44 protein-coding genes are annotated in these 44,680 nt (G+C 28.8%); 27 read left to right on the plus strand and 17 right to left on the minus strand.

Features of this window, described 5'->3' with window-relative positions; genetic code table 11:
• Window positions 1-192: 192 nt before the first annotated feature.
• The gene (locus L8X33_RS07090; RefSeq protein ID WP_220567152.1) at window positions 193-645 is read left to right on the plus strand and encodes a DUF411 domain-containing protein; all 453 of its coding nucleotides are present in this window, start codon (window positions 193-195) and stop codon (window positions 643-645) included.
• Window positions 646-655: 10 nt separating this feature from the next.
• Here the strand turns inward: L8X33_RS07090 and L8X33_RS07095 are convergent, their stop codons facing one another.
• From L8X33_RS07095 to exbB, 3 genes are read right to left on the minus strand one after another with little or no spacing between them, the layout of a single operon-like run.
• Window positions 656-1,309 (minus strand): energy transducer TonB, encoded by a 654-nt coding sequence (locus L8X33_RS07095; RefSeq protein ID WP_263661674.1) that lies wholly within the window; start codon window positions 1,307-1,309, stop codon window positions 656-658.
• A complete protein-coding gene (gene exbD, locus L8X33_RS07100; RefSeq protein ID WP_214114368.1) occupies window positions 1,306-1,695 on the minus strand; it encodes a TonB system transport protein ExbD in 390 nt (129 codons plus the stop codon). The genes L8X33_RS07095 and exbD overlap by 4 nt, the downstream gene beginning before the upstream one ends.
• Window positions 1,688-2,119: a TonB-system energizer ExbB gene (gene exbB, locus L8X33_RS07105; RefSeq protein ID WP_133319846.1), complete on the minus strand. Its 432-nt coding sequence runs from the start codon at window positions 2,117-2,119 to the stop codon at window positions 1,688-1,690. The genes exbD and exbB overlap by 8 nt, the downstream gene beginning before the upstream one ends.
• A gap of 158 nt (window positions 2,120-2,277) precedes the next feature.
• Here exbB and L8X33_RS07110 point away from each other — a divergent pair, with 158 nt between their 5' ends.
• Window positions 2,278-4,371: a TonB-dependent receptor domain-containing protein gene (locus L8X33_RS07110; protein WP_263670338.1), complete on the plus strand. Its 2,094-nt coding sequence runs from the start codon at window positions 2,278-2,280 to the stop codon at window positions 4,369-4,371.
• Here the strand turns inward: L8X33_RS07110 and L8X33_RS07115 are convergent.
• Window positions 4,368-5,903 (minus strand): DNA polymerase III subunit gamma/tau, encoded by a 1,536-nt coding sequence (locus L8X33_RS07115; protein ID WP_263670339.1) that lies wholly within the window; start codon window positions 5,901-5,903, stop codon window positions 4,368-4,370. The two genes, L8X33_RS07110 and L8X33_RS07115, sit on opposite strands and share 4 nt — an antisense overlap.
• Window positions 5,904-5,905: 2 nt before the next feature.
• Window positions 5,906-7,210: a transcription termination factor Rho gene (rho, locus tag L8X33_RS07120; protein ID WP_039617780.1), complete on the minus strand. Its 1,305-nt coding sequence runs from the start codon at window positions 7,208-7,210 to the stop codon at window positions 5,906-5,908.
• Between the two features lie 181 nt (window positions 7,211-7,391).
• On the opposite strand from rho, the gene L8X33_RS07125 reads away from it, so the two are divergent.
• Both L8X33_RS07125 and L8X33_RS07130 read left to right on the plus strand, forming a co-directional pair.
• Window positions 7,392-9,737: a heavy metal translocating P-type ATPase gene (locus L8X33_RS07125; protein WP_263670341.1), complete on the plus strand. Its 2,346-nt coding sequence runs from the start codon at window positions 7,392-7,394 to the stop codon at window positions 9,735-9,737.
• The gene (locus L8X33_RS07130) at window positions 9,734-9,949 is read left to right on the plus strand and encodes a cbb3-type cytochrome oxidase assembly protein (protein ID WP_263665894.1); all 216 of its coding nucleotides are present in this window, start codon (window positions 9,734-9,736) and stop codon (window positions 9,947-9,949) included. Before L8X33_RS07125 ends, L8X33_RS07130 begins: the two co-directional genes overlap by 4 nt.
• A gap of 11 nt (window positions 9,950-9,960) precedes the next feature.
• On the opposite strand, the gene L8X33_RS07135 is transcribed toward L8X33_RS07130, so the two are convergent.
• The gene (locus L8X33_RS07135; RefSeq protein ID WP_133319851.1) at window positions 9,961-10,266 is read right to left on the minus strand and encodes a c-type cytochrome; all 306 of its coding nucleotides are present in this window, start codon (window positions 10,264-10,266) and stop codon (window positions 9,961-9,963) included.
• Between the two features lie 129 nt (window positions 10,267-10,395).
• Between L8X33_RS07135 and L8X33_RS07140 the strand changes: the two genes are divergently transcribed.
• The 4 genes from L8X33_RS07140 to gmhA are packed head-to-tail and all read left to right on the plus strand — an operon-like array spanning window position 10,396 to window position 13,777.
• Window positions 10,396-10,911 (plus strand): D-glycero-alpha-D-manno-heptose-1,7-bisphosphate 7-phosphatase, encoded by a 516-nt coding sequence (locus L8X33_RS07140; RefSeq protein WP_263670342.1) that lies wholly within the window; start codon window positions 10,396-10,398, stop codon window positions 10,909-10,911.
• Complete coding sequence (gene rfaD / locus L8X33_RS07145; protein WP_263670343.1) at window positions 10,908-11,861, plus strand: ADP-glyceromanno-heptose 6-epimerase; 954 nt, start codon at window positions 10,908-10,910, stop codon at window positions 11,859-11,861. Before L8X33_RS07140 ends, rfaD begins: the two co-directional genes overlap by 4 nt.
• Window positions 11,854-13,227 (plus strand): D-glycero-beta-D-manno-heptose-7-phosphate kinase, encoded by a 1,374-nt coding sequence (gene rfaE1 / locus L8X33_RS07150; protein ID WP_263670344.1) that lies wholly within the window; start codon window positions 11,854-11,856, stop codon window positions 13,225-13,227. Before rfaD ends, rfaE1 begins: the two co-directional genes overlap by 8 nt.
• A complete protein-coding gene (gmhA, locus tag L8X33_RS07155) occupies window positions 13,217-13,777 on the plus strand; it encodes a D-sedoheptulose 7-phosphate isomerase (RefSeq protein ID WP_263665890.1) in 561 nt (186 codons plus the stop codon). Before rfaE1 ends, gmhA begins: the two co-directional genes overlap by 11 nt.
• 7 nt (window positions 13,778-13,784) lie before the next feature.
• Here the strand turns inward: gmhA and pyk are convergent, their stop codons facing one another.
• The 6 genes from pyk to L8X33_RS07185 all read right to left on the minus strand — a co-directional run bounded on the left by pyk (window position 13,785) and on the right by L8X33_RS07185 (window position 19,187).
• Window positions 13,785-15,236 carry a pyruvate kinase gene (gene pyk, locus L8X33_RS07160; protein ID WP_214114012.1) on the minus strand — a complete coding sequence of 484 codons (1,452 nt, stop codon included), beginning with the start codon at window positions 15,234-15,236 and terminating at the stop codon, window positions 13,785-13,787.
• Window positions 15,237-15,248: 12 nt separating this feature from the next.
• A complete protein-coding gene (locus tag L8X33_RS07165) occupies window positions 15,249-16,595 on the minus strand; it encodes an FAD-dependent oxidoreductase (protein ID WP_220567164.1) in 1,347 nt (448 codons plus the stop codon).
• A 110-nt stretch (window positions 16,596-16,705) separates the two neighbouring features.
• On the minus strand, window positions 16,706-17,329 hold the full coding sequence (locus L8X33_RS07170; RefSeq protein WP_263670346.1) for a type III pantothenate kinase: 624 nt from the start codon (window positions 17,327-17,329) through the stop codon (window positions 16,706-16,708).
• Entirely contained in the window at window positions 17,316-17,648 is a 333-nt protein-coding gene (locus L8X33_RS07175; RefSeq protein ID WP_263659799.1) for a hypothetical protein, read from the minus strand. Before L8X33_RS07175 ends, L8X33_RS07170 begins: the two co-directional genes overlap by 14 nt.
• A gap of 1 nt (window position 17,649) precedes the next feature.
• Window positions 17,650-18,645, minus strand: a complete 996-nt coding sequence (locus L8X33_RS07180) for a hypothetical protein (protein WP_133319860.1) — start codon at window positions 18,643-18,645, stop codon at window positions 17,650-17,652.
• On the minus strand, window positions 18,642-19,187 hold the full coding sequence (locus tag L8X33_RS07185) for a hypothetical protein (protein WP_133319861.1): 546 nt from the start codon (window positions 19,185-19,187) through the stop codon (window positions 18,642-18,644). Before L8X33_RS07185 ends, L8X33_RS07180 begins: the two co-directional genes overlap by 4 nt.
• A 146-nt stretch (window positions 19,188-19,333) precedes the next feature.
• On the opposite strand from L8X33_RS07185, the gene gatC reads away from it, so the two are divergent.
• Genes gatC through L8X33_RS07225 form a run of 8 tightly spaced genes read left to right on the plus strand, consistent with a single transcriptional unit; the run spans window position 19,334 to window position 25,559 of the window.
• Window positions 19,334-19,621: an Asp-tRNA(Asn)/Glu-tRNA(Gln) amidotransferase subunit GatC gene (gene gatC, locus L8X33_RS07190; RefSeq protein WP_263670348.1), complete on the plus strand. Its 288-nt coding sequence runs from the start codon at window positions 19,334-19,336 to the stop codon at window positions 19,619-19,621.
• Window positions 19,622-19,642: 21 nt separating this feature from the next.
• Window positions 19,643-20,212 carry a CvpA family protein gene (locus L8X33_RS07195; protein ID WP_263665888.1) on the plus strand — a complete coding sequence of 190 codons (570 nt, stop codon included), beginning with the start codon at window positions 19,643-19,645 and terminating at the stop codon, window positions 20,210-20,212.
• Window positions 20,202-20,657, plus strand: coding sequence for a Fur family transcriptional regulator (locus tag L8X33_RS07200; RefSeq protein ID WP_043019516.1), 456 nt, complete (start codon window positions 20,202-20,204; stop codon window positions 20,655-20,657). The genes L8X33_RS07195 and L8X33_RS07200 overlap by 11 nt, the downstream gene beginning before the upstream one ends.
• An 11-nt stretch (window positions 20,658-20,668) precedes the next feature.
• Complete coding sequence (gene lysS, locus L8X33_RS07205) at window positions 20,669-22,171, plus strand: lysine--tRNA ligase (protein WP_263670350.1); 1,503 nt, start codon at window positions 20,669-20,671, stop codon at window positions 22,169-22,171.
• Window positions 22,172-23,413, plus strand: coding sequence for a serine hydroxymethyltransferase (locus L8X33_RS07210; protein ID WP_133319865.1), 1,242 nt, complete (start codon window positions 22,172-22,174; stop codon window positions 23,411-23,413).
• Complete coding sequence (locus L8X33_RS07215; RefSeq protein WP_133319866.1) at window positions 23,410-23,955, plus strand: DUF1882 domain-containing protein; 546 nt, start codon at window positions 23,410-23,412, stop codon at window positions 23,953-23,955. The genes L8X33_RS07210 and L8X33_RS07215 overlap by 4 nt, the downstream gene beginning before the upstream one ends.
• An 18-nt stretch (window positions 23,956-23,973) precedes the next feature.
• Window positions 23,974-24,780, plus strand: a complete 807-nt coding sequence (locus L8X33_RS07220; RefSeq protein WP_263670352.1) for an SPOR domain-containing protein — start codon at window positions 23,974-23,976, stop codon at window positions 24,778-24,780.
• Window positions 24,777-25,559: a shikimate dehydrogenase gene (locus tag L8X33_RS07225; RefSeq protein WP_263670353.1), complete on the plus strand. Its 783-nt coding sequence runs from the start codon at window positions 24,777-24,779 to the stop codon at window positions 25,557-25,559. The genes L8X33_RS07220 and L8X33_RS07225 overlap by 4 nt, the downstream gene beginning before the upstream one ends.
• On the opposite strand, the gene dnaJ is transcribed toward L8X33_RS07225, so the two are convergent.
• A complete protein-coding gene (dnaJ, locus tag L8X33_RS07230; protein ID WP_263670354.1) occupies window positions 25,556-26,677 on the minus strand; it encodes a molecular chaperone DnaJ in 1,122 nt (373 codons plus the stop codon). The genes L8X33_RS07225 and dnaJ overlap by 4 nt on opposite strands.
• Window positions 26,678-26,792: 115 nt before the next feature.
• Between dnaJ and L8X33_RS07235 the strand changes: the two genes are divergently transcribed.
• From L8X33_RS07235 to recR, 3 genes are read left to right on the plus strand one after another with little or no spacing between them, the layout of a single operon-like run.
• Entirely contained in the window at window positions 26,793-27,464 is a 672-nt protein-coding gene (locus L8X33_RS07235) for a response regulator transcription factor (protein ID WP_066006696.1), read from the plus strand.
• Window positions 27,461-28,693, plus strand: coding sequence for an ArsS family sensor histidine kinase (locus L8X33_RS07240; protein ID WP_220567174.1), 1,233 nt, complete (start codon window positions 27,461-27,463; stop codon window positions 28,691-28,693). Before L8X33_RS07235 ends, L8X33_RS07240 begins: the two co-directional genes overlap by 4 nt.
• Window position 28,694: 1 nt before the next feature.
• Window positions 28,695-29,267: a recombination mediator RecR gene (recR, locus tag L8X33_RS07245; protein WP_263660753.1), complete on the plus strand. Its 573-nt coding sequence runs from the start codon at window positions 28,695-28,697 to the stop codon at window positions 29,265-29,267.
• On the opposite strand, the gene L8X33_RS07250 is transcribed toward recR, so the two are convergent.
• The 3 genes from L8X33_RS07250 to L8X33_RS07260 are packed head-to-tail and all read right to left on the minus strand — an operon-like array spanning window position 29,254 to window position 32,538.
• Window positions 29,254-30,282: a hypothetical protein gene (locus L8X33_RS07250; protein ID WP_263670355.1), complete on the minus strand. Its 1,029-nt coding sequence runs from the start codon at window positions 30,280-30,282 to the stop codon at window positions 29,254-29,256. The genes recR and L8X33_RS07250 overlap by 14 nt on opposite strands.
• Window positions 30,279-32,072, minus strand: coding sequence for an excinuclease ABC subunit UvrC (gene uvrC / locus L8X33_RS07255; protein WP_263670357.1), 1,794 nt, complete (start codon window positions 32,070-32,072; stop codon window positions 30,279-30,281). The genes L8X33_RS07250 and uvrC overlap by 4 nt, the downstream gene beginning before the upstream one ends.
• A complete protein-coding gene (locus L8X33_RS07260; protein ID WP_263670358.1) occupies window positions 32,065-32,538 on the minus strand; it encodes a hypothetical protein in 474 nt (157 codons plus the stop codon). The genes uvrC and L8X33_RS07260 overlap by 8 nt, the downstream gene beginning before the upstream one ends.
• Window positions 32,539-32,672: 134 nt before the next feature.
• Between L8X33_RS07260 and nhaD the strand changes: the two genes are divergently transcribed.
• Window positions 32,673-34,031, plus strand: a complete 1,359-nt coding sequence (gene nhaD / locus L8X33_RS07265; RefSeq protein ID WP_263670359.1) for a sodium:proton antiporter NhaD — start codon at window positions 32,673-32,675, stop codon at window positions 34,029-34,031.
• 9 nt (window positions 34,032-34,040) lie between these two features.
• Window positions 34,041-35,576 (plus strand): glutamine-hydrolyzing GMP synthase, encoded by a 1,536-nt coding sequence (guaA, locus tag L8X33_RS07270; RefSeq protein ID WP_263670360.1) that lies wholly within the window; start codon window positions 34,041-34,043, stop codon window positions 35,574-35,576.
• On the opposite strand, the gene L8X33_RS07275 is transcribed toward guaA, so the two are convergent.
• The gene (locus L8X33_RS07275) at window positions 35,577-36,128 is read right to left on the minus strand and encodes a class I SAM-dependent methyltransferase (protein ID WP_263670362.1); all 552 of its coding nucleotides are present in this window, start codon (window positions 36,126-36,128) and stop codon (window positions 35,577-35,579) included.
• A gap of 112 nt (window positions 36,129-36,240) precedes the next feature.
• Between L8X33_RS07275 and L8X33_RS07280 the strand changes: the two genes are divergently transcribed.
• From L8X33_RS07280 to L8X33_RS07305, 6 genes are all read left to right on the plus strand, one after another.
• Entirely contained in the window at window positions 36,241-37,680 is a 1,440-nt protein-coding gene (locus tag L8X33_RS07280; protein ID WP_133319879.1) for a hypothetical protein, read from the plus strand.
• 258 nt (window positions 37,681-37,938) lie between these two features.
• The gene (purD, locus tag L8X33_RS07285) at window positions 37,939-39,189 is read left to right on the plus strand and encodes a phosphoribosylamine--glycine ligase (protein WP_263660749.1); all 1,251 of its coding nucleotides are present in this window, start codon (window positions 37,939-37,941) and stop codon (window positions 39,187-39,189) included.
• Window positions 39,186-39,644: an RDD family protein gene (locus tag L8X33_RS07290; protein ID WP_133319881.1), complete on the plus strand. Its 459-nt coding sequence runs from the start codon at window positions 39,186-39,188 to the stop codon at window positions 39,642-39,644. Before purD ends, L8X33_RS07290 begins: the two co-directional genes overlap by 4 nt.
• Window positions 39,634-41,670: an LPS-assembly protein LptD gene (locus L8X33_RS07295; protein WP_263670364.1), complete on the plus strand. Its 2,037-nt coding sequence runs from the start codon at window positions 39,634-39,636 to the stop codon at window positions 41,668-41,670. Before L8X33_RS07290 ends, L8X33_RS07295 begins: the two co-directional genes overlap by 11 nt.
• Entirely contained in the window at window positions 41,667-42,326 is a 660-nt protein-coding gene (locus tag L8X33_RS07300; RefSeq protein WP_133319883.1) for a phosphoribosyltransferase, read from the plus strand. Before L8X33_RS07295 ends, L8X33_RS07300 begins: the two co-directional genes overlap by 4 nt.
• Before the next feature lie 135 nt (window positions 42,327-42,461).
• Window positions 42,462-44,570: a polyribonucleotide nucleotidyltransferase gene (locus L8X33_RS07305; RefSeq protein WP_263666825.1), complete on the plus strand. Its 2,109-nt coding sequence runs from the start codon at window positions 42,462-42,464 to the stop codon at window positions 44,568-44,570.
• The last annotated feature ends 110 nt before the right edge of the window (window positions 44,571-44,680 follow it).

Genomic DNA, 44,680 nt, shown 5'->3' on the forward strand with positions numbered 1-44,680 from the left:
AGTTTTACAAAATAAAAAGAAGGTTTTAGTATTTATTAAGTGGTAGAAAATCAGAAAAGTTATTTAGAAATTTTATTTAGTAGTAATACTTTAATTTAATATTTTTAATTGACCATAGTTGATATTTTTGGTTTTTGATATAAAATATTAATTTTTATAATGTATTGTATCTTTTTTATTTTTGGAGGATATATGAAAAAATTATTTTTAACTTTAACGCTTGGTTTTACAAGCTTATTGGCTAATGAAAAAATATTAAATATTTACGAAAGTCCCACTTGTGGATGTTGCGATCTTTGGGCTAATTATATGAAAGATAAAGGCTATAAAGTACAAATACACAAAAGTGAAGATTTTTTAAAAATAAAAGAAAAAATGAATATTCAGCCTATGTATCAAAGCTGTCATACTGGCGTGATTGATGACTATGCTATAGAAGGGCATGTTCCTGAAGATGCAGTTGCTTGGCTTTTGGAAAATAAACCTGAGGATGTTATAGGTATTTCTGCTCCTGGTATGCCTCAGGGAAGTCCTGGAATGGAACAAGGTTATGAAGAAGAATATCCTGTAGTTTTGATGCTTAAAAATGGAGATTATAAAATTTATGGGATCTATAAAGGACATAATTTAATCAAGACAAACTAAGCAATTTTGCTTAGTTTATTTTATATATTAATGGTATTCTTATATGAAAAGTTTTTTCATACTGTGGAAAATTCTTAGACGCTATATGTATAGTTTCTAAGGCACTATCGTTCAATAATTTATATTTTGATGGTTTTAATATTTTTAAGTTTAATAGATTTTTATCTTTAGTCCATGTAAATTCTACTAAAATTTCGCCACTCATCCGCATTTTTCGAGCTTGCCTAGGATAAATTAAAGCTTTATCTATAGCTTGCTTAACTTCTTTTAAAAGTTCATTGTTATTAGTTAAAGATATACTTTCTTGAGAATTTATCAGGATGTTTTTTTCTTGAGATGTTATTTTTTGAGATTTTATTTCCTCTTTTAATCGATTTGTTGCTTTAGTATCGGTTGAAGTATTTATTTTTTTAGGTTGAACGATAGGTTTTTCTTTTACTTGTTCTATTTTTTTTATTTTTTCTTGTTTAGATTGTTCGTTTTTTATTTTAGGAGAATCTTGTAAAAATTGTTTTATAGCTATATTAAATTTTTCTTCCTTTGTAGTGTTATGTTGTATATGTAAAAAATTCTTAGTATAAAGAAAAACAAAAAGTAAAGGTAAAAAGATAAATAAAGTAATGAAAAATGATTGATTTTTATGATTACTTATAAAAGTCTTCATCTTTTTTGCTCTGTTAAAATTTGAAAATTTTCATGATTTTTATTTTTTAAAATATCAATAATTTTTACAAAGCTTTCAAATTTTGCTTCTTTATCGCTTTTTAACTCTACCAAGGTTTTAGAATTTATAGTGTCAAATTTTTCTTTTATTTCTTCTATGGAAACTGTTTTTCCATCGATATAAAATTTATTTTCTTTATCGATTAAGATGCTTATTTTGTCTTTATTTTCACTTATGGAATTTGAATTTTCACTTTGAGGTAGATTGATTTTGATTTCACCATGTGCGATAAAAGTGGATATACTTAAAACAATGGCTAGTAAAACAAGCATTATATCTATAAAAGGAATAATATTTAAACCTTCATTTTTTGGCAATTTAAGCATTTTTATCCTTAAAAATACGATATGCATTACTCAAAGTTGATATTTTTCTAAGCAATCCATTATAAGCCATCAAAGAAGGGATGGCAACTAAAATTCCCAAAGCAGTAGCCTTTAAAGCTAGCGATAAGCCAATAACAATAGATTTTACATCAATATTTCCACTTGCTCCCATGTCGTAAAATGTAATCATAATCCCTACTACAGTTCCTAAAAGTCCTACATAAGGAGCGTTAGTGTAAATAATATAAAGCATAGTGATATTTTCACTAATTGCATCATCAAATTTTTCTTGGCATTGATAATCATTTAGTTTAATTTTTCTAAAAAATAAGATGCGTTCTATAGTGCACCATATAGCAATAAATGCCATTAACCCTAAAACAATAAATATAATTAAGTCAATATAAGTTTTTAAAAATTCCATACATCCTCGCTTTAAAAATTTTTGTGATTATATTACTGAAAATTAAATTATTTATTAATAACAATTATCATAATTGATATAATAAATTTATTTTAAATTAATAATTATTATCATAATATTCCAACTTTGAAAATTTTGTTTATTTATGAAAGGAAATAATGAAAAATTATTGCTTGTCAGTTTGTGTTGCTAGTCTTTTGGTCTGTAATGCTTTATCACAAGAAGTTTTATTAGATAGCTCTATAGTGAGTGCTTCGGGATTTTCTCAAGATATCAAAGAAGCTCCTGCTACTATAAATGTGATTGGTAAAAAAGATTTAGAGAGTAAGCCTTATAGAGATGTTGCTGAAGCTATTGCTGATATTCCTGGTGTAGATTTATTTGCTAGTAAGGGAAAAACTGGATCTTATAATATCACCATGAGAGGTATTACCGGATATACTTTAGTTTTGATTGATGGGCGCCGTCAAGGGATAGGTGGAGAAGTAGGACCTAATGGTTTTAATGAAATTTCAAATTCATTCTTACCACCAATTTCTAGTATAGAAAGAATAGAAGTAATAAAAGGGCCAATGAGCACTTTATATGGTTCTGAAGCTTTGGGTGGTGTTGTAAATATCATCACAAAAAAAGTAAGTAACGAGTGGGAAACATCATTTAGTTTGGATAGTATTTTTAATGCACATAAAGAATGGGGTAATACTTATGGCGCAAGTATATATTCTAGTGGCCCATTGATGAATGATCGTTTGGGACTTACTTTGCGTTTTAGAGAATTTTATAGAGAGCAATCTAATGTTGAATTTAGTAATGGAAGTGGACAAAGAGTGCAAGGTGATCAGGCTCAAAGTCCTACAAAAGCTAATAATTTTAGTTTAGGAACTAGGTTAAATTACTTAGTAGATGATTATAATACCTTGATATTTGATATTGATTTTTCAAGAAATCACTATGATAATAAAAAAGGCCAACTAGGCACATTAACAAAACCAACAGATAAAAATGATGGCTCTTTAACAGGTGGTTATACAGACACTATGCAAGTAGATAAGTTGGTAACTTATTTAAGTCATGAGGGTGTGTATGAAGATTTTTCGATTACTTCTACCTTGCAGTATAACCGTGTAAGTAACGATGGGCGTGAGGTAGTTGGCCAAGCAAATCAGCCATTTTTAGGGCAAAATAGAGATATAGTTGCTGAAGATATTATTATAGATACAAAATCAGTTATTCCTTTAGGTCAAAGTCATATTTTAAGCGTGGGTGGTGAGTATAGACTTGAGAAAATGCAAGATAAAATTGCTAATCCTACTAATTTTGATCAATATTTATTAGCTTTTTTTGCAGAAGATGAATATAGTATAAGAGATGATTTAAGATTTACTTTTGGAGCAAGATATAATTATCATGAAATTTTTGGAAATAACATTTCTCCAAGAGCTTATTTAGTTTATAATCCTACTAGTGAGCTTACTTTAAAAGGCGGTGTTTCAACAGGCTTTAGAACCCCATATGCTAATAGATTGATAGCTGGTGCTTATAATTATAGTGGACAAGGTAAATATCCTATGTATGGAAATCCGAATTTAAAAGAAGAAACATCGCTTAATTATGAATTAGCCGCTGTTTATAATAATGATTTGTTTTATATTTCAGCAACTGGCTTTTTAACAAATTTTAAAGATAAAATTTCTAGTCAAAAATTTAGTAAAGAAAGTATGATTTTGGGTATTGGAAAATGTGAAGCTGATACATGCTATCAGGCGATTAATCATGGCAAGGTTGAGTATAGAGGCATAGAACTTGGAGCTGGGGTTACTCCTGTAGAGCATTTAAATTTAGATTTAGCTTATACTTATCTTGATAGTGAAATTAAAGATGCGCAAGATAAAACTATGATAGGAAAACCAGAAATTGATAGTCTAAAACACAATATCATGCTAAAAGCAAGTTATAATATCTTTAGCAAATTCACTCCATGGATAAAAGGCGAATGGCAAATAGATCGTTATATGGGTGATACAAATATTAATAGAGAGTATTATCAAGATGTCTTTTTAGCTTCTATGGGTGTGCGTTATGATATCAATAAAAAATGGAATATTAATGCGGCAATTTATAATCTTTTTGATAAAAGTTTTACAAATGATTGGGAGTCCTATAAAAACAAAGGTGAAGATACTTGGGTAAATACTTATAATCGCATAGAAGAAGGAAGAAGAATTTATATTTCAATCAACGGCAGTTTTTAATTTTGTATAGTTGGGGAGCCAAAGAGCTTATTGAGAGCTTCTTTGGTTTCGTCTTTAGGATCGTATTTTTTAGCATCTTTTTTAAAATTTTCAAAATGTTCATTTAAATTCGGAGTACTTTTTATTTCTTGTTTTATAGGAGTTTTGAATATATCTTGTAATTTTTGGGTATCTATAGTTTCTATTTTTTGAATTTTAATTTGTGTTTTTTCTCCAAAAAGCTCATGAAGCAAGACTTTGATTAATTTAAAGCCATTGTTTAGGGTTTTTCTATCATCATCTTTAGCATGTGAGCTAATACTTAAAATATCATCTTCAAAAGAAATAAACTGCGTAGTTTTTTTGAAAACTTCAGCTAAATCATAATCTCTTTTGTAAATAGCTTTTAACAAACTTTCATAAGGATTAAGTTTTTCTTCTTTAATTGTTTGTATAGAAAGAATTTCTTGTTGTTTTGGGCTTGGTGTGTTATCTTGTTTTGGACTTTTACTGTAAATAGCCTCATCAATACTTTTTAGATAAGTTGCTTCTATAAGCATGAAAGCCATAACACAAAGTACAAAACTATCATCATCGCTAGAATTTAACATAGTCTTAGCACGCGAAAGAATTCTAAAAAATCTTTCGTAAATTAACATAGAAAAAAGATTGTTTTTGGCAAAAAATGCTTCTTTTAAAAAAAATATCATCTCATCGATGACATTACTTGCCTCGTAATCTTCAAATTCTTTTAAAAACTCAAGAACTTTATCCTTATTGCTAGCTAAAATGGCTTGATAAAATTCTTCAATTTTAGATGGATCTAAAAAGCCTAGCATCGCAGTAATTTTTTGTGTTTGTATATAATTTTGACAATATACTATGGCTTGATCTAATAAAGTTAGAGTATCTCTTAAAGATCCGTTTCCACTTCTTGCTATGAGTTTTAAAGCTTCTTTTTCATAATTGATATTTTCTTTTTCTAAAATCCACTCAAGATGATTTAAGATATCGTGAATAGAAATTTGCTTAAATCTAAAATGCTGCGTTCTTGAAAGAACCGTAGCAGGAAGTTTTAAAGGGTCAGTTGTTGCTAGTATAAATTTTACATAGCTTGGTGGTTCTTCCAAGGTTTTAAGCAAGGCATTTGCTGCTTGTGGGGTAAGCATATGCACTTCATCGATAATAAAAATTTTAAACCTAGCTAAAGATGGAGCGTATTTAACTTGCTCGATAAGCTCTTGAATATCTTCTAAGCTTCTATGGCTTGCAGCATCCATTTCTATAATGTCTATATTAGAGCCACTGAGTGAAGATAAGCATTGAGAACATTCTCCACAAGGGTTAGCACTTGGTCCTTTTTCACATACTAGGGCTCTTGAAAAAATTCTTGCACTTGAAGTTTTTCCACTTCCGCGTAATCCTGAAAATAAATAAGCATGTGCTAAGCGGTTATTTTCAAGAGCATATTTTAAGCTTGTAGAAACAGTATTTTGCCCTACAAGCTCATTGAAATTTTTTGGTCTGTATTTAACAGCAAGAGCTTGGAGCATTACTACTCATTCATGATGGATAACAACTCTTCATTGCTTTTGGTTTTTAGCATTTTAGAGTATAAGAATTTTAAAGCTTCTATATCATCCATTTGTGAAATAGCTGATCTAATTGCCCAAATTTTTTGAAGTTTTTCAACACCTTGGAGTAATTCTTCTTTTCTAGTGCCTGATTTTATAATATTAATTGCAGGGTAAATTCTTCTGTCTGAAATATTTCTATCAAGAACGATTTCGCTATTTCCTGTTCCTTTAAATTCTTCAAAAATCACTTCATCCATTCTTGAGCCTGTTTCTATCAAAGCAGTTGCTATGATGGTTAATGAGCCACCATGTTCTATATTTCTAGCTGCACCAAAAAAGCGCTTTGGCTTATGCAAGGCATTTGCATCAACCCCGCCACTTAAAACTTTACCACTGCTTGGTGTGGCAGTATTATAAGCTCTTGCTAATCTTGTAATAGAATCAAGTAATATAATGACATCTTTACCTGTTTCTACCATCCTTTTTGCTTTTTCTATAACAAGTTCAGCCACTCTAACATGATTATAGGCAGGTAAGTCAAAAGTAGAGCTAAAAACCTCGCCTTTAACACATCTTTGCATATCTGTAACTTCTTCAGGACGCTCATCTACTAAAAGTACAATCAAATGAGCCTCTGGATGATTTTTAGCAATAGCGGTAGCTAGTTCTTTCATTAACTCAGTTTTACCAGTTCTTGGAGGTGCTACGATTAAGCTTCTTTGACCTTTTCCTATAGGGGCAAATAAATCAAGCATTCTGCCTGTTAATTTTAAAGGATCATATTCTAATTTGATTTTTTCAGTTGGAAAAATTGGAGTAAGATTGTCAAATAAAGGTCTTTCTCTAGCTTCTTTTAATGGAAGATAGTTGATTGCTTCAATTTTTAATAAAGCATAGTATTTTTCTTGATCTTTTGGCTCTCTAACTTGGCCAGTAACTATATCTCCTACACGCAGAGCAAATTTGCGAATTTGTGAGTTTGATACATAAGCATCATTTACACTATCGCTTAAATTTGAGTCCATTCCACGCAAGAATCCATAACCTTCAGGCGAAATTTCTAAAATTCCTGTAAAGAGTATAAAGCCACCTTTTTTGGTTTGTGCTTTTAGAATTTCAAAAATAAGATCTTGTCTTCTAAATTCTCTTGGATTTTCTATTTCTGCTTCATTTGCTATTTTTACTAAGCTTTCTAAATCAAGCAACTTTAAATCTTCTATTTTATAACCTTCAACAGGAATGTGTGTTCTTTGGTGTTGTTTCTTTTCTTTTGTATTTTCCATATATCCTCATAAAATGTAGAAAATGTAGTTTTTGTTTTAGTTTATTCAAAAAAGATTTTATTAAAAAAAATACTTTTTTGTCAAATTTTGGAAATTATAATATAGCTTTGTAAATAATTTTTAAAATTGAAAGTTTGAAAAAATGATAAAATATTGTAAAAACTTATAAAGAAAGTATAAAATGAGATGTAAGCATTGCCAATTAAGCTTTAAACAAGAACAAATGATAGAAAAAAATGGAAATTATTTTTGTTGTAAAGGCTGTGAAAGTGTATATGAAATTTTACAAGAGAATAATTTGGAGGAATTTTATGAAAAACTTGGTAATCAAACTTTAACCCCAGTAACAATAGAATATAGTATTAAAGACTATGAAAAATACATACAAAAAACAAAAGAAGGTTTTAGTGAGGTTTTTTTGCTAATAGAAGAAATTCATTGTGCAGCCTGTGTTTGGCTTAATGAAAAAATTCTCATTAAAAGCGAAGGAGTGATAGAGGTTGATATTAATTCTATTACCCATAAAGCTAGAATTGTTTTTGATGAAAAAAGTATTAATCTAGTAAAAATTATCCAAAATATAGAAAGTATAGGCTATAAAGCTAGTGTGTATTTACCTACAAAAAATGAACAAAGAGCAACTCAAACCAAAAGAGATTTTTATGCGAAATTAATAGTTGCTATAGCTTGCGTAATGAATATTATGTGGATATCTGTAGCTAAATATGCTGGGTTTTTTAGTGGTATGGAAGCTGATATTAAAGATATTTTACATTTTGCTGAATTTTTACTTTGCACTCCTGTACTTTTTTACACAGGCTCGATTTTTTATAAAAATGCCTATTATGCTTTGAAATTTAAAAATGTTAATATGGATACTCTAGTAATTAGTGGAGCAAGTTTAGCTTATATATATTCAGTGTGGGCAATGTTTTCAAGAGCTTCGCAGGTATATTTTGACTCTGTGGCGATGATTATTTGTTTTGTTTTTATAGGAAAGTATTTAGAGCTTTTAAGTAAGAAAAAAGCCCTTGATACGCTCGATCATTTGAGATCATTTTTAGGTAATGAAGTAAGGGTATTAAAAAATGACAAAATAGAAAATATTGATGTAGAAGAGGTGCAAATAGGAGATATTATAGAGTTAAAAGAAGGCGATAGAGTTTTAATAGATGGAGTATGTGTTAGTGGTAATATTAGTTTAGATATGTCTAGTTTAAGCGGAGAGAGTTTACCGCTTGATGTGCAAAAAGATGATATGATTTATTCTGCTTCTTTGGTTTTAAGCGGGAATGCTTTATATAAAGCAAATGCGCTTTATAAGGATTCTAAATTAGCTAGGATTATTAATTTACTTGAAAATTCAAGTGCTAAAAAAGCCAAAATAGAAAAAATGGTACAGCAAGTAAGTAAGTATTTTTCGCCTATTATTTTAATTTGTGCTTTGTTGTGCTTTGTTTTTACTTTTTTTGTACTAAATTTAGGTTTTGAAGAAGCCATGATACGCATGGTTTCTGTGCTAATCATAGCTTGTCCATGCGCTTTGGCTTTAGCTACACCGGTGAGTTCTTTAGTAGCAATTAGCACTGGTTTAAAGGAAAAAATTTTATTTAAAGAAGCAGGCGTTGTGGAGGATTTGAGCAAGTGTAATGTGACTGTATTTGATAAAACAGGGGTTTTAACAAAGGCTAGTTTGGAAGTTAAAAAAAGCTTTTTAGATGAAAGGTTGGATAAAAATGAATTATTAAATTTCTTACATTTAACTAACCACCCAGTGGCTAAAAGTATTTTAAAATTTTTAGATAGAAAAATAGATAGTAGAATAGAATTTGAAAAAGTTCAAAATTTTCAAGCAAGAGGCTATAAAGCCTTTTTAGGCAAAGATGAATTTTTGGGAGGGAATGAGAAATTTTTCAAAGAAAATCATATGCAAGTACAAGAATTTCAAACTACGCATTTTATATTTGCTAAAAATAAAACTATATTAGCAGTTTTTGAATTAGAAGATAGTATGAGAGAAAGCTCTAAAGAGTTGATTGAATTTATGAAAGAATGTAAAATGCAAATTTATATATTAAGTGGCGATAATTTAAATGCTGTGAGTAAGGTGGCTGAAAAATTAAAAATAAATAATTTCAAAGCCTCATGCATGCCAGAAGATAAAATGCAAATAATAGCTAATTTAAATCAAACAGGTAAGGTTTTAATGGTAGGAGATGGAGTAAATGATGCTTTAGCGCTTTCTTATGCAGGTGTTGGGGTTTCTTTAAAAGAAGGTTCTGAACTTGCTATGGAAAATAGTGATATTATATTGTTAAAAAATGACCTAAAAAGCTTACAAAAAGCCATACAAATAGCTAAAAAAACTTATCAAATTATTAAACAAAATTTAGCTTTTTCTTTATTTTATAATGCCTTGAGTATGCCTTTGGCTTTTTTTGGTTTGATTAATCCTTTAATTGCGGCTTTATCAATGTCTTTTAGTAGTATAATAGTGATTTTAAATGCTTTAAGGATTAAAAAATGAATGGTGTTTTAATGATGATGATAGGTGTTTCTATGGTTGCTTTATTTTTGGCAATTTGTGCTTTACTTTGGGGGATCAAAAATAAGCAATTTGACGATGATTATAAATTTACTATTTTAAATGATAGCGAAGAAGCTTTAAATGATGCAGCGATTTTGGAAAAAAGAAAAAAAGAAGCTTTGGAAAAGAAAAATCAAGAAAAACAGCCATAAAGGCTGTCAAATTATTTTTTTAAGCTCTCGATGTATTCTTCAATTGCTTTAAAATCTGCTTCTGTTAAACCTTTAAGGTTAATCTTCATGATTGCACCTTGGCCATAAGCATTTCTTTTACCTGCTGCATAATCTTTCATGTATTGTAATCTTTCAGCTGCAGTTAAAGTATTTAAAGCAGGAACTTTGTTAAGATAAACTTTATCTGCTTTAGCACCATGACATACTGCACATTTTTTATAAAGTGTAGCACCATCCGCAGCAAAAGCTGAAACACTAAGACATGCCAAAGCTGATAAAACAAGTAGCTTTTTCATTGTATCACTCCTATATAAATTGAAAATAAAATGTTTTTAATTATATGCTTTTTTTATTTAAAGTCGCTTAAAAAACTTTTTTACTTGATAAATTATAAAATCTTAAAAAAAATTCATTATAATTTTTTTATGAAAACAAAGGCGTTATTTTTAGATAGAGATGGAATTATAAATATAGATAAAAAATATGTTCATAAGATTAGTGATTTTGAATTTTGTGATGGTATTTTTGAACTTTGTGAATTTTTTCAAAAGCAAATTTTTTTAATTTTTATAGCTACTAATCAATCAGGTATTGCAAGGGCTTATTATAATGAAAAAGATTTTGAAATTTTAAGCTCGTATATGCTAGGTGAGTTTTTGAAAAAAGGCATTAAAATAGAAAAAATTTATCACTGCCCTCACTTAGAAAATTGTGAATGCCGTAAGCCAAAACCTGGCATGCTTTTAAAAGCACAAAAAGAATTTAATATAGATTTTTCACAATCTTTTTTTATAGGAGATAATTTAAGTGACATGCAAGCTGGAATTAATGCTGGTATAAAAAATCTATTTTTGATTAATGAAAATTATAATGATGATAAAAACTATAAGGTCTTTAAAAATTTAAAAGAACTTTTGTATTATTTAAAGGATAGGAAATGAAAATTGTGATAACAGGTGGAGCAGGTTTTATAGGCTCTGCTCTTGCTCTAAAACTTCAGGATAAACATGAGGTTTTGATTGTGGATAAAATGCGATCAAGTGCTACTTTTGAAAATGGAAATTTAGAAAGTTTTGGTCATTTTAAGAATATTTTAGATTTTGAAGGTGAGCTTTATGTGGGTGATATTACTGATGAAAAAACTTTAAAAGTTATAAAAGCTTTTAAACCTGATGCGATCTTTCATAAGGCTGCAATTTCAGATACAACTGTTTATGATCAAAACAAAGTTTTAAAGACCAATTTAAACACTTTTAAAGATTTTATAGAACTTGCTTTGGAACTTAATGCGAAATTAATCTATGCAAGTTCAGCCTCAGTTTATGGAGATGCTCCAAGCCCGCAAACTGTAAATTTAAGTGAAGCCCCTAAAAACCCTTATGCATTTTCAAAATTAATGATGGATAAATTAGCAAAAAAATATTTTGATAAAATGCATATAGTTGGGCTTAGATATTTTAATGTATATGGCAAGGGAGAATTTTTTAAAAATAGCACTGCTTCTATGATTTTGCAATTTGGACATCAAATTTTAGCGGGTAAAAGTCCGCGTTTGTTTGAAGGAAGTGATCAAATTTATCGTGATTTTGTGTATATTAAAGATGTTGTGAGTGCAAATTTACAAGCTTTAGAAGCAAAAAGTGGAATTTATAATGTAGCTACAGGTAAAGCAAGAACTTTTCAAGATATAGTAGATATTTTGCAAAAAGAATTAAACACTAATTATCCTTGTGAGTATATTCCTAATCCTTACAAAAATTCTTATCAATTCCATACTCAAGCAAAATTAGATGAGAGTTTTTCATATAAAGCTAAATTTAGTCTTGAAGAGGGTGTAAAAGATTATTTAGATGAGATCAAAAGGCTTTATGAAAAGGAAGTAAATGTTTGATTTTTTAAGTTCTAAAAAGCCAAAAATTTTAGTTGTCGGGGATTTTATGGTGGATCATTATATATGGTGTGATTGCACTAGAATTTCTCCAGAAGCTCCTGTAATGGTGATGAAATCACAAAAAGAAGATAAAAGACTAGGTGGAGCTGGTAATGTATATGCAAATTTAAAAAGTCTTGGTGCTGAGGTTTTTGCTCTAGGACTTGTGGGTAATGATGAGAGTGGGAGGTTTTTAAAAGAGAATTTAAATGCAAAATTATTAGTAGAAAAAGATAGAAAAACCCCTCTTAAGAGTAGAATTTTATCACATTCTCAGCAAGTTTTAAGACTTGATGATGAGAATGATTTTGATACTAAATTAGAAGATGAAATTATCCAAGAGTATAAAACAATCGCAAAAGATTATGATGCGATTGTTTTGAGTGATTATGCCAAAGGAGTTTTAACTTCAAAAGTAACAAAAGCTTTGATAGAGCATGCAAATACTTTAAATTTACCTATTTTGATTGATCCAAAAGGAAGTGATTTTAGCAAATATCAAAATGCAACTTTGCTAACTCCAAATAAAAAAGAAGCTATTCAAGCTTTAGGTGTAGAAAAAATTGATAATTTGGAAAAAGCTTTAAAAAAATTAAAAGATAATTTGAATTTAGCTTATTCTATTATAACTTTATCCGAAGAAGGAATAGCACTTTTTGATGAGAAATTACATATTATTCCCGCAAAAGCTTTGGAAGTTTATGATGTAACAGGAGCTGGAGATAGTGTTATAGCTATGCTTGCTTATGCTTTAGCCTTAAAAGTTGATATCGTAAAAGCATGTGAGTTAGCAAATGATGCAGCAGCTGTTGTGGTAGCAAAAGTAGGAAGTGTGAGTGTAAGTTTAGAAGAGATTAAAAATCTAAAAAAAGCTTCTTTTGAAGATAAAATTAAAAGCAAAGAAGAGCTTGTGAAGTTGATACAAAATCAAAAAGTAGTTTTTACCAATGGATGTTTTGATATTATGCATTATGGTCATATAAAATACCTTGAAAAAGCTAAAAAACTAGGAGATATCTTAGTTGTAGGTTTAAATTCAGATGAAAGCGTAAAAAGACTAAAAGGAAACTCAAGACCTATAAATTTAGAATTCCAACGCGCATGTATGCTTGCGAGTATGTATTTTGTAGATTATGTAGTGATTTTTAATGATGATACTCCTTATGAACTGATAGAGTTTTTAAAGCCTGATGTGCTAGTTAAAGGAGCTGATTATAAAGGCAAGGAAGTAGTGGGTTCAAATTTAGTAAAAAAAGTAGAATTAATTGACTTTGAAGATGGATTTAGTACTACTAATATAATTAATAGGATTGCAAATGATAAATAAAATTGAAAAGGAATTTATTCAACATCAAAAAACTCTAGAGCAAAGTTTGAATTTAAAAGAGCAAATTGCTACGGTTGCTCAAGAATTAAAAGTGTGCTTGAAAAGTGGTGGGAAAATTTTAATTTGTGGAAATGGTGGAAGTGCTGCAGATAGCCAACATTTTGCAGCTGAACTTAGTGGAAGATATAAAAAAGAAAGAAAGGCTTTAGCTGCTATTGCTCTAAGCACTGATACTTCTGCTTTAAGTGCTATAGGAAATGACTATGGTTTTGAATTTGTTTTTTCAAGACAAGTTGAAGCTTTAGCTAGCAATAATGATGTATTGATTGGAATTTCTACTAGTGGAAAAAGCCCAAATGTGATCAAAGCTTTTGAAAAGGCCAAAGAAATTGGCACTAAATGTATAGGGCTTAGTGGAAAAGGTGGTGGAGCGATGAATGCATTATGTGAGCATAATATAGTCGTCCCAAGTGATGATACGGCCAGAATTCAAGAAATGCATATTTTAATCATACACTGCTTGTGTGATCTAATAGAAGAAGAATATTAAGTTTGGGTTATTTTCCCAAACTTAAATAATATTCAATTTGATCTTTTTGTAAAATTCTAATTAAATTTGTACTTCCTGCAACACCTACTGGAAATCCTGCAGTAAGAGTGTAAACCCCATCTTTTTTCATAAGGCCTTTTTCAACTCCAAGTTTTACAGAATTGCTTAAAAGTTCTGTTAAATTTTCATGCTTTTCTATCAATATAGCAGGTTGAACTCCCCAGACTATACTTAAAAAATTTAAAGCTTTTTTAGAATGAGTAATAGCTATGATATCCATTTTTGGACGATACCTTGCTGTTTTAACCGCAGAAGCACCACTGCTTGTAATGGTAAAAATTGCATTTGCATTTAAATCAGTAGCTAATTGTGTGCTTGATTTGGCAATGATATCAGTTTCGTTAAAGCATTTAAAATTTTCAAATTTTTCATAAGGATAGTTTTTTTCTGTTTCAATGATAGTTTGAGTCATAATATCAACTGCATTTGCCGGATCAATCCCCACCGCACTTTCTTCGCTAAGCATAACCGCATCAGTGCCATCAAGTACAGCATTAGCAACATCTGAAATTTCAGCTCTTGTGGCAGTTTTTGATTTTGCAAGCGAAAAAAGCATTTGAGTGGCAGTGATTACAGGTTTATTGGCCTCATTAGCTTTTTTAATGATGAGTTTTTGTATATTTGGTACTCTATAATAAGGCACTTCAATGCCTAAATCTCCTCTTGCTACCATTATACCATCGCTGCTATTTATAATTTCATCGATATTTTCAACAGCATCAAATTTTTCTATTTTTGCAAAAATAGCAATTTTGGCATTATTTTCATCAAGTATTTTTTTAACTTCATCAATATCATGAGCATTTTGCACAAAAGATATAGCTAAAAAATCAACATCGTTTTTAATGCCCCATGCAAGATCATCTTTATCTTTTTGAGTTATAACATCGATATTGATTTTTGTATTTGGAAAATTAATTCCTTTATTTGAACTAAGCACCCCGCTATTTTCTACTTGGGTTTGGATAAAATCTTTTTCAACTTGTATAACTTTAGTTTTAATAGAGCCATCACAAAGATAGATGTATTCTCCCACTTTTAGCATAGAAAGAATTTCGGGATGATTAATACAGACTTTATAATGTTCATTAGAAAGTTTTTCTCCTTCAAAAGTATCCTTGTAAAAGTCTAGTCTATCTCCACTTTTTAGCTCAAAAGCTTCTGGAATTTTTAAGGTTCTAATTTTTGGTCCGCTAATATCTTGTAAAATTCCAATCCTTGCATTAAGTTCAGCTGCTACTTTTCTAATGGTGGCTAGATTTTGACTATGATATTCATGAGTTCCATGTGAGAAATTTAAGCGAAAAACATTCACTCCATTAATAATCATTTGTCTTATTGTAGTTTCATTTTCACTTGCTGGCCCAATTGTTGCGACTATTTTTGTTTTTTTTAACATTTCCTATCCTTTTTATAGCAGTTCGCTAGTAAATAAATCTTCATTAAAATTAGCACCCAAGTATTGACAAATAAGTTTTGCATCTCTATAACCATTACCAAGACAACTCGTAGCACCTGGGCTTGGTGTCATATTAAAAATTATACCCGGAATTTCAGTGATGCTAGCCTCTCCAAGCATTAATTCTCCTGCTTTTTTATCAAGCACTTGAGGTCGCACTCCTCCAAAATTTTTAGCATAGTAAATATCATCTGTTTTTAAACTAGGAACTATTTTTTTAGCATCTTTTACAAAAAGTTTTTTGTTGATATAAGGAATTTCAAATAAATAATTATAAAGAATATAATTTCTAATAGTAGAATCTTTAAAAAGATTAAAACAAATTTTAATTACATTCATATCAAGATTAAGTGTTTTAAAAAATTCAGGTAAAGATTTAAAGCCATGGTATCTTTCTAGCATAGGAATAACTAAAGCAGTAGGACCAAAACGGGTGTTCATGTTAGCTAGTAAATCAGGATCACCATGTAGTGCAGCAAATGGGAGTTTTGGATTTTGCACCATATAAACCTTACCATTTAAAATTTTTCTTTTTGCCATGTAAAAACTTCCTGCAACAGGAAAGCAAGATTTGTCTAAACCTATACCCATTTTATGTGCTAAAAATAACGAGTGTGCGCCTGCATTGACAATAATAGATTTCGCGCTATATTCTTTAAAATCTCTTGTTTTTATATAAAAAATATCATCTTTTTTTTCTATAAACACAACTTCTTGATTGTAAGCAACATGAGTATCTTTACCTTGTTTGCAAGCTTGCTCTATGAGATTTTGACTCATAAGTCCAAAATCTACTGTGGTATAAATTTCACCTTCTTCTACACCCATAGCTACTATATTATCCGCCCTATCATTGACACCATCTTCACCTAAAACAACATTTGGTTCTATTTGTTTGATTTCATTTTTTGTGTAAAATTTAATATAAGGATATAATTCTTTAAATTCTTCATATCTATTTTTCATATATTCACATTCTTTTTCCCCAACTGCAAGTGCAAGTTTTTGGTGTGAATACATGAATTTATTTTGTGCATTTTGCAAGAGCCCATATTTTACAATCATATCTGCTGTTTTTTTAACTTTTTTTGCTTTTTCCAAGGTATAGTTAGTTTCTATATCACCGCAGTGGATGGTTTGTGAATTACTTGTGCTGTGACTATTTAATGTTGCAGCGTTATTGTATTTTTCTAATAATGCAATACTTTTAATATCAGTATATCTTGCTAATTCGTAAAATGCTGCAGCACCAGAAATCCCACCGCCAATTACCACGGCATCAAAGTGTTTTCGATCCATTATCATCAATTCCTTTTGTGTATGTTTGATTTTGCTAATAATATCAAAATATAGTTGTTTTGAGTTTAAATAAAGCTTATAATTGAAAAGCCAAAGATATGGTTAATCTTTTAAAGTATAAAATTTTCACAAACAGCTTTTTTCATACCTCTAAAAATCAAAAATTTATCATAAATTGCATAATCAAAAAAATTTGCAAGAAATTGCCCATCGCCACCTGTGAAATATAACTTTTTATCATATGCACTATCTTTTATAAGTAAATATATACTTTTAAAAACTCCATAACTTAAAGCATCAATAGTTCTTTGGGGAAAGGCATCAAAGTTTATTTGAGTGTTAAGTTCGTGTTTTAAGCGAGAAGAAATATTAGCAAAAGATTTTTTGTAGCTTTCAATACCAGGTAGGATAAATCCTCCAAGATGGATTGAATTTGAAACAATATCCACAGTTATTGCAGAGCCAGCATCAACTACTACCCCATCTTCTATGGTATAGCAAGCTGCTATTCTATCAACTCCTAAATTCTTATAAATAGTATCAAAATTAAAATATGGGGCAAGGTTAATAAATAAAGGATTTTGCTTTAATCTTTGCTCTAAATTTGGATTAACATTGATGTAAAACACTTTTTGTGTCGGCTCATACTGTAAAAATTGTTCTATGCTCATAGAATGAAATTTTTGCTCATTTAAAAAACTTGCAGTTGTATTGCCAATATCACACAAAAGCATAACTTTGAATTCCTTTGGTGAATAAATATTCTTTTGCTTTTGAGCAAATTAGAGATTGATGAAAAATAAAATGATTTTTAAATTTTAAATTTAAAATTTGACTTATATTTTGAAAAATATTTTCAAATTCTAAACCCTCTTTTTTTAAAATCTTACTTTTTGCAAAAGAAAATAAAAATAAACAATATTGTTTTTTTGTATTTTCTCCATAAAAGCAAATTAGTTTTTTCTTTTTGCTAAAAGCATGGATATCCAAAGAATTAATATTTTTTAAAATAATTCCATGTTTAATAAGAATATCGCTTAGTTCTTGATTCATTTTAATTTAATTGTAAAACTTTATTGTGATAGAAAAATTTACCATTAGCCATAAAACTTTTTTTATCAATAGCTTCATTTAATTTATATACGGTAAAATCTTTCAGATTTGTATTTAATTTAATTAAATAGCCAGTTTTTTCAAATATATACAAAGAATCATTATATAATGTGCTTTTGGAAAATAAAGCAAATTGAAATTTTATTTCATCAATTTTTCTAAGATTATAATCATTTTTGATAACTCTTCCATCTTTTGTTAATATAAAAATTTCTTTATCATTAATATTTACCTCTTTAATGTTTTCGTTTAAGTATAAAGTTCTATTTGGTGTTACAACGATGATTTTTTGTGCTGTTGCGGCAACCATTGTATCGTTTTTAACATGAAGATAGATGATATTGTTAAAAAATTCTTCGCTACTTACTAAAATTTCTTTACTAACTTTTAGTGTACTTTTGTTAAGTATGGCTAATTTTCCATTAAGCATAGGGTATATGATAATGGTATTTAAAAAATAAGGATTAGCATAGCGACTATCTTGAGCATAAGCAGTGCCTAAATTTTGTAGCATTCTTATACCAAGATTTTTATTAGCATACACTAAAGTATTACTTGCTAAAATCAAAGCTATATCATCCCCATCTACATTAGCACTTACTACACTTTCGTTAAATTTATGAGAAAATAATTCTTCACCTTGTAAATTTAAAATTTTAAAATTCCCATCATTATCGGCTATAAGAATTTCTTCTTGACGGATATTTAAAATATTATAGTTTTTATCTATTTTTAAAGCAGTAATATTTCCTTTATTGTCTATGAAAGTATTATTATTTAGCTGAGCAATGTTGTTGTTAAAATTAACTATTTTTCCATTAATATTTTTAGAATTATAAGGAAGTTGTTCTAATTGTGTTGGTTGATAGTATTCCCTTTTAGTGCCACAAGCACTAAAAAATATTAAAGTAATAATAAATAAATAAAAATGCTTCATTTTATTCCTTGATAGTGTTTTAAGCTTGTGATGATTTGCCATAAAGGAGAATTTATAGGTATTTTATTAAATTCAACATCTGCGTTTTTAAAATCATTTTGTTTTAAAAATTCAAAACCTATTAATAGAGTATTATAATCTTTTAGAAAATCTGATTTTTGATTATTTTGGGCAAGCACTATTTGTTTTAACAAAGGATCTATATTAAGACTCAAGGTTTGATTAAGATCTTGATTATTTTGACCCATAATATATATGGTGTATAAATTTGCATTTTTTTGCTTTAATTCCTCAATTAATTTTTGATCTGAAGGATTTTTTAACAGATTATTAAAAATGATATTACTTTCTTGGATATTTTTTTCTTGTTTTATATTATAAATATAACTTCCACTAAAATAAAGAACTAAAAGAGCAATAAGAGCAATAAAATAATATTTGTATTTTCTTATAAAGCGTTCTGATTTGATAAAATTTTCCATCATTTGCTCTTGAGAGCTTAATTCTTCTTTTACTGCTTTCAAATTTTCTTTTAAAGCCATATTTTTCCTTTATTAATATAAAAAATGTTATTTTGTAATTTTAAAGTCTATAATTGTAACATATAAAAATGAAAAAATAAATTATTTTATGTTATAATTTTCAATCTAAACCAAAGAGTTTTATAAAATTAAAATTAAGGTAAATGATGCAAATTGATGATAAATTATTAACGAAACTTGAAAAGCTAAGTGCTCTAAAAATAGCAGATGAAAAAAGACAAGAACTAGAAGAGCAATTAAGCCAAATTGTTAATTTTGTGGAAAAATTAGATGAATTAAAACTTGATGATATAGAAGCCATGACTAGCACAACAAATGGTGGAACCTTATTGAGAAATGATGAGAGTAAAAAATCTGATGTGACAGATACGATAAGCAAGCATGCTCCAAATTCTCAAGATGGATTTTTTATAGTCCCTAAAATAATTGAATAAAATATTTGGAGTTTAGCGTAGATGGAAAATTTTTCGTGGTTTGATGTTTTTGTTTTAGGTTTGACTGTAATTTTAGGCTTAAAAGGCTTGGTGAGTGGCTTATTTAAAGAAATTTTTGGTTTATTGGGTATAGTTGGTGGGGTTTTACTTGCTTCAAGATATGCTAAAGAGGTAGCAGAGATTATCAATAATAATTTTTATGCAATTAAAAATGAAAATCTTGCTATTTTTGCAGGTTTTTTAGTTTTGTTAATCGTGATATGGATAGCATGTATGGCTTTGGGAAATATATTATCAAAAATGTTTAGCATGAGTGGTCTTGGTTTTATAGATCGTATAGGTGGATTTTTATTTGGAAGTGCTAAAATATTTTTAATTTTTGCAATTTTAGTTGCTTGTATTAATAATATAGAATTTTTAAATTCAAGTTTAGAAAAATATGCAAACAATAGTCATACTTTAAATTTACTTAGAAAAACAGGTGAATTTATAATGAATACTGATTTTACTCAAAATAGTTTAGAAAAAATAGAAGAAAGAATTAAAGATTCTAATATAAGTCTAAATTCGGAGGTAAATAATGCAAATTGAAAATATAGAATATGATGTTTTACTTGAGCGCTTTAAGAAGACACTTAAGGATAATGGCTTAAAATATACCAAACAAAGAGAAGTGCTTTTGAAAACTTTATATAATAGTGATATGCATTATACCCCAGAAAGTTTGTATGTGGAAATCAAGCAAAAAAATCCTGAATTAAATGTAGGTATTGCTACAGTTTATAGAACTTTAAATTTATTAGAAGAATCGGGCATGGCTACTTCTATATCTTTTGGAGCTTCAGGGAAGAAATTTGAACTTGCAAATAAACCCCATCATGATCATTTAATTTGTAAAAGTTGTGGAGAAATAGTTGAATTTGAAAATTCTATTATTGAGCAGCAACAAATGTTAATAGCAAAAGAATATAATTTTAAATTAACAGGGCATTTAATGCAACTTTATGGGTTATGTCCGCAATGTAGTAAAAAATAAAGGTATATTTAATGTTTGATAATATTTTAGAACAACAAAAAATTCAAAAAGCACAAGAATTAAAAAAGCTAGGAATTAATCCATATCCACATTTTTTGAAAAAAGAAATGAGTATAGTTGAATATAAAAATAAATTTGCATACATTAAAGATACGGAAAATCAGCGTGATGAAAAAGTATATGGAGTGTTAGCAGGAAGATTAAAACTTCTTAGAATAGCTGGTAAATCGGTATTTGCTAATATAGAAGATGAGCAAGATAATATTCAAATTTATTTTAATCAAAATATTTTAGGAGAAGAATATTTTGCTATTTTAAAAAAATATCTTGAAGTAGGAGATATTGTTTTGGTTAAAGGTTTTCCTTTTATGACTAAAACAGGAGAATTTAGTCTTCATGTTGAGCAAATTCAAATAGCTACAAAAGCCATAGTGCCTTTACCGGAAAAATATCATGGACTGACAGATATTGAGCAAAGATATAGAAAAAGATATCTTGATATGATTATGAATAGTGAAGTAAGAAAAGATTTTATTTTGCGTTCTAAAATTGTTTCTTACATTAGATCTTTTTTTGATAATAAAGGATTTTTAGAGGTTGAAACACCAATGATGCATCCTATTGCAGGAGGAGCAAATGCAAAGCCTTTTGTGACTTATCATAATGCTTTAGGCGTGGAAAGATTTTTAAGAATTGCTCCAGAATTATATCTAAAGCGTTTGATTGTAGGTGGTTTTGAGGCAGTTTATGAGATTAATAGATGTTTTAGAAATGAAGGAATGGATTTAACACATAATCCTGAATTTACTACAATCGAGTTTTATTGGGCTTATCACAATTATCATGATTTAATGGATTTAACAGAAGAGCTTTTTGCTATGCTTTTGGATAAATTAAATTTAGATAAAAAGCTCGAATTTGATGAAAAAATAATTGATTTTTCTAAACCATTTGAAAGAATTACTTATAAAGATGCTTTGAAAAAATATGGTGGTTTAGATGATGAGCTTATTGATAATAAAGAATTAATCTTAGAAAAGCTAAAAAAAGATGGTTTTGAAGCCAATGAAAAATTAGAATTAGGTCATTTGCAAGCTGAACTTTTTGATAATTATGTTGAAGATAAGTTGATTAATCCCACTTTTGTAATAGATTTTCCTATTTCTATAAGTCCTTTGTCTAGAAGGAGTGACAAGGATAAGGATATTGCTGAAAGATTTGAATTGTTTATCGCGGGTAGAGAGATTGCTAATGGATTTAATGAGCTTAATGATCCGCTAGATCAATATGAGAGATTCTTAAAGCAAATTGAAGCTAAAAATGCAGGTGATGAGGAAGCATGTGAAATGGATGAAGATTTTGTTAATGCATTGGGCTATGCTATGGCACCAACTGCAGGTCAAGGCATAGGAATAGATAGGCTAGTTATGCTTTTAATTAATAAAAAATCAATTCGTGATGTAGTGCTTTTCCCAGCTATGAGACCACTTAAAAATGAGGTAAAAGGAGAGTAAATGTTGGAAAATTTTGATAAAGAAATTTTTGATTTAACCCAAAAGGAGCTAGCAAGACAATGTGATGGTCTTGAAATGATAGCGAGTGAGAATTTCACTATACCAGAAGTAATGGAAGTAATGGGGAGTATTTTAACAAATAAATATGCAGAAGGCTATCCTGGTAAAAGATATTATGGTGGATGCGAATTTGTTGATGAAATTGAGACAATTGCTATAGAAAGATGTAAAAAACTTTTTAATTGTAATTTTGCCAATGTACAACCTAATTCAGGTTCTCAAGCAAATCAAGGTGTATACATGGCATTGTTAAATCCTGGTGATAGAATTTTGGGTATGGATTTAAGTCACGGAGGACATTTAACTCACGGTTCTAAAGTAAGTTCTTCTGGAAAAGTTTATGAAAGTTTTTTTTATGGGGTAGAGCTTGATGGGAGAATTAATTATGATAAAGTTAGAGAGATAGCAAAAGAAGTTAAGCCAAAACTTATTGTTTGTGGTGCTAGTGCTTATCCTAGAGTGATTGATTTTGCTAAATTTAGAGAAATAGCAGATGAGGTTGGCGCATATTTATTTGCTGATGTTGCGCATATTGCAGGATTGGTTGTAGCAGGTGAGCATCCTAGCCCGTTTCCCTATGCTCATGTTGTAAGCTCTACAACACATAAAACTTTAAGAGGTCCAAGAGGCGGGATTATTATGAGTAACGATGAAGAAATTGCCAAAAAAATCAATTCTGCAATTTTTCCGGGTATTCAAGGTGGTCCATTAATGCATGTAATTGCCGCCAAAGCTGTTGGATTTAAATATAACTTAAGTGATGAGTGGAAAATTTATGCTAAGCAAATCATTAAAAATACTGCTACCTTGGCTCAAGTTCTAATAGATAGAAAATATGATTTAGTTAGCGGTGGTACTGATAATCATTTAATTTTATTAAGCTTTTTAAATAAAGATTTTAGTGGTAAAGATGCAGATTTAGCTTTAGAAAGAGCAGGTATTACAGCAAATAAAAATACGGTTCCAGGGGAAACTAGAAGTCCATTTGTAACGAGTGGTTTAAGACTTGGAACAGCAGCTTTAACAGCAAGAGGTTTTAAAGAGGAGCAAATTGCTATTGTTGCAAATTATATAGCTGATATTTTAGATGATATACAAAATACAAAACTACAAGAAGAGATTAAAGTTAAACTGAAAAATTTGGCAAGTAATTTTATTATTTATGAAAGGGCTTTATTTTGATTACAACTATGGATTTGGCTTTAATTAAAATGGTTACAAGCCATTATTATATTAAGCGTAATGCTATAATTAACAAATATGAGCATAAAGGTAGAATTTTTTTTGATAAATTCGAAAAAGTAAATGCTCCTTTGACAGCTAATGTTATACAAGAACATATGGAAAAAAAGATTATTGTAGCACACTCTTTGATTAATAGTTTTGATAAGGTTGAAAATATTGTATTTGATTACAATGGTTTTAACGCAGAGCGTTTTTGGCATAGAGCACAGCTTGTTTTAAGGGAAGAAGGTTTTATAAATTTTACTGCCTATAAAACAAGAACTAATAATCATTTGCATTTGTATATCCATAAAGGACATACTACTTTTAATGAAGCATGCTCTTTGGGATCAAAATTATCTTTGCTTTTTTCTCAAAAAATGCCTGTAGAGTGGAAAGTTTTTCCTAGTATGGATATACCTAAGGAATTTAATATTTTAACTTTACCTTATGAGGTTTATCAAAAAGAGCGTGGCGCTTCTTGGTCTAAACATATGTAATTTTTGAAAGGATGAAAAATGGAAGAAAACAACAAAAATGAATTTGATGATATTATCTTGCAAAAAAGCAATAAAAGTGAAAAACTTAAAAAAATTTTACTCAGATCGATTATTTTAATTATTGTGTTTTTGGTAGTAATGATAGCAATGAAGTTAATTAATGATCCAGGCGAGGAAAAATCACTACAAATGCCATCAGAGCCGCAAGAGCAAGCTTCTTATGAAAATAATTTTAATTCTTTGCCTATTACAGATAATACTAAAGAAGAGGATGAATTCGAAGCTTTAGCTAGAAAACTGAAAGAAGAAAGTTCATTGGCTGATGCAAATAATACCATAGAGGAAAAACAGGAAATTCCAAGCAATAGTGTATTAGATCAAATTACATCAACAGAACCAAAAGAAGAACCAGCTAAGGCGGAAGAAAAACAAGAAGAGATTAAGCCTGTAGAAAAATCTATAGAAAAACCAATTCAAAAACCTTCTGAAAAATCAAAAACTAATGTTGTTGAAAAGCCAAAAACCCCAGAGCAAAGCAATGCAAATGAATTGTTTGAGAGTATAAAAACCACAAGTATTCAAACACAACTTCCTGCAGGTGCTTATATTCAAGTTTTTTCTTTAAATAGTCTTGATCCTAAATCAAAAGAATTAAATATACTTAAAGAAAATGGATATGAATATAAAATTTACAAAACAACAGTAAATGGCAAAGAACTTACAAAAGTTTTAGTTGGGCCTTATAAAGAAAGCGAATTAAAAGCTGAATTGGAAAAGGTGCGTTCTAAAATCGCAAAAGGTGCTTTTACTTTTAGAGTAAAATGAAAATTTTCACAGTTATAGGTGATCCTATTGTGCATTCTAAATCTCCAAGAATGCACAATAATGCTTTACAAGTTCTTAAAAAAGACGCAATATATACAAGATATCATTTAAAAAATAAAGCAAAATTAAAAGAAATTGTTCAAAAATTTGATGGAGCAAATATTACTATACCTTTTAAAGTAGAAGCGTATAAAATTGCAGATTTTTGTGATGAAAGTGTTAAGCAAATAGGATCTGCCAATACTTTAATAAACAAAGATGGTAAAATTTATGCTTGCAATACAGATTATTTGGGATTTTTAAAAGCAATTGAAAATTTTTTTTCTATTAAAAATGCTTTGATTTTAGGTGCTGGTGGCACCGCTAAAGCTTTAGCTTATGCTTTAAAATCTATAAATATTGAAGTTGCAATAGCAAATCGCTCTAGTGTTAGATTTAAAAATTTAAATAATTATCCATGTTTTTTATATGATCAACTTGATTTAAATACACAATTTGATTTGATAATAAATACGACTAGTGCAGGTTTACATGATGAAAGTTTACCTTGCGAAGAAAGGATTTTAAAAAATATTTTTCAAAAAACTAAGTATGCTTTTGATGTTATTTATAGTAGAGAAACATCTTTTTTAAAGTTGGCACGAGAAAATGGATTAAAAATAAAAGATGGCACGCAAATGCTTTTATGGCAAGGTGTTTTTGCTTTTGAGCTATTTTTAGAGTGTCAAAAAACAGAAGAAATTTATAAAGCCATGGAGATGGCTTTAAAACTTCCTTAGTGACTAAACCAAGATTTGATTTTATCAAACAAGCTTTCTTGTTCTATAAAAGCTTCCTCATTTTCTAAGCCAAAGCTTTTTTCAAGTTGCAATAGTAGATTTTTTTGTTCATCAGTAAGTGTTTTTGGAAATTTTATTTCAATTTGTACAATATGCGAACCAAGTTTTCCATTGTGAATATTTTTAACACCTTCATTAGCTAATTCAAATTTTTGTTTATCTTTTGCACCCACTGGAAGTTTAAGATCAGCTTCTCCTCTTATGGTGGAAATTTTAATTGTCTTTCCAAGAGCAGCTTGGGTAAAAAATACAGGTACTATGGTATATATATCATCATCATGTCTAATAAATTTATTATCATCTTCTACAACGATTTTGATATACAAATCACCTCTTTGAGAAGAATTTGGAAGCTCATTTGCTTTGTTTTGCACTCTAAGACTCATACCATTATCAATACCTTCTGGTATATCAAGTTCTATATGATCTTTTATTTCTTCATAACCATTTCCATGGCATGTCTTACACTTATTTTTTATTATTTTCCCACTACCCTTGCAATGATCACAAGTTTGTACAAAAGTCATAAAACCTTGTCTAACACCAACTTGTCCTTTTCCTCCACAATGAGAACAAGTATCTTCTTTTCCATTTTCTGATCCACTACCATTGCATATTTTACAAAATGTTTTATAAGTAAAATCAATTTCTTTTTTGCAGCCAAAAACAGCCTCTTTGAAGCTAATCTTTACCGCTATTTTTAAATCATGTGAATATTTATTTTCCCTTTCTTTTTTACGCGTTGAGTTTCCAAAACCAAATCCATCTCCAAAAAAACTTGAAAATATATCCCCTAAATCAACATCTCCAAAACCACCAAAACCACCGGCCTGTCCTTTTAATCCTTCTTTGCCGTATCTATCGTATATACTTCGCTTTTCATCATTACTAAGTACTTCATAAGCTTCATTGACAAGTTTAAATTTTTCTTCAGCTTCTTTATCTCCTTGATTTCTATCAGGATGATATTTTAATGCCATTTTTCTATAAGCTTTTTTTATAGTTTCTTTATCTGAAGTTTGAGAAATTTCTAATATTTCATAATAATTAAGTTCCACTTTTTTCCTCTCTTGAAAAATTAATATTATAATTTTAGCAAAAAAATAAATGAATAGTTAAATTATGTGTTATAATATTAAGTTTGTAACATATTTTCACTAATAAGGGGTAGAGATGATTAATGTTTTAATGATCGAAGATGATCCAGATTTTGCAGAGTTTTTAGCAGAATATTTGGCCCAATTTAATATCAAAGTTACTAATTATGAAGATCCGTATTTGGGAATGAGTGCTGGTATAAAAAATTATGATTGTTTAATTCTTGATTTAACTTTACCTGGACTTGATGGTCTTGAAGTTTGTCGCGAAATAAGAGAAAAATATAGTATTCCTATTATTATTTCTTCAGCTAGAAGCGATTTAAGTGATAAAATTGTAGGACTTCAAATAGGTGCGGATGATTATTTACCAAAGCCTTATGATCCTAAAGAAATGCATGCAAGAATTATGAGTTTAATCCGTCGTTCAAAACGCGTAAATGAAACTCCTGAAAAAATAATTAATTCAGCTTTTAAAATTGATGAAAAAAGACATGAGATTAGTTACAATGAAGAGGTTTTAATTTTAACTCCTGCTGAATATGAAATTTTAAGTTATATGATAAGACAACATGGATTTTCAGTTAGCAGAGAGCAGCTTGTGTATCACTGCAAAAGCTTGAAAGATAAAGATTCTAAAAGTTTAGATGTAATTATTGGTAGGCTTAGAACTAAGATCGGCGATAGTTCGAAGGCACCAAAGCATATTTTTTCAGTTAGAGGGATAGGATATAAATTAATAGGATGAAAGTAACTATTAATCTTAAGATTACCGTTCTTTTCGCAACGGCTTTTTTGTTTGTTTGTGCTTTGTTTGTGCTCTTGGGTAAGGTTCAGGTTGATTCTTATTTAACCAATGAGCAAAATAGACAAAAAGAAATTGTAGAAAAAATTATATATAATTTAGAAAGAAAAGAAGGTTTTTCAATTCATGATTATCTTCTTTCTAAGTCTTTTAAAATAGTTGAAAATGAACGCAGTGCAAAACATATAGTTGCAAAAGGTGAAAAGGTGCTTAAGGTTAATTCTGCTTACGGTAGTTTTTCTTCTATTATTTACCATAATCAAATTTTTTTTTATGTTGAACAAGTTAATTTAAAGCAGCTTTATGAGCTAAATGCATCTACGCGTTTAGAGTATTTGTTTTTACTAAGTTTCTTTTTTAGTTTGATTTTGATTATATTTTTATATTTTTCTGTTTTAAGATCTTTAATGCCTTTAAAAATTTTAAAAAAGAAAATTAAAAATATTAGTGCTGGAAAAATAGAACCTTTATCCGAATATTCACAAATTAATGATGAGATTTCAGAAATTTCTTTTGAATTTGACCATGCTATTAATAAAATACAAGAATTAGTAAAATCAAGACAATTTTTTTTAAGAATGATTATGCATGAACTTAAAACACCTATTGGAAAAGGTAGGATAGTTTGTGAGATGCTAGACAATCAAAAACAAAAAGACCGCTTAGTAGCGATTTTTGAAAGACTTGAATTATTGATTGATGAATTTGGTAAAATTGAAAAAGTTTTATCTAGAAATTGCCAACTAAATTTGCAAACTTATCATTTGAGCCTAATTTTAGAGCAGGCTGAAGATTATCTCATGAGAGATGATTTTTATCAAAAAGTTAAGATTTCTTACAAAGAAGATACTATGATTGTTGCTGATTTAGAACTTTTTTCCTTAATGCTTAAAAATTTGATTGATAATGCTATTAAATATTCTGACGATAAAGCTTGTGAGATTATATGTTCAGGGGACTATGTAATTGTAAGAAATAAAGGGGTTCAACTTAAAAAAACTTTTGATTATTATTTGAAACCTTTTGTAAGAGAACAAAATACTCAAGTTGAAGGTATGGGATTGGGGCTTTATATTATCAATAATATTTGCAATCTTCATGGTTATAATTTAACTTATAGTTATGAAGATGGTTATCATATTTTTAAGATTGTTTTTTCAAGGTTAAAATGACTTGAAAGATTTAGAAAAATTTAATGAATTAGTAAATGCATTTTCTGCATTGCCTACTATCGGTAAAAAGTCCGCATTAAGACTTGCTTATTATGTTTGTATAAAAGATCCTTTGCTAGGTTCTAAACTTGCTTATAGTATTGAAGAATCCATTAGAGGAATTAAAAAATGTATACAATGCGGGGCTTTAAGTGAAAATGAATTATGTGAAGTTTGTTCTGATATAGAAAGAAATAATAATATTATTTGTATAGTGCAAGATCCTAAAGATGTATTAATTTTAGAAGATAGTAAAAGCTATGATGGGCTTTATTTTGTACTAGAAAATACTAACGAAGAAAATATTACTAAATTAAGAGTAATGATTGAAAATAAAAATACTAAAGAAATTTTTTTCGCTTTTACTCAAGGCTTAAATTCAGATGCTGTAGTTTTTTTTATAGAGGAAAAATTAAAGGATTTAAATTTGAGTTTTTCCCAAATAGCCCAAGGTATTCCAAGCGGTGTTAGTTTGGAAAATGTCGATTTTATATCTTTACATAAGGCTATTAATCATAGAACTAAACTTGATTGATATATTTTTTAAGTAAAATTATCCATTCATTTTTGCTAATGTCATTTATAATTTCATCGGCAAAATCGCAATTTTTAACTCTATTTTTGGTAAAAAGTAAAATTTTATTTTGTGAATTTTGTATTTTATACTCATGTAGTATTTGACTAAAATGTAAAATATCGAACTTTATGACTTCATAATCAACCAAAATTAATCTAAAATTTAATTTTAAAGCATTCTTAAAATCACTTAGGCTATCTACGATTTGATTATTTGAGCAAAATTGATTGGTTATATTTAAAATTAGATTATTTTCAAAACTAGAAGATTTAAAAATCAATACATTGTATAAATTTGCTATTTGATAACTTTCTTCTTTAAAATTTGCACTTAAAAAATTGATAAGATCTTTGACATCGACATCTACAAATGTGTAGTTTAGCGTATTTTTTATTTTCTTCTTTGAAATAATAAAGGAATATTTTTTCTCTACTTTTTGAAAATCATCAAAAATTTCACTACTAATGCCTATATCTAATAAAATACATTGTAATAAAAAATTTTCAATCATATCATCATTTACAATGCATGCGTGGATATTCTTAAAAATAATATTTTTTGTTTTTGTACTTATTTGATATTTTTTTAAAATCGGTTTTAGTGCAATGGAATTTTCTAATCGCATATAGTTAAAACTTTGAATAAGATATTGCAAGTTTTTTTGTAAAAGTTTGTTTTGTATTTTTTGATCTTGCAATTGTTTTTGCGTTAGCTCAAATGATGTTTTTAATTTTTCTTTTAGATCTATTAAAGAGGTTGAACTTGATATTTTTAAAAATTTTTCTATTTCTTGAATAATGATATTATCTTTTTTAAGTTTTTGATTTTTTGTGATTAAATAAATACATGTAATGATAAATATTAAAATACTAATAGAGGTATAAATATAGAATAATTTTTGATCAATTGGATATAAAAAATAATAATTGAAAAAACATAAAATCAAAGTTAAAGAACTAATAAAAAATATCATAAATTTTCCTTAATTATTTTGGCTATTTTTATATTAGAAAGTGATTTTAATTCATTAAAATCGGCTTTACTGATTTTATCAAAACTACCATAATAATCTAAAAATTTTTTAATATAACCTTGAGAGATTCCAAGTTGTATCAACTTAGATCTTTGTAGGTCCTGTTTTCTTTTTGTTTTTTGGTGAAAACTAATTGCGAAGCGATGTGCCTCATCGCGTAATTTTTGTAAAAATTGCAATTTTTTATCATCGGTAGAAAGTTGAATTTTTCCTTCTTGAGTATAAATTTTATCTTTTGCACTTCCTTTTGCTCTATAAGCTTTAGCATCTATTTTTTCTTTAGATATAGCTAAAATATCCACATTTGCTCCAGAACTTTTAATAATATCATTTGCTAGTTTCAATAAGGCATTCCCACCATCAATCAGCCATAAATCAGGCGGTGGATTTTTATCAAAGGATAAAGCTCTTTTGCTAAGGATTTGAAGCATTTGATTATAATCATTTTTATAAGATAAATGATAGTGTCTATAAGAGCTTTTATCAAATTTCCCATCTTTGAAGGTTACTAAAGCACCTACAATTGCATCACCTTGCATATGAGAATTATCAAAAATTTCTATATGATTGGGATAATTTTGCAGATTGAAAAAATCTTTTAATTCTTTTAAAAATAAATAATTTTCATTTTTTAAATGCTTTTGTATGTTTATTTTTGCATTTTCTAGAGCAAGCTCACACAGGGCTTTTTTTTCACCAAGTTTTGGCGATTTAAGGTAAAATTTTTTAGAAAATCTCTCGCTGAGTAGATCTTGCAGTAGCTTCATGTCTTCAAAATCTTTGTGTGTATAAATATGAGTTGATTTTATTGGAGATTCTTGTGTGTAATTTTCTAGAATATATTGTTTATAAATTGCATTTAAGTCAAATTCGTTTTGATTATTAAGAGCTAGTATTTTATGATTTGAACTAATGATTTTACCATTATTTATTACAAAACGCACCATGGAGAGTATGTTTTCTTCACAATAAATAGCATAAATATCAAAATCTTCTAATTTTGCAAGGTCTATTTGTATTTTTACACTTAAATCTTCAATTGTTTTAATTTGATCCCTTATAAGAGCTGCTTCTTCGTAGTTTTCACTCTTTGCGTATTCAAGCATTTTATTTTCTAAATTTTTTGTTAAAGATAAGGGATTTAAAAGAGCTTGCGTGGCTTTTTGGATAATTTTTTCATATTCTTGTTTAGAAATTTTTTGCTCGCACGGACCTTTGCAACGCTTAATCTGATAAAAAAGACAAAGTTCTTTGCAAGATTTCTTTTGTCTTAGCTCAAAAGATAAATATAAAGCATTTAAAAGCTCTTTTGCGCCTTTAAAAAATGGACCAAAGTATTTTATTTTATTTTTTTTGATGATTTTTCTTGTAATTTCAAATCTTGGAAAATCTTCATTTAAGTCTATATAAATATAAGGGTAGGTTTTATCATCTCTTAATAATATATTGTATTTTGGATGAAGTTGCTTTATAAAAGAATTTTCTAGTATTAAAGCATCGGCCTCACTTTTTGTGGTAATAAATTCTAAATGATGTGTTTGGCTAATCATTTTTTGAATTCTTAAGCTATTGCTAGGATTTGGGCAAAGATTTGGAGTGAAATTAAAATAACTTCTAACGCGGTTTTTTAAATTCTTGGCTTTACCTACATATAAAAGCTTACCTTGTATATCAAAATACTGATACACGCCAGGTAAATTAGGCAAGGTTTTGAGTTCATTTTCAAGCATTTTTTATAAGCTTTCGTAGTTCTTCAAATTTATTATATAAAATAGGATTTTCAAAATGGTTTTTAAAATTTCCATTAGAAAGTTCTAGATGAGTTTTTTTATGTGCGTTAAAAGTATTGTTTTTGGATATAAAGTTTTTGTCGCTAAGTATTTTTATATTTTCCACTTTAGCAAAATTACTCATTGGCTTAGCTAAAATATAGTTTTTTATGAGACTTTTAATCATTTTTTTGGTATTATCGTGATTAAGCTCCATATATGCAATGTGGTGTTTAACTAAAATAATTAAAGTATTATTTTTTATAAAGAGTTTAGTAATTATTTGTTGGTGATTATGGTTAAACAGTTTTAAAAACTCTTTATATTGCAAAAGTGCTTTTAAAGGTCTATAATGTTTATATTTTTCAGAATTAGCAAATATATCAATAACATCACGACTTGTTTTAATTTTATTTTCAACTTCCATTTAATTATTGTAACATTTTTTTTATTAATATTTTTAAGTGCATGTGGTTATAAAGCTCCTCCATTTTATGAGATAAAAGATAATAATGGCAGTGTAAAGGAAATAAAAAAATTCCAATCTTTGGAGAGTGAAATATGAACAGAATATTTTTTTTACTTTGTTTTGGTGCTAGTTTTTTACTAGCAAATCAAAATCATGAATTAAATTTAGCTTTTAGTGTTTTAGGTGTAAGTGTTTTAATAATTTTTGTATTGGGGTATTATTTTATAGCAGCGGAAGAAAAATATCATATCAATAAAACTAAACCTGCTTTATTTATAGGAACATTTTCTTTTATTGTCATTGGTATATATATGGTAGTAAATGATTTAGACACGCAAATACTTGAAGAAAGTGTTAATCATCTTATCTTGGAAATCGCACAAATTGTGTTTTTCTTAATAGCAGCAATGACTTTTATAGAAGCATTAATAGAAAGATCGGTTTTTGAAACTTTAAAATACAAACTTGTAAGCAAGGGTTATACTTATAGAAAATTATTTTGGCTAACAGGAATTTTGGCTTTTTTTATCTCTCCGATTGCAGATAATCTTACAACGGCTTTGATTTTATCTACTGTGCTTTTAACTATAGATAAACATAATAAAGAATTTTTAATCCCAGGTGCTATAAATATTGTAGTAGCAGCTAATGCTGGTGGAGCTTGGTCGCCATTTGGTGATATTACTACTTTGATGGTTTGGACGGCAAAAAAAGCTACCTTTTTTGAATTTTTTGCTCTTTTTCCTGCTTCTTTTATTGGATGGTTTCTTACGGCTTATTTGCTATCGCGTTATGTGCCTGATGTTGAGCCAAATTTTCATAAAGATAATCTAGAAAAAGTTGAAATTAAACCAGGTGGTAAAGTATTTATTGTGCTTGGTTTTTTAACTATCGCTTTAGCAGTTTTTATCCATAGTATTTGCGATTTGCCTGCAATGTGGGGTATGATTTTTGGTCTTTCTTTGCTCAGCTTATATATGTATTTTTTCAATAGAAAACAAGGTAAAAAAGATTTAAATATTTTTCATTATATGACGCGTATTGAAATGGATACTTTATTATTTTTCTTTGGAATTTTATCTGCTGTGGGCGCTTTACATTTTGTTGGATGGCTTGCTTATGCTTCCGATCTTTATACAAAATTTGGAGCTACTAGTATTAATATAGGCGTAGGATTTTTATCTGCTATTGTAGATAATGTTCCGGTTATGAGTGCGGTATTAAAAGCTAATCCAAGTATGGATGATACTCAATGGCTTTTAGTAACTCTTACAGCAGGAATTGGAGGATCATTAATAAGCTTTGGCTCAGCAGCTGGTGTGGGGGTAATGGGAAAAATGAAGGGAATTTATACTTTTAACTCTCATTTAAAATATGTATGGACGATTTTAGTTGGATATATAGTATCTATTATAGTTTGGTATGTACAATTTCAATTGTTAAATTTATAAAGGAGTTAGATGAAAAAAGCAGATATTTTGGTTTTGGACTTTGGTTCGCAATATACACAGCTCATTGCAAGAAGATTAAGAGAGCAGGGCGTATATGCAGAAATTTTACCTTTTAATGTAAGTCTAGATGAGATTAAAATTAAAGAGCCTAAGGGTATTATTTTAAGCGGTGGACCGGCTAGTGTATATGCAAATGATGCTTATTTTTGTGATAAAGGTGTTTTTGATTTAAATATACCAGTTTTAGGAATTTGTTATGGTATGCAACTTATGGCACATCATTTTGGTGCAAATGTAGCTCCAGCAGGTCATAAAGAATATGGCAAAGCAACTATAGATATTCAAAATGATAGTGACTTGTTTAAAAATTTACCTAAAAAACAAACGGTATGGATGAGTCATTCTGATAAGGTAGAAAATTTACCACAAGGTTTTGAGGTTTTAGCAACAAGCGAAAATAGTCCTTTTTGTGTATTTGGAGATGAAAAGCGTAAATTTTTTGCTTTACAATTTCACCCTGAAGTTCAACATAGTGAGTTTGGAAAAAGCATCTTAAAAAATTTCGCTAAGTATGCATGTAATTGTGATAGTATATGGAATATGGGATCTTTTGCAAAAACTCAAGCGCAAAAAATTAAAGAAGAAGTGGGTAATGATAAGGTATTATGTGCTGTTAGTGGTGGGGTTGATAGCAGTGTAGTGGCTGCATTACTAGCAAGTGCGATAAAAGATCAAGTGGTAGTAGTATTTGTTGATAATGGTCTTTTAAGAAGCGGTGAAAAAGAGCAAGTTGAATATATGTTTAGACATACTTTAGGTATTGATCTAATTAGTATTGATGCTAGGGAGATTTTCTTAAGTCGCTTAGCAGGTGTTAGGGATCCTGAACAAAAGAGAAAAATTATAGGAAATACCTTTATAGAAGTTTTTGAAGAAGAAGCTAAAAAACATAAAGATGTAAAATATTTAGCACAAGGAACTTTATATACTGATATTATTGAAAGTTCGGTTGTAGGAGCTAGTAAAACCATAAAATCTCATCATAATGTGGGTGGGTTACCTGAAAAGATGAATTTAAAACTTATTGAACCTCTAAAAGAAATTTTTAAAGATGAGGTAAGAGCTTTAGGAATAGAACTTGGCTTGAGTAAAGATGTAGTTTATCGTCATCCTTTTCCGGGACCAGGGCTTGCTATACGCATTATGGGTGAAGTAAATGAGCCTAGTTTGGAGTTTTTGAGAAAAGCTGATGTGATTTTGATTGAAGAATTAAAAAGCAGTGGTTGGTATGATAAAACATGGCAGGCTTTTTGCGTGCTTTTAAATGTGCAAAGTGTTGGCGTAATGGGTGATAATAGGACTTATGATAATGCAGTTTGTGTGCGTGTGGTGAATGCAAGTGATGGTATGACAGCTACTTTTTCTCATTTGCCTTATGAGTTACTAGAAAATATTTCACGCCGTATTATTAATGAAGTAGAAGGAATTAATCGTGTGGTGTATGATATTTCTAGTAAGCCGCCAGCGACTATTGAATGGGAATAGTTATTTAGTGCAAAAATAAACAAAAGCAGGAGGGAGATTTTGCCAAATGATAGGTGAAATTTCTACCTTGCTAAAAGTAGTAAAAAGTTTTTTCTTAAAAGCTCTTCCTTTTGGCGTGGGCAGTATATATGCAAATGTTGCAAAGCAACCATTTTCCTCTAAAACTTCATGAATGGACTTTAATAATAAATCTTGTTCTTTGGAATTTAATAAAGCCCAAGGAATTCCAGAAATAATTAAGTCTGCGTTGTTGATTGCTCTTTTTTCTAACATATCAGGTAGAAATTCCGCTGATCTAATTTCTAAATCTATATTTTTTATATTTTGTTGTAGTTTTTTTGCCATATGTGGATTAATTTCAACTGCAAAAAATCTTGCATCATGATTTTTTTGCTTAAGGATATATTTGGTAAAACTTCCTGTTCCAGGTCCTATTTCAATAATATTTTTTGCATGTTGGACATGAGAGGTTATGAGTTTGCTTAGTTTTTTTGAGCTTGCACAAAATGCTCCTGTTTGCCTTGGATTTTTAAAGTATTGATATAAAAACATAGATTAAATACCTAAGATAGTTATTTTTAATAAATTTTAAAATATTATTGTAAATTTATGAAAACAAAGTTAAAATAAGAATTTAATTTTTCTTTAGATCAAGGATTTGGATATGCATGGAAAAATAATGGTTTATGTGGATGGTACTGGAAGAGGAACAGTAATTAATCTTGCAAAAACATTTTTTGAATTTAACAAACATGCTTGGCACGATAAAAGAAGCATGCCAACGGTTGGTATGTTTGTTGAGTTTAGATCCGATGGAAAGCATATTACAGATTTAAGACCTTCTAAATTTCAAGAATTTGGAGATAATGATTTTATTAAAGAAAGAGATTTTTGGAAAACAGATAGTGATGATGAATTGGAGGATTTAAGACTAACAAGACGTGATGCTTATGTTCAAGAGCTTTATAGAGAAACCGATTATGATAATCTTGATAAGATTACTCTAAATTTGACTATCCCACAAGCTATTCAAAGGTATTTTTATAATGAAACACTATCAATCAATGCTGTGAAAGATATTAATACAGATGAGGTGCCATATATTATAGATTTTTTTGCTATGAAGCGTTTTTTACATAAAGCTTTGGATACTTTGCTTTTTTCAGATAATACCATTAACCAAGCTGACTTTTCTGCTATGAAAAATATTATAGTACATCTTGAAATGGCTTATAAAGATATGAAAGATAAGCAAAAACATATTAACATGGAGCGTTTGTATGATGAAGTCTTTTTGTCTCATCAATGTCATTATCAAGCACTTCTTGCTTCGATCGACAATAGGAAAAATAGAAAATTAGCACTTGATCGCCAAATGAGTACTTTGATTACAGATATTAAATCAAAACAAGCGAGAATAGAAACAGAAAGTGGCAAAAAACGACAAGAATTTGAAGAAATGATACAAAGTAAAAAACAAAAGCTTGTTGAAATAAAAAATGAAGTAGATTATTTTACAAAAAGCATTGAAAAATTAGAGGCAATGAGAAAGTCTTTCTATGAAAAAAATCTTACCATTTTTAATAATAGTTTTAATATGGCTAGAGAGAAACTTTTTGAGAAAATTAAACAAGGTTTAAATATATGTGCTACAAAATTAGATATAGAAATTTGGAAAAAATCTTTAAAATCAACAAGTATAAAAAATTCTTATTTTAAAACTGCAAGCGAAATTTCTTTCTGCACTCTTTCTTTTGCTGAACTTTATTTAAATAGATTAAATAAACATGCACTAAATCCAAATGATCAATTACTGCTTTCTTATGTTAAAAAAGTAAGAAAAGAATGTGAAAAAAGTTTTTTAATAGTTACTTCCAATCCTGATTTATATGTTAATATGAAAATCCAAATTTTTGCAATGAATCCTTATTATGTTGTTAAGCATGCACCTAAAAAAGTAAATTATCAAGGATTGATGAAAAATACTGAATTTGATATAGTTTATGTAGATGAAAAAACTATTTGGGCATCTGTTGCTGATGTTATTTTAGAAGGAAAGTATTTTTTAAAAAAGGACTCTAAAACTAAATTCAAAATTTTATAAAAATCCTTTTAAACCCTATTTTTAAGTTTTCTTAGTTATAATTAGAATGCCTAAATGGTTCGATATGGTATTAAAGAGGATCCAACACATTAATTATAAGCTGTGATGTGTGATTTACCGTGTTCTGTGACTTCGTTTGAGTTTTGAAAAAAGCGAGAAGCTGCAGCCTTTAAAAATCACCTAATGGCATACTTTGACTTTTTGAGGGTCAGACACTTATACTCCGGCCATTTGGGTTTTGATATTTTAAGGAAAATAATGAAAATTTTAATATTAGGAAGCGGTGCTAGGGAATATTCTATCGCTTTGGCTCTTCAAAAAACAAATGATAATTTGGAATTTTATTTTGCACCAGGAAATGGTGCTACCGCTAAAATAGGAACAAATCTTAATATGAAAGATCCTAAGGTTATTACAGCTTATGCAAAGGCATCTGAGATTGATCTTTGCATAGTTGGAAGTGAAAATTTTCTAGCAGAGGGTATAGTAGATCTTTTTAAAGAAAATAATATTGCTATTTTTGGTCCTACTAAAGCTGCTGCTATGCTTGAAGCTTCAAAATCTTATATGAAGAGTTTTTTAAAAAAATATAAAATTAAAACAGCTAAATTTTTAAATACAACAGATTATGAGAAAGCTAAGAAATTTATTATGAGTTTAACTCCTCCTATAGTGGTAAAAGCAGATGGTTTGTGTGCGGGCAAAGGTGTGATTATTGCTCAAAGCCATGAAGAAGCTTTAGAGGCTACTAAAAATATGCTTAGCGGAGAGAGTTTTGGTGAAGCTGGTAAGATTGTTGTTATAGAAGAATATCTCAACGGATTTGAATTAAGTGTATTTGCAGTTTGTGATGGAGATGATTTTATATTGTTACCTGCTGCACAAGATCATAAAAGATTACTGGATAATGATAAGGGACCAAACACAGGAGGAATGGGTGCATATGCTCCAAGTATTTTAGCAAGTGAAAATTTATTAGAGCAAGTAAAAAAAGATATAGTAGTACCAACTCTTAAAGGTATGAAAGAAGAGGGTGCTGAATTTGTTGGAGTATTGTTTATAGGTTTGATGGTTGTAAATAATAAACCTTATGTTTTAGAATACAATGTGCGTTTTGGTGATCCTGAGTGTGAAGTTTTGATGCCTTTGATAGAAAATCCTTTGGATTTATTTTTAGCATGTGTGAATAAAAATCTTGCAAATACTCGTATAAAAATCAAAGATGAATTTGCAGTAGGTGTGGTTTGTGCAAGTAAAAACTATCCTTATAAAGATTCTCCAAAAGCATTAATTGATATAGGAGAAATTCCGCAAAATTCTCATATTTCTTATGCTGGAGTAATTTTAGAAAATAACAAACTATATGCTAGTGGTGGTCGTGTATTAGTTTGTGTAGGAATTGGAAAAAGTATTGAAGAAGCGCAAAAAAACGCTTATATGCTTTGTGATAATGTTCATTTTAAAGGAAAACAACATAGAAAAGATATTGCTTTTCAGGTTCTTAAATGAGTGCAAATCAAGAATTATTTGACAAACTAGAAAAAGAAGAGCTAAAAATAGCAAGTTTTAAAAAAAGATTTTTAGCTTATATTGTTGATAGTTTTGTGATTTTAGCTATTGTGAGTATTATTTTATTTGATAAGATTAGTTCTATGCAAACTTATGATGAAATTCACAATCTTTTAATACGTTTTGCTGGTGGAACTTTAATTTTGCAATTTACATATCATAGTTTATTTACATATTTATATGGCGCAACTTTAGGAAAAATGCTTTTGAAGATTATGGTTATTGATCAAAACTTATTAGATAAACCAAATTTCATTCAAAGTGCTTTAAGAGCAGGTGTAAGGCAAATTAGTGATATGTTGTATGGTTTGGGTTTTGCTTGGGCTTTAAGTAATATCGTTTTAAAAACTTGGCATGATTATGCGGCCAAAACAGTGGTGATAGATCTTGCGTAAAATATTACTTTCTTTGGCTTGCATAGGAAGTTTATATGCTTCCAAAGTAGATATTTATGCTTTGGATGTTGTCAAAAAAAATGATATCATAGAGGCAAAAATTAATGTAGTTGTGGTATCTGATTTTTATTTGATAACTGCAAGCGAGGCTAAATTTAATGAAACAACAAAAGATTTGGAGCTTTTTGGAGATGTTAATATCTTAAGGGGGCAAAAAGAAAGAACTAATTCTACTTATACGAAGATTAACTTAAAAGATAACACTACAGCTTTTAAAAATTTATTTTTTTCAAATAATGATTTGGAGGTTTGGCTACAATGTCATCAAGCTAAAATTGATGACAAATTTGTAATGAGTAAAAAGTCTGTTGTATCTAGTTGTAATGTTGAAAATCCTGATTGGGAAATTCGTTTTGATGAAGGCAAATTAAACAAAGAGAGTAATTTTTTACATCTTTATAATGCAAGATTATATGTAAAAAATGTTCCGGTAATGTATTTACCTTATTTTGGTTTTAGTGTAGACACTAAAAGAAAAAGCGGATTGTTAATTCCCCAAGTAGTTTTAAAACAAAGTGAGGGGCTATATTATAATCAGCCAATTTATTATGTTATTGATGATAATGTGGACATTCAATTTGAACCTCAGATTAGAACAAAAAGAGGTTATGGCTTATACTCAACTTTAAGATTTATTGATACCCCTTATTCTCAAGGTGAAATTAGCGGTGGTATTTTTGGTGAAAAATCAAGTTATAAAAGAGAAGAAAATTTAAAAAATAAAGAACACTATGGTTTAGAGGTTAAATATTCAAATGAATCTTTATTTAAAAGTCTTTTAGGTGAAGAATTTCAAGAGGGTTTATGGGTTGATGCTACTTATTTAAATGATGTTGATTATATGAATTTAAGTTCTAGCGCAAAAACCGAAGCTTCTTTAGTTACTTCTAAAATAAATTATTTTTTATCAGATGATGATAATTATTATGGTGCTTATGCAAAGTATTATATAGACACTTCTAAAATTAGCAATAAAGATACTTTACAAGAATATCCATCTTTTCAATATCATAGATATTTAAATGGATTTTTTGATAATTATATACAATATAGCTTGGATGCTTCTTTTCATAGGTATTATAGACATACGGGTATTTATGCTAAAACTTTAGATTTTGATTTACCTTTAATTTATCATACGAGTTTTTTTGATGATTTTTTAAATTTTGCGTTCACAGAAAGGATATATGCAAATTTTGTAGATTATTCTAATACAGATGTTAAAAATCAAGAACATTTATTTAGAAATTCTCATAATTTTTCTTTATATACAGATCTTTCAAAGCCATATGAAAATTTTTATCATACTCTATATTTAGGGGTTAATTATTTTCTACCTGGAGCTAAATCGGGTGAAATCACTGAAGATTTTGTAGAGTTAAAAAATGATCCTGAGCAACTTAATTTTTCAATGTATCAGTATTTTTATAATACTTTAGGCAAAAAAAAATTATATCATAACTTGAAGGTTAAATACTTTACTAAAGAAGGTAGCTTTGGTGCTTTTGATAATGTTGTAGAATATTTTTACAATGATTATATAAGTTTAAGAAATGAAGCTGAATATTCTGGAGTTGATAATCGTTTTGATAAGGTTTTTAGTGAAGCTTTGTTTGATTATGGTGAATGGAAGATTAGTTTAAACCATGCTTATAGAATGTATGAAAATGAAAAATATAATTTTATAGGAACTAAAGCCCAATATGATATAAATACTAATTATCAAATTTTTGGCGGATTGTGGTTTGATTTGAACAAAGATCCTGAAAAATGGGAAATAGGTTATACTTATCAAAGAAAATGTTGGAATTATTCTTTGATGTATCGCAAAGATATTTCACCTAAACTTACAAGTGGTGGTATTAGTGCTAAAGATCAAAGTGGTGTATATTTTATGTTTAATTTTTATCCATTAGGCGGGGTATCTTATGATTTTTCTTTAGAGGAAAATGAAAGGTCGATATGATATTTTTTGAAGATGAAAAAGATGCACTTGAGAAATTATATGATATATTACCATTAAACAAACTAAAAGATTATATTATTATTACACCTTCTTTAAAATCGATAGTTTTTGTTGATGCACTAGCACAAAAATTAGAAATTCCATATGATTTTTTATTTACAGAACAAATTAAAGCTCCTAATAATGATGAATGTCAAATAGCTATGATTAGTGAAACAAAGGAGTTGGTTTATAATGAGGCTTTAGTTAAAGCTTTTGATATAAGTTTAGATTATATTTATGGTGAAGCCAATAGAACCTACGAAGAAAAAATTTTAAAAAATGTGTATCGTTATAGAAAAGGAAATCTTTTAAAGGATTTAAAAGGGAGAAATATTTTAATATTGCATGAAGGTTGCGAAAGTGGAATTACTGCTTCTTCATGTATTAAAAGTTTGTTAAAAGAAGAAGTAAATAGTATTGTTTATGCTACTGCTTTAATGCCAAGTGATGTATATGAATATATCGGTGTTTTTGTAGATGAGGTTTATTGTGTGCAAAAAATTGATCATTTTGTGAATATTGAGTTTTATTTTAAAAATAAAACGATTTTGCAAGCTCATGAAATTTTAGATATTTTAGAAGAAAGTAAATATTATCTTCCATTAAAGAGATAAATTTATATCTAAACAATCGGTTGTTTAGATATAAATTTATAGGCAAAACAAAAACAGGCTTTTTAAGTTTTAATTTTTAAAATTTAAAAAGCTTATTTGGTTTTTGCCTATGATGAAAATATTAAAGGAAAAATCATGCGACATGAAATAAATATTAATAATCATCTTGAAATATTTGAGACTAATAAGGTTGCAAAACAAGCAGCAGGTGCAGTTTTAATGCAAGAAAAAAATGCTGTAGTTTTGGCAACTGTTGCTAGAGAAGAAAAAATGGTAGAAGAGGATTTTTTACCTCTTACGGTACAATATATAGAAAAAGCTTATGCAGCAGGAAGAATTCCAGGTGGTTATGTAAAAAGAGAAACTAAACCAGGTGATAATGAAACTTTAAGTGCAAGGATTATAGATAGAAGTTTAAGACCTCTTTTCCCAAAAGGCTATGCCTATCCAACTCAAATTGTAGTAATGGTTCTTTCTGCTGATCCTGAAGTAGATCTGCAAGTGATGAGTTTAAATGCCGCAAGCATTGCTTTATATTTAAGTGATATTCCTATAAAAGCGCCAGTTTGTGGTGTAAGAATAGGTCGTATGAATAATGAATTTGTTTTAAATCCAAGCAATAGTGAATTAAAAAATAGCACCTTAGACCTTTATGTGGCGGGTGTTAAAGATGAGCTTTTAATGATAGAAATGAGAGCTTTAGCAAACAAACAAAATGGTCAACATTATATGAATGAGCTTAATGAGGATGATGTTTTAAAGGCTTTGGAATTTGCAGGTAATGCGATTTTGCGTGGCTCTAATGAATATGAAAGAGTTTTTGCTGCTTATAGAAAAAATTCCAAACTTGAATTTAAAATAGAAACAGATGGTGGTAAAATTGTTGATTTTATTAAAAATTCTTATATCTCAAAGCTTAAAATTGCAATTAACCAAATGGCGAAAAGTGAAAGAGCAAGTGAAATCTCACAAATAGCAAAAGAGATTGAAAATGAAGCTAGTGCTATTGAAAATGAATGGAAAATTGAAGATATTGAGAAAGCTTTATATTTGTGCAAAAGAGAGCTTGTTAGAAGTCAAATTCTTAATGAAAATAAAAGGGCAGATGGTAGAGGTTTTAAAGATGTTAGAAAGATAGATATAGAGACAAATATTCTGCCAAATGCACATGGATCGTGTCTTTTTACTAGAGGACAAACTCAAGCTTTAGTTATAGCTACTTTGGGAAGTGATAATGATGCGCAAATGTCAGATTTGTTAACAGAGAAAAATCCAATATGCGAAAAATTTATGGTAAATTATAATTTTCCAGGTTTTTCTGTAGGTGAGGCTACTCCTATAAAAGCTCCAGGTAGAAGAGAGTTAGGGCATGGAAATTTAGCAAAAAGAGCTTTACATCCTAGTATTGATACGGATTATATTCATACTATTCGTTTAGTGTCTGAAATTTTAGAAAGCAACGGTTCTAGTTCCATGGCTACTGTTTGTGGTGGTGCTTTGGCTTTAAGAGCCGCAGGGGTAAAAAGTGAAAAACTAGTGGCAGGTGTGGCAATGGGACTTGTTTTTGAAGATGAAAAATATGCTATTTTAACAGATATTATGGGTCTTGAGGATCATGATGGAGATATGGATTTTAAAGTAGCAGGGAGTTACGAGGGAATCACTGCTTTGCAGATGGATATAAAACTTGGCGGTATAGAGCAACAAGTTTTAAAAGAGGCTTTATATCAAGCAAAAGAAGCTAGGGAGCACATTTTACAATTAATGGAAGAGGCTAATCAAAACATAGTTGTTAATGAAACAATTTTACCAAAGATTGAAATTTTTAATGTAGATCCAAGTAAAATCCCTGATATTATTGGCCAAGGTGGTAAAACTATAAAAGAGATTATAGAAAAATTTGAAGTTAATATTGACTTAGATAGAGATAAAGGTGAGGTTAAAATAGCAGGAATTAATCATGATTTTATTTCTCAAAGCAAAGAATATATATTAAATTTAGTTCATTCTAAAGGTTCTAATAAAAAGCGCGATAGAAAAGAAGTGCCTAAATTTGATATCGGAGAAGAATTTATAGGAAAAGTTCAAAAAGTTGTAGAATTTGGAGTTTTTGTAGAACTTAGAGATGGCGTAGATGGTTTATTGCATAATTCTAAATTCAAGGAAAAGTTAGAAATTGGTAACGAGGTTAAGGTTAAGGTGGCAGAAATTAAAAATGGAAAAGTGTCATTGGACTTAGCTTAATCGTTTAAATTTAAGCATATTTAAGAATATGCTTAAATTTTTATTTTAGATCTTGACAAAAAAATATTCTTTTGGCATAATTTCATTTTTTGATTGTCTCGTTAGCTCAG

This window comes from Campylobacter sp. CNRCH_2014_2849 (assembly GCF_025772845.1).
GTDB classification, from domain to species: Bacteria; Campylobacterota; Campylobacteria; order Campylobacterales; family Campylobacteraceae; genus Campylobacter_D; species Campylobacter_D lari_D.

Coding starts and splice junctions, on each gene's coding strand:
- L8X33_RS07090 (WP_220567152.1), top strand. CDS start 193: ATGAAAAAATTATTTTTAACTTTAACGCTTGGTTTTACAAGCTTATTG.
- L8X33_RS07095 (WP_263661674.1), bottom strand. CDS start 1,309: ATGAAGACTTTTATAAGTAATCATAAAAATCAATCATTTTTCATTACT.
- exbD (WP_214114368.1), bottom strand. CDS start 1,695: ATGCTTAAATTGCCAAAAAATGAAGGTTTAAATATTATTCCTTTTATA.
- exbB (WP_133319846.1), bottom strand. CDS start 2,119: ATGGAATTTTTAAAAACTTATATTGACTTAATTATATTTATTGTTTTA.
- L8X33_RS07110 (WP_263670338.1), top strand. CDS start 2,278: ATGAAAAATTATTGCTTGTCAGTTTGTGTTGCTAGTCTTTTGGTCTGT.
- L8X33_RS07115 (WP_263670339.1), bottom strand. CDS start 5,903: ATGCTCCAAGCTCTTGCTGTTAAATACAGACCAAAAAATTTCAATGAG.
- rho (WP_039617780.1), bottom strand. CDS start 7,210: ATGGAAAATACAAAAGAAAAGAAACAACACCAAAGAACACACATTCCT.
- L8X33_RS07125 (WP_263670341.1), top strand. CDS start 7,392: ATGAGATGTAAGCATTGCCAATTAAGCTTTAAACAAGAACAAATGATA.
- L8X33_RS07130 (WP_263665894.1), top strand. CDS start 9,734: ATGAATGGTGTTTTAATGATGATGATAGGTGTTTCTATGGTTGCTTTA.
- L8X33_RS07135 (WP_133319851.1), bottom strand. CDS start 10,266: ATGAAAAAGCTACTTGTTTTATCAGCTTTGGCATGTCTTAGTGTTTCA.
- L8X33_RS07140 (WP_263670342.1), top strand. CDS start 10,396: ATGAAAACAAAGGCGTTATTTTTAGATAGAGATGGAATTATAAATATA.
- rfaD (WP_263670343.1), top strand. CDS start 10,908: ATGAAAATTGTGATAACAGGTGGAGCAGGTTTTATAGGCTCTGCTCTT.
- rfaE1 (WP_263670344.1), top strand. CDS start 11,854: ATGTTTGATTTTTTAAGTTCTAAAAAGCCAAAAATTTTAGTTGTCGGG.
- gmhA (WP_263665890.1), top strand. CDS start 13,217: ATGATAAATAAAATTGAAAAGGAATTTATTCAACATCAAAAAACTCTA.
- pyk (WP_214114012.1), bottom strand. CDS start 15,236: ATGTTAAAAAAAACAAAAATAGTCGCAACAATTGGGCCAGCAAGTGAA.
- L8X33_RS07165 (WP_220567164.1), bottom strand. CDS start 16,595: ATGGATCGAAAACACTTTGATGCCGTGGTAATTGGCGGTGGGATTTCT.
- L8X33_RS07170 (WP_263670346.1), bottom strand. CDS start 17,329: ATGCTTTTGTGTGATATTGGCAATACAACTGCAAGTTTTTTAAATGAG.
- L8X33_RS07175 (WP_263659799.1), bottom strand. CDS start 17,648: ATGAATCAAGAACTAAGCGATATTCTTATTAAACATGGAATTATTTTA.
- L8X33_RS07180 (WP_133319860.1), bottom strand. CDS start 18,645: ATGAAGCATTTTTATTTATTTATTATTACTTTAATATTTTTTAGTGCT.
- L8X33_RS07185 (WP_133319861.1), bottom strand. CDS start 19,187: ATGGCTTTAAAAGAAAATTTGAAAGCAGTAAAAGAAGAATTAAGCTCT.
- gatC (WP_263670348.1), top strand. CDS start 19,334: ATGCAAATTGATGATAAATTATTAACGAAACTTGAAAAGCTAAGTGCT.
- L8X33_RS07195 (WP_263665888.1), top strand. CDS start 19,643: ATGGAAAATTTTTCGTGGTTTGATGTTTTTGTTTTAGGTTTGACTGTA.
- L8X33_RS07200 (WP_043019516.1), top strand. CDS start 20,202: ATGCAAATTGAAAATATAGAATATGATGTTTTACTTGAGCGCTTTAAG.
- lysS (WP_263670350.1), top strand. CDS start 20,669: ATGTTTGATAATATTTTAGAACAACAAAAAATTCAAAAAGCACAAGAA.
- L8X33_RS07210 (WP_133319865.1), top strand. CDS start 22,172: ATGTTGGAAAATTTTGATAAAGAAATTTTTGATTTAACCCAAAAGGAG.
- L8X33_RS07220 (WP_263670352.1), top strand. CDS start 23,974: ATGGAAGAAAACAACAAAAATGAATTTGATGATATTATCTTGCAAAAA.
- L8X33_RS07225 (WP_263670353.1), top strand. CDS start 24,777: ATGAAAATTTTCACAGTTATAGGTGATCCTATTGTGCATTCTAAATCT.
- L8X33_RS07235 (WP_066006696.1), top strand. CDS start 26,793: ATGATTAATGTTTTAATGATCGAAGATGATCCAGATTTTGCAGAGTTT.
- L8X33_RS07240 (WP_220567174.1), top strand. CDS start 27,461: ATGAAAGTAACTATTAATCTTAAGATTACCGTTCTTTTCGCAACGGCT.
- L8X33_RS07250 (WP_263670355.1), bottom strand. CDS start 30,282: ATGATATTTTTTATTAGTTCTTTAACTTTGATTTTATGTTTTTTCAAT.
- uvrC (WP_263670357.1), bottom strand. CDS start 32,072: ATGCTTGAAAATGAACTCAAAACCTTGCCTAATTTACCTGGCGTGTAT.
- L8X33_RS07260 (WP_263670358.1), bottom strand. CDS start 32,538: ATGGAAGTTGAAAATAAAATTAAAACAAGTCGTGATGTTATTGATATA.
- nhaD (WP_263670359.1), top strand. CDS start 32,673: ATGAACAGAATATTTTTTTTACTTTGTTTTGGTGCTAGTTTTTTACTA.
- guaA (WP_263670360.1), top strand. CDS start 34,041: ATGAAAAAAGCAGATATTTTGGTTTTGGACTTTGGTTCGCAATATACA.
- L8X33_RS07275 (WP_263670362.1), bottom strand. CDS start 36,128: ATGTTTTTATATCAATACTTTAAAAATCCAAGGCAAACAGGAGCATTT.
- L8X33_RS07280 (WP_133319879.1), top strand. CDS start 36,241: ATGCATGGAAAAATAATGGTTTATGTGGATGGTACTGGAAGAGGAACA.
- purD (WP_263660749.1), top strand. CDS start 37,939: ATGAAAATTTTAATATTAGGAAGCGGTGCTAGGGAATATTCTATCGCT.
- L8X33_RS07290 (WP_133319881.1), top strand. CDS start 39,186: ATGAGTGCAAATCAAGAATTATTTGACAAACTAGAAAAAGAAGAGCTA.
- L8X33_RS07300 (WP_133319883.1), top strand. CDS start 41,667: ATGATATTTTTTGAAGATGAAAAAGATGCACTTGAGAAATTATATGAT.
- L8X33_RS07305 (WP_263666825.1), top strand. CDS start 42,462: ATGCGACATGAAATAAATATTAATAATCATCTTGAAATATTTGAGACT.